Origin of the sequence: Acrocarpospora phusangensis, from assembly GCF_016862995.1 — a bacterium.
GTDB classification, from domain to species: domain Bacteria; phylum Actinomycetota; class Actinomycetes; order Streptosporangiales; family Streptosporangiaceae; genus Acrocarpospora; species Acrocarpospora phusangensis.
The window spans coordinates 1-56,535 of sequence record NZ_BOOA01000051.1; the positions used below are offsets into that span (position 1 = coordinate 1).

General features: G+C 69.6%; 49 protein-coding genes (1 of these 49 only partly in view). 23 read left to right on the forward strand and 26 right to left on the reverse strand.

What is annotated here, in order from left to right; genetic code table 11:
• The 5 genes from Aph01nite_RS27125 to Aph01nite_RS27145 form a co-directional block, all read right to left on the reverse strand.
• Window positions 1-1,303, reverse strand: a 1,303-nt coding sequence (locus Aph01nite_RS27125) for a condensation domain-containing protein (protein WP_239162002.1), incomplete at its 3' end; no start/stop codon positions are given.
• Entirely contained in the window at window positions 1,303-1,917 is a 615-nt protein-coding gene (locus Aph01nite_RS27130) for a DUF6875 domain-containing protein (RefSeq protein ID WP_204043831.1), read from the reverse strand. The genes Aph01nite_RS27125 and Aph01nite_RS27130, both read right to left, overlap by 1 nt.
• Window positions 1,914-3,197, reverse strand: a complete 1,284-nt coding sequence (locus Aph01nite_RS27135; protein WP_239162003.1) for an FAD-dependent oxidoreductase — start codon at window positions 3,195-3,197, stop codon at window positions 1,914-1,916. Before Aph01nite_RS27135 ends, Aph01nite_RS27130 begins: the two co-directional genes overlap by 4 nt.
• Window positions 3,182-6,157, reverse strand: coding sequence for a non-ribosomal peptide synthetase (locus Aph01nite_RS27140; protein WP_204043832.1), 2,976 nt, complete (start codon window positions 6,155-6,157; stop codon window positions 3,182-3,184). Before Aph01nite_RS27140 ends, Aph01nite_RS27135 begins: the two co-directional genes overlap by 16 nt.
• A complete protein-coding gene (locus Aph01nite_RS27145) occupies window positions 6,154-9,435 on the reverse strand; it encodes a non-ribosomal peptide synthetase (protein WP_204043833.1) in 3,282 nt (1,093 codons plus the stop codon). The genes Aph01nite_RS27140 and Aph01nite_RS27145 overlap by 4 nt, the downstream gene beginning before the upstream one ends.
• Window positions 9,436-9,666: 231 nt before the next feature.
• Between Aph01nite_RS27145 and Aph01nite_RS41695 the strand changes: the two genes are divergently transcribed.
• Entirely contained in the window at window positions 9,667-12,642 is a 2,976-nt protein-coding gene (locus Aph01nite_RS41695) for a class I adenylate-forming enzyme family protein (protein WP_239162004.1), read from the forward strand.
• Here the strand turns inward: Aph01nite_RS41695 and Aph01nite_RS27165 are convergent, their stop codons facing one another.
• The 8 genes from Aph01nite_RS27165 to Aph01nite_RS27200 form a co-directional block, all read right to left on the reverse strand.
• A complete protein-coding gene (locus Aph01nite_RS27165; protein WP_204043834.1) occupies window positions 12,643-13,440 on the reverse strand; it encodes an ABC transporter permease in 798 nt (265 codons plus the stop codon).
• A complete protein-coding gene (locus tag Aph01nite_RS27170; protein ID WP_204043835.1) occupies window positions 13,425-14,213 on the reverse strand; it encodes an ABC transporter permease in 789 nt (262 codons plus the stop codon). The genes Aph01nite_RS27165 and Aph01nite_RS27170 overlap by 16 nt, the downstream gene beginning before the upstream one ends.
• A 2-nt stretch (window positions 14,214-14,215) precedes the next feature.
• Complete coding sequence (locus tag Aph01nite_RS27175) at window positions 14,216-15,160, reverse strand: ABC transporter ATP-binding protein (protein ID WP_239162005.1); 945 nt, start codon at window positions 15,158-15,160, stop codon at window positions 14,216-14,218.
• Window positions 15,148-16,680 (reverse strand): glycoside hydrolase family 13 protein, encoded by a 1,533-nt coding sequence (locus Aph01nite_RS27180; RefSeq protein WP_204043836.1) that lies wholly within the window; start codon window positions 16,678-16,680, stop codon window positions 15,148-15,150. Before Aph01nite_RS27180 ends, Aph01nite_RS27175 begins: the two co-directional genes overlap by 13 nt.
• A 43-nt stretch (window positions 16,681-16,723) precedes the next feature.
• Window positions 16,724-17,698 carry a carbohydrate ABC transporter permease gene (locus tag Aph01nite_RS27185; protein WP_204043837.1) on the reverse strand — a complete coding sequence of 325 codons (975 nt, stop codon included), beginning with the start codon at window positions 17,696-17,698 and terminating at the stop codon, window positions 16,724-16,726.
• 13 nt (window positions 17,699-17,711) lie between these two features.
• The gene (locus Aph01nite_RS27190) at window positions 17,712-18,626 is read right to left on the reverse strand and encodes a carbohydrate ABC transporter permease (protein WP_204043838.1); all 915 of its coding nucleotides are present in this window, start codon (window positions 18,624-18,626) and stop codon (window positions 17,712-17,714) included.
• Window positions 18,627-18,694: 68 nt separating this feature from the next.
• Window positions 18,695-20,074, reverse strand: coding sequence for an ABC transporter substrate-binding protein (locus tag Aph01nite_RS27195; RefSeq protein ID WP_204043839.1), 1,380 nt, complete (start codon window positions 20,072-20,074; stop codon window positions 18,695-18,697).
• 302 nt (window positions 20,075-20,376) lie between these two features.
• Window positions 20,377-21,369: a LacI family DNA-binding transcriptional regulator gene (locus Aph01nite_RS27200; RefSeq protein ID WP_239162006.1), complete on the reverse strand. Its 993-nt coding sequence runs from the start codon at window positions 21,367-21,369 to the stop codon at window positions 20,377-20,379.
• 576 nt (window positions 21,370-21,945) lie between these two features.
• Here Aph01nite_RS27200 and Aph01nite_RS27205 point away from each other — a divergent pair.
• Entirely contained in the window at window positions 21,946-24,867 is a 2,922-nt protein-coding gene (locus Aph01nite_RS27205) for a discoidin domain-containing protein (protein WP_204043841.1), read from the forward strand.
• 65 nt (window positions 24,868-24,932) lie between these two features.
• Here the strand turns inward: Aph01nite_RS27205 and Aph01nite_RS27210 are convergent, their stop codons facing one another.
• The 4 genes from Aph01nite_RS27210 to Aph01nite_RS27225 are packed head-to-tail and all read right to left on the reverse strand — an operon-like array spanning window position 24,933 to window position 29,567.
• On the reverse strand, window positions 24,933-25,364 hold the full coding sequence (locus Aph01nite_RS27210) for an acyl-CoA thioesterase (protein WP_204043842.1): 432 nt from the start codon (window positions 25,362-25,364) through the stop codon (window positions 24,933-24,935).
• On the reverse strand, window positions 25,361-25,996 hold the full coding sequence (locus Aph01nite_RS27215) for a TetR/AcrR family transcriptional regulator (protein ID WP_204043843.1): 636 nt from the start codon (window positions 25,994-25,996) through the stop codon (window positions 25,361-25,363). Before Aph01nite_RS27215 ends, Aph01nite_RS27210 begins: the two co-directional genes overlap by 4 nt.
• A gap of 52 nt (window positions 25,997-26,048) precedes the next feature.
• Window positions 26,049-27,344, reverse strand: coding sequence for a lanthionine synthetase LanC family protein (locus Aph01nite_RS27220; RefSeq protein ID WP_239162007.1), 1,296 nt, complete (start codon window positions 27,342-27,344; stop codon window positions 26,049-26,051).
• Window positions 27,345-27,398: 54 nt separating this feature from the next.
• A complete protein-coding gene (locus tag Aph01nite_RS27225) occupies window positions 27,399-29,567 on the reverse strand; it encodes a HelD family protein (protein ID WP_507762536.1) in 2,169 nt (722 codons plus the stop codon).
• Window positions 29,568-29,838: 271 nt separating this feature from the next.
• Here Aph01nite_RS27225 and Aph01nite_RS27230 point away from each other — a divergent pair, with 271 nt between their 5' ends.
• Window positions 29,839-30,726, forward strand: coding sequence for an alpha/beta hydrolase family protein (locus Aph01nite_RS27230; protein WP_373872330.1), 888 nt, complete (start codon window positions 29,839-29,841; stop codon window positions 30,724-30,726).
• A gap of 290 nt (window positions 30,727-31,016) precedes the next feature.
• Here the strand turns inward: Aph01nite_RS27230 and Aph01nite_RS27235 are convergent, their stop codons facing one another.
• Complete coding sequence (locus Aph01nite_RS27235) at window positions 31,017-31,487, reverse strand: hypothetical protein (protein ID WP_204043845.1); 471 nt, start codon at window positions 31,485-31,487, stop codon at window positions 31,017-31,019.
• Window positions 31,488-31,554: 67 nt separating this feature from the next.
• Window positions 31,555-31,908 carry an STAS domain-containing protein gene (locus Aph01nite_RS27240; RefSeq protein ID WP_204043846.1) on the reverse strand — a complete coding sequence of 118 codons (354 nt, stop codon included), beginning with the start codon at window positions 31,906-31,908 and terminating at the stop codon, window positions 31,555-31,557.
• A 172-nt stretch (window positions 31,909-32,080) separates the two neighbouring features.
• Between Aph01nite_RS27240 and Aph01nite_RS27245 the strand changes: the two genes are divergently transcribed.
• From Aph01nite_RS27245 to Aph01nite_RS27275, 7 genes are all read left to right on the forward strand, one after another.
• On the forward strand, window positions 32,081-33,310 hold the full coding sequence (locus Aph01nite_RS27245) for a sensor histidine kinase (protein WP_204043847.1): 1,230 nt from the start codon (window positions 32,081-32,083) through the stop codon (window positions 33,308-33,310).
• 37 nt (window positions 33,311-33,347) lie between these two features.
• Entirely contained in the window at window positions 33,348-33,992 is a 645-nt protein-coding gene (locus Aph01nite_RS27250; RefSeq protein ID WP_204043848.1) for a response regulator transcription factor, read from the forward strand.
• A gap of 2 nt (window positions 33,993-33,994) precedes the next feature.
• Window positions 33,995-34,429: a hypothetical protein gene (locus Aph01nite_RS27255; RefSeq protein ID WP_204043849.1), complete on the forward strand. Its 435-nt coding sequence runs from the start codon at window positions 33,995-33,997 to the stop codon at window positions 34,427-34,429.
• 35 nt (window positions 34,430-34,464) lie between these two features.
• Window positions 34,465-34,746: a metal-sensitive transcriptional regulator gene (locus Aph01nite_RS27260; protein WP_204043850.1), complete on the forward strand. Its 282-nt coding sequence runs from the start codon at window positions 34,465-34,467 to the stop codon at window positions 34,744-34,746.
• Between the two features lie 207 nt (window positions 34,747-34,953).
• Window positions 34,954-35,163: a heavy-metal-associated domain-containing protein gene (locus tag Aph01nite_RS27265; RefSeq protein ID WP_204043851.1), complete on the forward strand. Its 210-nt coding sequence runs from the start codon at window positions 34,954-34,956 to the stop codon at window positions 35,161-35,163.
• Entirely contained in the window at window positions 35,163-36,110 is a 948-nt protein-coding gene (locus tag Aph01nite_RS27270; RefSeq protein WP_204043852.1) for a DUF8832 domain-containing protein, read from the forward strand. The genes Aph01nite_RS27265 and Aph01nite_RS27270 overlap by 1 nt, the downstream gene beginning before the upstream one ends.
• 13 nt (window positions 36,111-36,123) lie before the next feature.
• Window positions 36,124-38,409: a heavy metal translocating P-type ATPase gene (locus Aph01nite_RS27275; protein ID WP_204043853.1), complete on the forward strand. Its 2,286-nt coding sequence runs from the start codon at window positions 36,124-36,126 to the stop codon at window positions 38,407-38,409.
• On the opposite strand, the gene Aph01nite_RS27280 is transcribed toward Aph01nite_RS27275, so the two are convergent.
• Window positions 38,402-38,905, reverse strand: a complete 504-nt coding sequence (locus Aph01nite_RS27280) for a GNAT family N-acetyltransferase (RefSeq protein ID WP_204043854.1) — start codon at window positions 38,903-38,905, stop codon at window positions 38,402-38,404. The two genes, Aph01nite_RS27275 and Aph01nite_RS27280, sit on opposite strands and share 8 nt — an antisense overlap.
• Before the next feature lie 84 nt (window positions 38,906-38,989).
• On the opposite strand from Aph01nite_RS27280, the gene Aph01nite_RS27285 reads away from it, so the two are divergent.
• The 4 genes from Aph01nite_RS27285 to Aph01nite_RS27300 are packed head-to-tail and all read left to right on the forward strand — an operon-like array spanning window position 38,990 to window position 42,977.
• Window positions 38,990-40,219: an ABC transporter substrate-binding protein gene (locus Aph01nite_RS27285; protein ID WP_204043855.1), complete on the forward strand. Its 1,230-nt coding sequence runs from the start codon at window positions 38,990-38,992 to the stop codon at window positions 40,217-40,219.
• Window positions 40,216-41,082: a carbohydrate ABC transporter permease gene (locus tag Aph01nite_RS27290; RefSeq protein WP_275419298.1), complete on the forward strand. Its 867-nt coding sequence runs from the start codon at window positions 40,216-40,218 to the stop codon at window positions 41,080-41,082. The genes Aph01nite_RS27285 and Aph01nite_RS27290 overlap by 4 nt, the downstream gene beginning before the upstream one ends.
• Complete coding sequence (locus Aph01nite_RS27295) at window positions 41,079-41,891, forward strand: carbohydrate ABC transporter permease (protein ID WP_204043856.1); 813 nt, start codon at window positions 41,079-41,081, stop codon at window positions 41,889-41,891. The genes Aph01nite_RS27290 and Aph01nite_RS27295 overlap by 4 nt, the downstream gene beginning before the upstream one ends.
• 3 nt (window positions 41,892-41,894) lie before the next feature.
• Window positions 41,895-42,977, forward strand: coding sequence for an ABC transporter ATP-binding protein (locus Aph01nite_RS27300; RefSeq protein ID WP_204043857.1), 1,083 nt, complete (start codon window positions 41,895-41,897; stop codon window positions 42,975-42,977).
• Here Aph01nite_RS27300 and Aph01nite_RS27305 read toward each other — a convergent pair.
• The gene (locus Aph01nite_RS27305; RefSeq protein WP_204043858.1) at window positions 42,974-43,516 is read right to left on the reverse strand and encodes a hypothetical protein; all 543 of its coding nucleotides are present in this window, start codon (window positions 43,514-43,516) and stop codon (window positions 42,974-42,976) included. The two genes, Aph01nite_RS27300 and Aph01nite_RS27305, sit on opposite strands and share 4 nt — an antisense overlap.
• 100 nt (window positions 43,517-43,616) lie before the next feature.
• The gene (locus Aph01nite_RS27310) at window positions 43,617-44,648 is read right to left on the reverse strand and encodes a patatin-like phospholipase family protein (protein WP_204043859.1); all 1,032 of its coding nucleotides are present in this window, start codon (window positions 44,646-44,648) and stop codon (window positions 43,617-43,619) included.
• Window positions 44,649-44,966: 318 nt separating this feature from the next.
• On the opposite strand from Aph01nite_RS27310, the gene Aph01nite_RS27315 reads away from it, so the two are divergent.
• The 5 genes from Aph01nite_RS27315 (at window position 44,967) to Aph01nite_RS27335 (ending at window position 50,914) form a co-directional block, all read left to right on the forward strand.
• Entirely contained in the window at window positions 44,967-45,239 is a 273-nt protein-coding gene (locus Aph01nite_RS27315; RefSeq protein ID WP_204043860.1) for a hypothetical protein, read from the forward strand.
• Window positions 45,240-45,355: 116 nt separating this feature from the next.
• Complete coding sequence (locus tag Aph01nite_RS27320; protein ID WP_204043861.1) at window positions 45,356-47,239, forward strand: hypothetical protein; 1,884 nt, start codon at window positions 45,356-45,358, stop codon at window positions 47,237-47,239.
• Between the two features lie 319 nt (window positions 47,240-47,558).
• Complete coding sequence (locus tag Aph01nite_RS27325; protein WP_239162008.1) at window positions 47,559-49,538, forward strand: glycosyl hydrolase family 28-related protein; 1,980 nt, start codon at window positions 47,559-47,561, stop codon at window positions 49,536-49,538.
• Window positions 49,539-49,677: 139 nt separating this feature from the next.
• Entirely contained in the window at window positions 49,678-50,499 is an 822-nt protein-coding gene (locus Aph01nite_RS27330; protein ID WP_204043863.1) for a PIG-L family deacetylase, read from the forward strand.
• Between the two features lie 55 nt (window positions 50,500-50,554).
• A complete protein-coding gene (locus Aph01nite_RS27335) occupies window positions 50,555-50,914 on the forward strand; it encodes a PRC-barrel domain-containing protein (RefSeq protein ID WP_204043864.1) in 360 nt (119 codons plus the stop codon).
• 60 nt (window positions 50,915-50,974) lie between these two features.
• On the opposite strand, the gene Aph01nite_RS27340 is transcribed toward Aph01nite_RS27335, so the two are convergent.
• The gene (locus Aph01nite_RS27340) at window positions 50,975-51,571 is read right to left on the reverse strand and encodes a nucleotidyltransferase family protein (protein ID WP_204043865.1); all 597 of its coding nucleotides are present in this window, start codon (window positions 51,569-51,571) and stop codon (window positions 50,975-50,977) included.
• A 98-nt stretch (window positions 51,572-51,669) separates the two neighbouring features.
• Here Aph01nite_RS27340 and Aph01nite_RS27345 point away from each other — a divergent pair, with 98 nt between their 5' ends.
• On the forward strand, window positions 51,670-52,206 hold the full coding sequence (locus tag Aph01nite_RS27345; RefSeq protein ID WP_204043866.1) for a DUF6328 family protein: 537 nt from the start codon (window positions 51,670-51,672) through the stop codon (window positions 52,204-52,206).
• Here Aph01nite_RS27345 and Aph01nite_RS27350 read toward each other — a convergent pair.
• Window positions 52,177-53,124 (reverse strand): TIGR03557 family F420-dependent LLM class oxidoreductase, encoded by a 948-nt coding sequence (locus tag Aph01nite_RS27350; RefSeq protein ID WP_204043867.1) that lies wholly within the window; start codon window positions 53,122-53,124, stop codon window positions 52,177-52,179. The genes Aph01nite_RS27345 and Aph01nite_RS27350 overlap by 30 nt on opposite strands.
• Window positions 53,125-53,185: 61 nt before the next feature.
• On the opposite strand from Aph01nite_RS27350, the gene Aph01nite_RS27355 reads away from it, so the two are divergent.
• Window positions 53,186-53,335, forward strand: coding sequence for a GPGG-motif small membrane protein (locus tag Aph01nite_RS27355; protein WP_204043868.1), 150 nt, complete (start codon window positions 53,186-53,188; stop codon window positions 53,333-53,335).
• Between the two features lie 88 nt (window positions 53,336-53,423).
• Here the strand turns inward: Aph01nite_RS27355 and Aph01nite_RS27360 are convergent, their stop codons facing one another.
• Window positions 53,424-54,143, reverse strand: coding sequence for a metallophosphoesterase family protein (locus tag Aph01nite_RS27360; RefSeq protein ID WP_204043869.1), 720 nt, complete (start codon window positions 54,141-54,143; stop codon window positions 53,424-53,426).
• Window positions 54,140-54,394, reverse strand: coding sequence for a BON domain-containing protein (locus Aph01nite_RS27365; RefSeq protein WP_204043870.1), 255 nt, complete (start codon window positions 54,392-54,394; stop codon window positions 54,140-54,142). Before Aph01nite_RS27365 ends, Aph01nite_RS27360 begins: the two co-directional genes overlap by 4 nt.
• Window positions 54,395-54,532: 138 nt before the next feature.
• On the opposite strand from Aph01nite_RS27365, the gene Aph01nite_RS27370 reads away from it, so the two are divergent.
• Window positions 54,533-55,729, forward strand: a complete 1,197-nt coding sequence (locus tag Aph01nite_RS27370; RefSeq protein ID WP_204043871.1) for a glycosyltransferase — start codon at window positions 54,533-54,535, stop codon at window positions 55,727-55,729.
• 25 nt (window positions 55,730-55,754) lie between these two features.
• A protein-coding gene (locus Aph01nite_RS27375; RefSeq protein WP_204043872.1) for a glycosyltransferase family 9 protein crosses the window boundary here: on the forward strand, window positions 55,755-56,535 show its 5' portion. The gene runs 149 nt beyond the window's last position; the window shows 781 of its 930 coding nt (coding positions 1-781); it begins with the start codon at window positions 55,755-55,757; the stop codon falls past the right edge of the window.

The window sequence follows — 56,535 nt, forward strand, 5'->3', positions numbered from 1 at the left end:
TGGTGGGGATGGTGGCCAGGGGGATGTCCCAGACGCGGATGTCCGGGGTGGTTGTCAGCACTTCGAGGACACGGATCAGGTGGTGGGCGAAGCGGGTGACGGTGGGAGCGTCGAAGAGGTCGGTCGCGTAGTCGATGTGGAGGTGGGTGGCTTCGGCGATCACCGTCATGTCGAAGCGGGCGGGAGGTGCGGAGAGGGCCCAGGATTCGGCGGTGAGGCCGGGAGCGGGGTGGTGTACGCCTCCGGGCTCCCCGGTCACCAGCATGACCTGAAATATCGGGTTGAAGCTGAGATCCCTTCGGCCGCCGAGCATGTCGACGACGACGTCGAACGGCAGCGAACGGTGATCCAACCCCGACATGGTCGTCTCGCGGACCTGCGCCAGCACGTCGCCCAGTGTCGGATTGCCCGCCAGCCGCGTACGAAAGGCGAGCGTGTTCACGTAGAACCCGACCGACTGCTCCAGATCCGGATGATCGCGATCGGCGACCGGGGATCCGACGACGACATCGTCCACATCCGCCAGGCGGGCCAGCACCACTGCGAGCGCCGCCATCACCACCATGAACGGGGTGTGATCCGCCCGCCGGATGCCCTCCGCGACCTTCTGCGGCAACGGCACCGAACATCGATCCCCGCGATGCGTCGCCCGGCTCGGCCGTACCCGATCGGTCGGTAAGGGAAGGAAACCGGGCGCGCCGTCGAGTTCTCGCCGCCAGTAGTCGGCGGCCGACGTGTCCCTGCGCCCCGACGCCCACACCGCGTAATCGGGGAACTGGACCTTCACCTCCGGGAGGACCTCACCGCGGTAGAGCGCGTAGACCTCCCCGAAGATCACCCCCACGGTCTCGCCGTCCGAGATCAGATGGTGCAGGCAGAGCACGAACACGTGCTCATCCACCCCTGTCTCCACCAGCAACGCCCTGATCAGCGGCCCCGTCGCGAGATCGAACCCGCGTCCCAGAAACTCGGCGACCGCCTCGTGAGCCGGGCCGATGACGTAGTCCAGGACGACCTCGACGTGGGCATGGACTATCTGGGTGGCGCGGCCGTTCTCTTCGGTGAAAGACGTGCGGAGGGCTTCGTGGCGGTTGACGACTTCGGTGAGAGCCGCAGCAAGCGCCTTGGGGTCGAGAGGGCCGGTCAGGCGGTGGGCGGCCCAGCAAAGGTAGGTGTCGTCGGCGGTCCGGGAGAGGAACCAGAGGCGTTCTTGAGCGGATGTGAGCGGAATCGCGGCATCCGGGGAGCGCCGAGGAATCGTCGTGCGGGCGACTCGGGCCATACGAGCCCGCAAGCCGCCCATCAGGTGATCACCACATCGCGCAGATGCGCGGGGACATGGTCACCGAAAAGCGCGCGATAGGCCCGCACATGCTCCGGATCATCGGCCAGAAAGGGCAGGTCGGTGGCGACCATGTGGCGGATGACCAGCATCGGTACCGGGCTCGCGAGCGGCCGCAGGTCCGGGTTCCAGAGCCCCGGCTTGTCCGGCGGCCCGTCATGGAACTCCCCGATCATGAGCCCGTCCTGGACATACCGATCTTTGAGCCGCCTCTGGGCCGCGTCGATCAGATCCAACTCCCCGTACGCGTCCGGGAACACGATCAGGATCGTCGTGTGCAGCGCGTCCGGCTCCTCCCGCGGAGCCAGCTGAATGAACCACGCCCGGTACGGTTCGACCGCCTTCACCACCTCATCCACCGACCTGAGCGCACCCGTCCGCAAAGCCAGATGGAATCGCCGGCGATCGATCGAGGACTGCGCGTACGGGCAGACCGGCCCGCGCCGGCCGAGGTCCGGGTGCGGGTTACAGAGATACTCGCGGGCCCAGCCGGCGGCCGCGCGGAGATGGCGGTGCTCGCCGACCTCGGTGATGTCGTAAAGGCGGAGCGCGGAGTCGCCGGGATTGATGATCACTGCACGTGCCTCCTGCGTTTCCATGCCGCCAGGACGGCTGCACCGGCGACCAGGCCGGCGAGCCCGGCACGCAGGACCAGCCGGTCCTGGGCTCGGGCGCGGTCGAGCGCGTCGCCGTACGGCATGGCGGTGTGGCTGATCATGGTGTAGAGGGGGCGCCAGTGGCCGGGGAAGGCCCGGCTGAGCAGGGTGTCGAGCCGTTTTCTGGCGCGGTGGAGGGGGGAACGCAGGCGGTCGCGCAGTTCCAGGAAGTTGTCCTCGGACAGGTCGGCGAGGACGTCGGTGTGCGGCTTTCTGGCCCGCTGGTAGGCGGCGAAGGCGGCGGCGCGGTCGGCGGGGTGGTCGGCCAGGCAGCCGTCGAGGACGACGCAGTCCTCGAAGGCGGAGTTCATGCCTTGTCCGTAGAAGGGGTACACGGCATGGCAGGCGTCGCCGATCAGGACGACCCGGTCGGCGTGGTGCCAATGCGAGGTCCGTACGGAGACGAGGTGCCCGACCGGGTTCGCGGCGAACTGTGCGGAGACGTAGGGGATCGCGGCGGAAGGGAAGTTCCTCCGGAAGAAGCCGGCCACGTCGGAAAGTGCGGCCAGCTCCGCGTACGGCATGAAGAGGGTGCAGGTGAGGGAGCCGTCCACGTTCGGGTGGGCGACCATGAGGCCGCGTTCGCCGGGCCAGACGTGGAGGGCTTCCAGACGGTCGGTCGTCGGAAGGTGGAGCTCCTTGTAGCCCCAGTCGAGGAAGTCCTGCCGGAAGTCGGCGGGCAGGCCGCGGTGGGTCTCCTGGCGCACGGTGGAGAACGCGCCGTCGGCGCCGACGATGTAGTCGGGGGTGACGCGGCCGTGGCCGGTGACGGTGAGGGCGGGAACGTCACGTTCGATGCCGGTGCAGGGAGCGTCGAAGTGGAAGCGCACGCCGGGGGCGGCCTGTTCGACGAGGACGCGGGCGAGGGTGTCGCGGCGGATCGAGTAGAGGATCTCGGTGGGGTCCTGGCCATACGGCTGGAAGAAGGGTTCGCCGTCGCGGGGGTGCACGTATCGGCCGCGCATGGGGACGGTATGCGGGCGCACGTCCTCCCAGAGCCCGGCCAGGCGTAAGGCCCGGATCCCGCGGGCGGACAGGCCGAGGTTGATCGATCGTCCTTCGCCCGCGCTGCCCCGGCGGGGGTCGCCGCGGCGTTCGAAGACCTCGACGCGGTGCCCGCGTTTGGCCAGATAGATCGCCATCAGGGAACCGGCGAGGCCGGCGCCGACGATGGCGACGTGGTTCAGCTGGTCGGGCACCGCTCCGCCTCCTCCAGGATGGCCTCGACGGCCAGGGCGAACTCGGCGACCGTGCGCCGGGTGAACAGCGTGCGCACGGGGACGGCCAGGTCGGCGGCGTGGCGGATGCGGGCGATGACGCGGGTGGCGAGCAGGGAGTGGCCGCCGAGGGTGAAGAAGTCGTCCCCGGCGCCGACCCGGTCGAGGCCGAGCACGTCCGCCCAGATCTCCGCGACCAGTTCCTCCGCTTCGGATCGTGGCGGAATGTACGCCCCCGCGGATGTGGCCGGCGCGGGCAGGGCGGCGCGGTCCAGCTTTCCGTTCGCGGTCAGGGGGAAGCCGTCGACGTTCACCCAGTGGGTGGGGAGCAGATGCGGAGGAAGCGCCATAGAAACGTGCCGCCGCAGGTCGTCGTGGTCGGCGGTGCCGTCGACATAAGCGATGAGATCCCCGTCTCGTACGGTGACGACCGCTTGGCGAACTCCGGGGTGCGTCGCGAGGCAGGATTGGATCTCGCCTGGTTCGACCCGGAAGCCTCGGACCTTCACCTGGTCGTCGAGCCGCCCGAGGAATTCGAGCTGCCCGTCACGAAGCCAGCGGACTCGGTCACCGGTCCGGTAGAGGCGCGACCCTGGTTGTCCCTCGGGGTCGGGGACGAAACGCTCGGCCGTCAGTCGTGGTTGTCCGAGGTATCCGCGTGCGACCCCGATGCCGCCGATGAGCAGTTCGCCCGCCACGCCGACCGGGACCAGTTCCCCGTACTCGTCGGTCACGTGCACGGTCGTCTCCCCGATCGGACGGCCGATCGGCGGATTGCCCGGTCCGTCCAGGTCCGCCGCCGTCGCGACCACCGTCGTCTCGGTCGGGCCGTACGTGTTGACCAGCCGCACCCGATCCCCGAACCGCTGCCGCCAGGTCCGTACGGCGTCCGCCGCGACCTGCTCGCCGCCCAGGATTACCAGCCGCAATCCGTCCGGCCAGGCCAGGCCGTCGAGATCGCGTACCAGTTCGTGCCAGTACGCCGTCGGCAGGTCGAGCACCGTGACCTGCCGGCCTTCGGGCGTACGCAGGAAGTCGGGGAAGCTCCGCCCGCCGTCCGGCACCATGACGACCGTGGCCCCCGCCGCCAGGGCCGGGAAGATCTCCTCCACGTGCGCGTCGAAGCTCAACGCCGCGAACTGCGCCACCCGATCCCCGGGTTTCAGCCCGTACGCGTCCGCCATCCACCGCACCCGCGCGGCCACACTCCGCCGCTCGACCACGACGCCCTTGGGCGTTCCCGTCGATCCGGAGGTGTAGATCACGTAGGCCGGGTGGCTCTCGCGTATCCACATATCAGGCGGATCCACCGCTGAGGTGAGCCGCTCGACCTCGGATGCATCCGAGATGATCAGGCTCGCTTCGCTGTCGGACAGGAGATGGTCGACCCGCTCCGCCGGATATTCCGGATCTATCGCCAGGTAGGCGGCGCCCGTTCGCCAGATGGCGAGCAACGTCGCCACCAGGTCAATCGACCGGCCGAGCCGCACCCCGACGACCTGACTGGGACCGATGCCGCGGGCGAGAAGAACGGCGGCCAGCTCATCGATCCTGCGCGCGAGACCTCGGTATGTCAGTCGCCGACCGGCGCACTCGATCGCAACGGAGTCCGGTGCGCCGCCCAGCACGACGACCTCGTCGACAGCACCGGTCTCAGCGGCCTGATCTCCTGCCCAGGAGGCGAGAAGGGCGCGTTCGGCCGGCGGGAGGAGAGGGAGACGGCTGATCTTCGTGTCCGGTTGGGTGGATATGCCGGACAGGAGCGTGAGGAAGCGCGTGGCGAGGTCGGCGATGGTTTCGGGGTCGAAGAGGTCGGTGTCGTAGGTGAAGGTGAGGCCGGTCAGGGTCGGGCCTTGGTAGATGTCGAGGGACAGGTCGGTCTTGGCGGTGGCGAGACCCGAGTCGAAGATCTCCACGGTCAGGTCGGCAAGGCGGGGGCGCTCCGACTGCGTCCGCATATACATGAACATGGCCTGAAAAGGCGCACCGAATGGCAGTTCGCCCTGGTCGTAGGCGCGTAGGCAGGTATTGCGAGTGATCCGCAGCAGGTCACGGAAGAGGATGTCTCCGGAAATTTCGGTCCTGAGCATGATCAGCCCGGTGAAGTAGCCGATCAGTCGTTCCGTGTCGACGCGGCCACGGGCGATGATCGGCGTGGCGATGGTGACGTCGCGCTGACCGCAGTGCCGGGCCAGAAGAATCTGGAAGGCCGCGAGGAAGACCATGAAAACGGTCGCCCGTTCGGCCCTGGCCAATGATTCGAGCGTTTTGACCAGGTCAGGCGGAATCTCCCGATGAACCTGCGCTCCCCGAGCCGAACGCGTGGCCGGCCGGGGGCGGTCCGTAGGAAGCTCCAGCGGCGGAGCATCTTCGAGAACCCCCGTCCAGTACGCCGTGCGGGTGGCGGTGGCTTCGTCACGCGAACGGCGTACATGATCGGCGTATCGGATCGGGAGTGGCGGCAGGGGCGACGGCCGCCCCTCGATGAACGCTTCGTAGAGGTCGGCCAGTTCGCGGAGCAGGACGTCGACCGACCAGCCGTCCGCCACGATGTGGTGCATGACCAGGCACAGAACATGGTCATCCTGGGCGATCCGGAACAGCGCGAAACGCGCGACAGGCCCGTTCGCGAGATCGAAAGGCTCGTTGGCCAGCCCGGCCACCCACTCCCGAACTTCCTCAAGCGACGCTTCGCGATGTTCGAGCGGAATGCCCTCCTGCACGACCACACAGACCGGAGAACCGTCCTCTTCGGCGAAACGGCTCCGCAGCACGTCATGGCGATCCACGATCTCGACCAGCGCCCGGCGCAGCGCCGCCGCGTCAAGGGGCCCGTGGATTCGAAGGGCGATCGGCATGTTGTACGAGGCGTCGCCCGGATCGAGCCGATGCAGAAACCAGAGCCGCTCCTGGCCCGGAGTCAGCGGCCCCGCCGGGGTCATGTGCGGTCCCCCCGTTCACCGATCGCGGCGGCGATTCCAGTGATCGTCGGGGTGTCGAAGAACGTGTAGAACGGCACGTCCACGTCGAAGCGGTCACGGATCCTTGCGGCGATCTGGGCAATGGTGAGCGAGTGCCCACCCAGGTCGAAAAGGCTCTCCTCCGGACCGATGCCCTCCATGCCGAACACGTCCGCCCAGATCTCAGCCACCGCTTCGAGCGGTGACTCACTCGCGGAGACCGCGGCGGCGGGCTCGTCATGCCGGGGCAGGGCGGCACGGTCAAGCTTGCCGTTCGGCGTGAGCGGCATGCTGCCGAGCTCGACGAACGCGGCGGGCACCATGTAGGCAGGCACCTGCCGGGCAAGATGACGACGCAGGTCAGGCCCCCCACCCACTGTGTACGCGATCAGCTCCTCGTCCTGGACGACGACCGCGGCCTCCTTCACGTGGGCCAGCAGGCACGCCTCGATCTCGCCGAGCTCGATCCGGTGGCCACGAAGTTTGACCTGATTGTCGGTACGCCCAAGGAACTCCAGCCCGTCACCGCGCAACCGAACCCGATCCCCCGTCCGGTACATGCGCACCGGCTCGGAACGGAAACGCTCGGCGGTCAGCTCGGGACGATTCAGGTAACCGCGGGCGAGTCCGGCTCCCGCGATGTAGAGCTCACCAGGGATGCCCGCAGGCACGGGGTCCAGGTCGTCATCCAGGACGAACACCTGGGTGTTGGCGATCGGACGACCAATCCGCACATGCTCCGGATTGAGCGGAATCTCGGCCAGGGTCGACCAGATCGTGGTCTCCGTCGGGCCATACATGTTGAGCAAGCGGCCGACGCGGGGCCGCAGCCGCGCCGCCAGCGGCAGAGGAAGGGCTTCTCCGCCGGTCAGCACGGTTCCATCGAACCGGAATCCCGCATCCAGGAGCATCCGCCAGGTGGACGGGGTCGCCTGCACATGCGTGACCGCGTGACGTCCGGCCAACCGCGTCAACGCGTCACCGTCAGCGGTCTCGCCCTCCCCGGCGATGACGACCGACCCGCCGGTGACCAGCGGCAGCCAGAGTTCAAGCGCGGAAATATCGAACGACCACGACGTCACCGCAAGCCAGACATCCCCCGATCCGGCCCGCAACTCATCCCGCATCGACAGCAGGAGGTTAACCAGCGCCCGATGCTCGATCTCCACCCCTTTCGGCCGCCCAGTGGACCCGGAGGTGTAGATCACGTACGCAAGCACCCCAGCCGAACCACGCTCGGCCGAACCCGAACCCGAACCCGAACCCTGTGCGGAAGTCGATTCGTCGTCTGGAACATCGGCGAGAGGGACTACCGTCGCGCCCGCCAACCAGGTACCCGGATCCGCGAGTAGGACCTTGGCCCCGGAGTCGGCGAGGATGTAGTCGAGCCGCTCAGCCGGATATGCCGGATCAAGCGGCAGATAAGCGGCTCCCGCCTTCCAGCAGGCCAGCACCCCGGCCACCATCCGCTCCGACCTACCGGCGGCCAGCGCGACCAGATCGCCCGCCTCAACCCCGGCATCCCGGAGCCGCCCCGCCAGCCGCCCCGCCAACCGATCCAGGTCGACATAGCTCAGCCGCACATCCCCGCTGACCACAGCCACCGCGTCCGGCGTGGCCGCAACCTGCTCCAGAAATAGCTCCAGAGCCCCTACCTGCGGATACTCCACAACCGCGCCAGTCATAGCCGACACCGATCCACCCGCGACCGCACTCGCCGTAGCGACCATGGCCGCACCCGCCATGGCCGACGGTGGGCCACCCACGACCGCACCCTCCAGTGCCAGCGCCGAGCCACTCTCGACCGCACTCACGACGGCTAGCTTCGAGACATCCTCGACCGCACCCTCCACAGTCGGCGCCGAGCCACCCACGACCCCACCCGCTATGGCCGACGCCGAGCTACCCACGACCTCAGCCACGATGGCCGACTTCGAGCCACCCTCGACCGCAGGCACGATGGCGAACGCCGAGCCTCCCGCCACCCCGCCTCCCACGGCGAGGTTCACCGGTGCCGAGCCACCCACGACCGCTTCCGTGAACGACTCACCCGCTAGCCGGTCGCTCAACACCAGCTCGCGGACCCTTATGTCAGGATTTTTCGTGATCTGCGTAAGGATGGATTGCCAGTGGGACGCGATTCGTTCCACGTCGGTTCGGGCGATCGACCCGGGGGCGAACTGCAACATGACGCCCAGCCCGTCGGGCCCGTCCACCAGGTGGATCCGCAACGCGTTCCGGGCGGTGTGGTTGAAAAGCACCCAGTCCACGGTCGTCCCGGGCGGGGGCGCGATCCGGCGGCGATAGGTCAGCGATACGGGCGCGAGCGACACCCCGGGCCGGACTCCGGAGACCGCCCTGCTCAGGGGAACTTCGCGGACCTGGTAAAGCTCTCGCAGGCCCGCGCGTACAGACCGGGCGAACTCCGCGAAGCCCATCTCACGCGCAGGCTCGGAGGCGAAGGGCAACTCGTTCACGTACACGCCGATGCGGCCACGCGCCTCCGCAGGCCGTACGCCGAGATCCAGGGCGGTCACCGGCCGGTGGTTGCCGTAGCGGCGCAACAGCGCGTGCACGCTCGCGACGACCGTCTCGAACCTGGTCACGCCAAGACGCGCGGCGGCGTTCTCCAGCACCGACGAGGGCAGCCGGAACTCGACAGCATCGCCGGGCTGAACCTCCTGGCCGGACCGCTCGAAGCCGGGCAGCACGACCTCGTCGGGTTCCGCCCACCGCCCCGACCAGTACGCCCGCGCCGCCGGAGTCCCGGCCGCGATCCGCGCCGCCTCGACCTCGGGATGCTCCCCCGGCCCGAGCTCAGCCAGCTCGGGCGCGAACCCCGCCGTCTCCGCCCGGTAACACGCCGCCAGATCGGCGACGAAGATGTCGGTGGACTGCCCGTCGAAGGCCAGGTGGTGCACGATGACGAGCAGCCGCCCGTCCTCCAGCAGGCTGAACCGCGCCAGCGGCCCTTTCTCCAGGTCGAACGGCCGGAGAATCTCCGTACGAGGGTCTGAACCGAGTTCGACGCGGACCGGAGCGCCTTCGACCAGGTACGGAACCCCGTCCGACTGCCGGACCGCCGCCCGGAGCAGCGGATGCCGGTCGACCATGCGCGCGCACGCGCGGCCGAGGGCCGGCACGTCGACAGGACCGGCGAACCGGACCGCGAACGGCATGTGGTGTACCGCTCCCAGGTCGCTGAGCTGCTCGTTGAACCAGATGCCGCGCTGCGGTACCGAGATCCGAACGTGTTCCATTGAACCGCCCCAACGATCGCTTATTTCGTGAGTATGACTAGAAATTGCATCCGTTTGCTAGATACTTGTGATGATTCGTTCGGAGTGGTTTACTCCGAGGGATCATCGACGGCTGCGGAGAGGCGGGACGATGACCGTCACACTCCCCGGACTGCTCCGGGCCCGGGCTGGTGAGCAACCCTCAAGAACGGCTCTGATCTGCGACGACAGTGTGAAGTTGAGCTTCGGGGAGTGGGACGAGCAGGCCGACGCCACCGCGTCCGCGCTACTCGGCCGGGGACTCGCGCCCGGGACCGGGTCGGCCTGCTGTTCGAGAACGACCGCTGGGCTGAGTACGCGGTCGCGTTCCTGGGCGTGCTCCGGGCCGGCGGAGTGGCGGTCCCGCTCCCAGCGCGGCAGTCCGAGGCCACCCTCCGCCTGATGATCGACGACTGCCAGGCCCGCTGGGTCCTGGACCAAGCGCTCCACGACACCCGCCGGACTCGGGCCGATGATCCGGACGTCCAAGATCCACAGATTGATCCGGGACGACCCAAGGCTGATCCCGGAGCCGACTCGACGGCAGGACCGAGAGTGGAGCCGGACAACGAGAAGAAGCCCACCCTCAATCCGGACGATCCCGCACAGATCCTCTACACGTCCGGGACGACCGGACGGCCGAAGGGCGTCGCGGCCAGTCACGCGAACCTGGCGTTCGGGCATCGGCCGCATCCCGCCCACCGGATGTTGTCGCATTCGGAGTATTTCCTGCACGCGTTCCCGATCGGGACGAACGCCGCGCAGATGATGCTCGTCAACACGCTCGTCGCGCACCCCACCGCGCTCGTCGCGTCCGTCTTCGACGCCGAACGTTTCTGCGCCGCGATCGCGGAGCGCAGGGTCGGCACGGTGTTCGTGGTCCCCTCGATGGCCGCCGACCTGCTCAGTTCGGAGGCGTGGCGGCGACACGACCTGTCGTCGGTGCTCCTGCTCAGCTCGTCGGCCGACGCGCTCCCCCCGCACGTGGCGAGCGCGCTCCCGCGGGCCTTTCCCAAGGCCACGATCGTGAACTTCTACACCTCCACGGAGGCCGTACCCGCCCAGACCACCATGATCGTCGATCCGGCGCGCCCGCACTCGGTGGGCCGGGCGACCGAGTCCGGCGATCTCCGGATCGTCGGCGAGGACGGGGAACCGGCCGCGACCGGGGAGGCCGGCGAGGTCTGGTTACGGGCTCCCGCCGCGCAGCGCTCCTACTACGGGGACCCCCAGGCGAGCGCGCGCGTGTTCCAGCGGGGCTGGACGCGCATGGGCGATCTCGGCTACCTCGACCGGGACGGATACCTCTACCTGGTCGGACGCGACTCCGACGTGATCAAGTCGGGAGGCCTGAAGGTCTCCGCGCCGCAGGTGGAGGCGGCGCTGCGGGAACATCCCGCGGTGGCCGAGGCCGCCGTGCTCGGCGTGCCGCACCCGGTGATGGGCGCGATGGTCGCCGCCGCCGTCGTGGCACGCGACCCGGTGAGCGCCGACGAGCTCAGGACCTTCCTGCACCAGCGCCTCGCCCGCAACGAGATCCCCACCCGGTACGCCTTCGTCGACCGCCTCCCCAGAAACGACCTGGGCAAGGTCGTCAAAGGCGAGCTGCGGGAGCTGTTCACCGCTCCGCGGAGCACCGGCGGACGGCCGCTGGAAACCCCGGAGCAGCACGCCCTGGCCCGGCTGTGGAGCGCGGTGCTCGGCCTGCCGGTGACGAGCCCGGACGACGACTTCTTCGCGCTGGGCGGCGACTCGCTCAAAGCCGCTCAACTCGCCACAAGGGCGGCGGTGGAGTTCGGCGTGGACGTGCCCGGCACCCTCGCCTTCGACCACCCGGTCTTGTCCGCACAGGCCGTCCAGGTAGCCGCGGAACGCCCAGCGCGGAGCCCGGTTGATCCGGAGACTGCTCCGGCGGAGGGGGCGCTGTCCGGGGTCCAGGAGCATTGGTGGCGCTGGATGCACGCCACCGCCGAGACCCGGCACATGCCGCCCGTGCACGTCGCCGTGGAGATCGACGGCGACCTCGACGCGGACCTCCTGGATCGCTGCCTGACCGAGCTCACCATCAGGCACGAGGCCCTGCGCACCGTCTTCCGGGACGGCCGTGCCGTCGTCATGCCGGAATCCGGCGTACGCCTCACCCTGCACGAAGCACGTGACGCTCAAGAAGCCGGTGACCTGGCCGCCGAGTTGGTCCGTGCGCCCTTCGACATCCGCCGGGGACCCCTGCTCCGCGCCGCCCTGATCCGCCTCCGCCGTGGGCGTACGGGTGGCGCGGCAGAACCCGCCGCCGGTGGTGGCCGTTTTCGGGATTGCGGCCCCACCGGCGGCGTGAGTTCCGCCGTCCTCGTCCTGGCGGCCCACCACATGGTCTTCGACGGGTGGTCGGCCGGGGTGCTCCTGCGCGAACTGGGCGTGCTCTATTCCGCCTTCGCGCATGACGCCCCTTCCCCCCTGCCGACTCCGTCCCCGTACGCCGACTTCGTCGCCTTCGAGCACCGCGAATGGCACCGGACCCGCGACCACTGGACGGCCACCCTGGCGGGCGCCCCGCGTACGCTCCCGGACCTTCCCGGCCGCGCCCCCGACGTGACCAGGTGCGCCGCCATCGCCCACGAGTTCCCCGTCGATCCCGTACGGGACCTGGCCGTCCGCCGCAACGCGACCCCCGCCATGGTCCTGGCCGCCGCCTGGGCCGTCACGCTGGGCGCCTGGGCGGGCTCCCCCGAGGTCGTCCTGGCCACTCCCGTCACCGGCCGTTCCCGTCCCGAGTTCGACGCCACGGTCGGCTGCCTGTTCCGCTGGAACCTCCTGCGCGTCCCCGTCGCCGGCGACGTCATCGCCCACGTACGGCAGGCCGCCCTCACCGCGGGCGAGCACCAGTTCCACAACTTCGCCCGCCTGCACGACCTGGTGCCCTACCCGGCGTACTTCCGTTTCGAGAGCTGGGGCCGCCCCGCCCACCTCCCCGGGCTGCCGTCCCGGGAGTTCGCCGTCCCCGCCGGCCCGATCATGGAATGGCGGCTGGCCGACGACGACCCCGACACCCATCCGCCCGAACTGCTCGTCACCGAGCACCCCGACGGCTCCCTGACCGGCTCGATGATCTACAACAGGCACGCCTACCGCACGCCGGACATGAGCCGGCTCGCCACCGCCTTCACCGAGACGATCACCCGGCTGACCTGATCAGGCGGTCAGCAGGCGCCGCCACCTGCGGCGGGCCAGCAGGAAGCAGACCAGGCCCACCGCGGCCAGATACCCGGCGTTCCCCAGCAGCCCCGGCCCCACCTGGCCGAGCGCGGGCCCGCGCACCAGCTCGATGGCGTGATAGAGCGGCAGCGCCCGCACCACGGCCGCCACCGGCTCGGGATAGACCGTCACCGGATAGAAGGTGGTGGCGAACAGGAACATCGGCAGCATGACCAGCTGCATGTACTGGAAATCACTCCATCCGCGCACATACCCGGCGGTGAGGAAGCCCGCCGCGCCGAACGTGAACGCGATGAGCAGCCCTGCGGGCACGGCCAGCAGCACCCAGGGCGAGGTCACCAGGCCGAGGGCGGTGACCACGGCCAGGAAGCCGAGCCCGGTGATGAGGCCGCGCAGCATGCCCCAGGCGATCTCCCCCAGCACCAGGCCGGAGACCGTGATCGGCGTCACGGCCAGCGAATGGTAGAACCGGTCGAAGGCGAACTTCGCGTACGCGGTCTGGGTGGTCTCCTCCAGCGCGCTGTTCATCACCGCCGTGGCCAGCAGCGCCGGCGCGACGAACGCCGCGTACGGAACCTCCACCCCCGGCACCTCCCCCACCAGCCCGCCGATGCCCACCCCGATCGCCAGCAGGTAGAGGATCGGCTCGAAGACCGAGAACAGCGCCATCGTCCACGGGCTGCCGCCCTTGTGCACCCAGAGGTTGCGCAGCACCACCAGGTGGGCGCCGCCGGCCGGCGGGAGCGCGATGCGGTCGTTCATGCGTGCAGACACCGCCGGAAGGTCACGCGCGCGACCAGGACCCCGGCCACGCAGCAGAGGGTCAGATAGCCGGCGTGGAGCAGGCTCGTGCCGGGCGTCGCCGTGCCCAGCGCCAGCGCCCGGCACAGGTCCACGCCGTGCCAGAGCGGCAGCGCGTACGCGACCGCGCGCAGCGGCCCCGGCAGCTGGGTGACCGAGAAGAAGGTCCCCGAGAACAGGTACATGGGCATGACCACGAACCGGAACACGGTGTTGAGCTGCGGGAAGTCGGACACGGTGACCGCCCAGGCGGCCAGCGGTGCGGCGAACGCCAGCCCGGTCAGGGTGGCCGCGAGCGTCACCGCCAGGGCCACGCCGACGCTGCCGGTCAGCCCGAACAGCGCCATCACCACGACGAAGGCCGCCGCGCTGAGCATGAGCCGGAGCGTGATGAACATCAGGTGCCCGGCCAGGATGTGCCCCGGTTCGAGTGGAGTCGCCGCGGCCGTCGAGTAGATCCGCTCCCGCCGCAGCGCGCTGTTGACCTTGAACCCGGCCTCCACGAAGGCGTTCTGCAGCGTGGCCGCGGCCAGCAGCCCCGGCGCGAAGAACGCCAGGTACGACGCCCCTTCCACGGTGCCCTCGACCAGGGTGCCGAGCCCGGCCCCGATCGCCAGCAGGAACAGGATCGGGTTGGCGACGCTCACCACGATCGTGCCCCGCCAGGTCCGCCGGTAGCGCACCAGCCAGTACGCCAGCGCCCGGAACGCCATCCCCGCCCCACCCCCCGAATCCCGAAATTTCATGCTCAGTCCGTGAGGGAGCGGCCGGTGAGCCGCAGGAACACGTCCTCCAGGCCGGTACGCCTCACCAGGGCCGTGAGCGGCCGTACGCCCGCCTCGGTGGCCTGGGCCAGAGCCTGCTCGCCGTCGTCGGCGTACCAGAGCAGCCGGTCGGGCAGGACCTCGACCTGGTCGCCGAGCTTCCTGCCGACCTCCTCGTGCTCGCCCGGCGGGAAGCGCAGTTCCAGCACCTCCCGCGTGACGTGCCGTTCGATCAGCTCCCGCGGCGAGCCCTCGTCCGCGATCAGCCCCTTGTCCATCACGACCAGCCGGTCGCAGAGCTGCTCGGCCTCGTCCATGTAGTGCGTGGTGAGGATGAGGGTGACGCCGTCCTGCTTGAGCCGGAAGAGCCGGTCCCACAGCACGTGCCTGGCCTGCGGGTCGAGCCCGGTGGTGGGCTCGTCCAGCAGCAGGATCTCCGGCTCGTTGATGAGCGCCCGCGCGATGGTGAGCCGCCGCCGCATGCCCCCGGACAGGTGCTCCACCCGTTCGCCCGCCTTGTCCTCCAGCCGGGCGAACTCCAGCAGCTCCCCCGCCCTGGCCCGTACGGCCCGGCGGGACAGGCCGAAGTACAGCCCGTACACCAGGAGGTTCTCCTCGACGGTGAGCTGGGTGTCGAGGGAGTCGTCCTGGGGCACGACGCCGAGCCTGGCCCGGACCCGGCGGCCGTCGGCGACCGGGTCCAGGCCGAGGATGCGCAGCGTCCCCGCGGTGGGCGCGGACACCCCGGCGAGCATGCGCATGGTGGAGGATTTCCCCGCTCCGTTCGGGCCCAGGAAGCCGAAGGCCTCACCCCGGTGGACCTGGAAGTCCACCCCGGCCACGGCGCGGAACGCGGTGCCCTTGCGGTCCCTGGCCGGATAGGTCTTCTCCAGGCCGGCGGCTTCGATGAGCGCGTTCAGGACAGCCACACCGCTGTGTCGGACGGCAGCTCGTCGCCTTCCAGCGGGCCGCTGGCGAGCAGGACGGTCTCGTGGGGCGGGAGCCGTACCGGGTCGGAACCGAGGTTGACGACGCAGGTCACACCGGAGTCGCGGGTGAAGGCGAGCACCTCGGGGGCGGAGTCGAGCCAGGTCAGGGTGCCGTCGCCGAGGTGTTCGCGGCGCAGGGCGAGCGCGTTGCGGTAGAGGGTGAGCATGGAGCCGAGGTCCTGGGACTGGGCTTCGGCGGTGAGCTTGTTCCACGCCTCCGGCTGGGGCAGCCACGGCTCGCCGGTGCCGAACCCGAACGGCGGCTCGCCGCCGGACCAGGGCAGCGGCACGCGGCAGCCGTCGCGGCCGGGCACGGTGTGGCCGGAACGGTGGTAGATCGGGTCCTGGCGCAGCTCGTCGGGGATGTCGTCCACCTCGGGCAGGCCCAGTTCCTCGCCCTGGTAAATGTAGACGCCGCCGGGCAGCGCCATCGCCAGCAGCGCGGCCGCGCGCGAGCGCCGGTAGCCCAGCTCCAGGTCGGAGGGCACGCCGTCGCGGCGGGCGCCGTGGTCCCAGGAGGTGTCCTCGCGGCCGTAGCGGGTGACCACCCGGGCCACGTCGTGGTTGGAGAGCACCCAGGTGGGCGGCGCGCCGAGCGGGATGTGGGTCTCCATCGTCTCCTCGATGGAGCGGCGCAGCGCGGCCGGGTCCCACGGGCAGGCCAGGAAGTCGAAGTTGAAGGCGGTGTGCATCTCGTCGGGGCGCAGGTAGCGGGCGAACCGCTCCTGGTCGGGGAACCAGACCTCGCCGATGAAGATGCGCTCGTCGTACTCCTCGGCGACGCGGCGCCAGCTGCGGTAGACGTCGTGCACGCCCGGCTGGTCGGTGTAGCCGTCGGGGTCGCCGCCGTCGAAGTCCTTCACGAGTACGGCGGCCGAGTCGATCCGGATGCCGTCCACGCCCCGGTCGAACCAGAAGCGCAGCACGTCGTGGAACTCCTGGTGCACCTCCGGGTTGGTCCAGTTGAAGTCCGGCTGCTCCGGGGCGAACAGGTGCAGGTACCACTGCCCGTCGGGCACCTGCGACCAGGCGGGGCCGCCGAAGATGGACTTCCAGTCGCCGGGCTCGTCCTGGAACCAGAACCGGTTCCTCGCCGCGGATCCCGGACCGGCCGCCAGCGCCTCCTGGAACCACGCGCTCCGGTCGGAGCTGTGGTTGGGCACCACGTCGATGATGACCTTGATGCCCAGCTCGTGGGCCTCCTGGATGAACTTCTCCGCCTCCTCCAGGGTGCCGAAGGACGGCTCGATGTCCCGGTAGTCGGCGACGTCGTAGCCGCCGTCCGCCATCGGGGAGGGGTACCAGGGGGTGAGCCAGACGGCGTTGACACCGAGGTCGGCGAGATACGGCAGGCGACTCCGCAGACCGGCGAGGTCGCCGATGCCGTCGCCGTTGCCGTCGGCGAAGCTGCGCGGGTAGACCTGGTAAATCGCGGCCCCCCGCCACCACGTTTCGGGCATGCTGGAAACAACTCCTTAAGGGTTGGGAATGCGGTCGGGTGGTTCAGCCCTTGAGGCTGCCCGCCGTGAGACCGGCCATGATGCTGCGCTGGAAGATGAGAAAGACCACGATCGCCGGGACACTCGCGATGAAGAGCGCGGCAATCAGGACATTCTGCGGCATTTGGGCCGAAAGTGAGGAAATGCCGACACTGATCGACATCTTCTCGCTATCCGGCAGCACCAGGAGCGGCCACACGAAGTCCTTCCAGACGTTGACCACGGCGAGGATGGAGACCACGCCGATGATCGGCCGGGACACCGGCAGGACGACCGACCACAGGATCCGCAGCGGCGAGGCCCCGTCGATCTGGGCCGCCTCCAGCAGTTCGCGTGGAATCGAGTCGAAGAATCGTTTGAGCAGGAAGATGAAGAACCCGTTGGCCACCGCCGGCAGCCAGATGGCCCACGGCGTGTTCAGCAGATTCCACCCCAGGATGGGCAGGTCCTTGACCGTCAGGTAGGCCGGCAGCAGGATCACCGTCGGCGGGATCATCAGCGTGGACAGCATCAGCGCCAGCACGAGCTTGCCCAGCACCGGCCGCAGCTTGGACAGCGCGTAGGCCGCCGCCACGTCGAAGGCCAGCGTGAACAGCCACGCCCCGGCCGCGTAGAGCAGGGTGTTCCGCAGGAACAGCCCCAGATCCAGCAGATCCCACGCCTCCGCCCAGACCCCCCAGTTCAGCGTCTCGGGGAAGAACGTGGGCGGCACCTGGGCCAGCTCCTCGGGCGACTTCATCGCGCCGGTGAACATCCAGTAGAGCGGGAACACGAACGCCGCCGTGAAGGTGACGAGCACGAAGCTCATCACCACCCAGTAGATGATCTTTCCCCGGGTGGTGGTCAGCGTGTGCGGCGAGACCAGGCCGCGGAACTGGGGGCCCTCCCGCCTCCGGCGGGGCCGGCGCGTCCGCTGCGGGGTCGGCGCGGACGTGACCGGCCGCGTCGTGGCGCGGTCCCGCACAGTGCTGTACGACATGCGCCCCTCCTCTCTAGGTCCGGTCCCGCGAGACACGCAGGTAGACGGCGGAGAACACGATCAGCACCAGCATGAGCATCAGGCCCAGCGCGCCGCCGCCACCCCAGTTCCCGAAGCTGAACGCGTACTGGTACATGAGGTACGCGACGGTGACGGTGCCGTTCTCCGGCCCGCCGCCGGTCAACAGGAACGGCTCGATGAAGACCTGCATGGTGGCCACGATCTGCAGCAGCAGCATCACCAGCAGGATGAGCTTGGTCTGCGGGATGGTCACGTGCCAGACCCGCTTGAACAGGCCGGCGCCGTCCAGCTCCGCGGCCTCGTAGAGCTCGCTCGGGATGCTCTGCAGCGCGGCCAGGTAGATCAGCGTGCCGGTGCCCAGGTTCATCCAGGTGGAGACGATCACCAGCGAGAGCAGCGCGGTGTCGGTGGAGTCCAGCCAGGCCAGCGGGCCCAGGCCGAACACGTCCAGCGCCTGGTTGAACAGGCCGGCGCCCGGGTCGTAGAACCACTTGAACAGCAGCACGGCCACCGCCGGCGGGAGCATCACCGGAAGGTAGACCACCAGGCGCAGGTACGACCGCGCGTGCCGCAGCTCGTTCAGCACGATCGCGAACACGAACGGCACCAGGTAACCGAAGACGAGCGCGAGCAGGGTGAACATCGCGGTGTTCGCCCAGGCGGACACGAACGCCGAGTCGTCGATGACCGTCGCGAAGTTCTCGAAGCCCACCCACTCCGGCGGGTCGATGAAGTTCGTCTTCTGGAAACTCAGAATGAACTCCCGGATCATCGGATACCAGGAGAAGAAGGCGAAGCAGATCAGTGCCCCGCTGAGAAACCCGTAGGCCGTCAGGTTCCGGCTGACCGAGCGCCGTGTCGCCCCGGGGGACCGCCGCCGCGATCCCTTCACGGTCATTGTGCTCATCGGATGGCTCCCGATCTCCAAGTGAGTGTCGGGGGCCGGCCACGAACGGCCGGCCCCCGGTTGTCAGGTCAGCCCGCTGCCAGCAGCTTGTTGACCTTCGACTCGGCGTCGGCGAGGAGCTCGTCGACGTTCGCGTCCTCGCGGGTCAGGACCGCCGACATCGCGGTGTCGAGGATGGCGTAGATCTCCTGGGCCTTCGGCGGCTCCAGCTTGAACTGCACCGTCTTGGCGGCCTCGACGTACGGGGCGAAGTGGGCGACCGGGACGTTGGCGAACTGCTCGCGCTGGGCGTTGATCTCCGTGCCGGGGGCGGCGGGGCCGTACAGGTCGGTGGTGGGCAGGCCCACCGGGGTGCCGTCCTTGGCCGCGCGCTCGTAGTTGAACTGGCCCTGGCCGGGGGTCAGGAAGCGGAAGTCCAGCCAGAGCAGGCCGGCCTTGATCTGCTCGGGGGTGGCCTTCGGGTTGAACATGTAGCCGTCGCCGCCGCTCAGGGAGGCGGTGGACTCGGGCAGCGCGGTGACGCCGTAGTCCTCGAACTTGCCCTTGAAGTCGTTGTTGACGGCCTGCACCACGTCCGGGGCGCCGATCATCATGCCGAGCTTGCCCGCGCCCATCATCCGCATCAGGTCTTCCCAGCGGTGGAGCTGCTTGGTGCCCATGCTGTTGTCGGTCCAGCGCATGGTCTTCAGGTTCTCCAGCACGGCCTTGCCCTGCGGGCTGTTGAACGCCGCGGTCTTGCCGTCGGCGCTCACCACGTCGCCGCCGCGGCCGTAGATGGAGGACGTGAAGTGCCAGCCGCCGGTGTTGCCGGCGCTGTACTCGCCGTAGCCGACGTAGCCGGCGCCGAGCGCGCTGATCTTCTTGGCGGCGTCCTGGACCTCGGCCCAGGTCTTGGGCGGCATGTCCGGGTTGAGGCCGGCCTGGGTGAAGAGCTTGCGGTTGTAGACCAGGCCGGTGCCGTAGTTGGTGCGCGGGATGCCGTACACCTTCTCGCCGTCCTTGAAGATGCTCATGACGTCCTGGCGGAGCTCGCCGACCTTCGGCACCTCGCTCAGGTACTGGCTGATGTCAGCCGCCTGACCCGCCTGAATGATCTTCCGTACGTCCGTGTAGTAGACGTAGAACAGGTCCTCCATCTCGCCGCCGGCGAGCTTGGCCTGGAAGGTCTCCGGGACGATGCAGGGGAACGCGTCCTTGCTCTCGATCGTGATGTGCGGGTACTGCGCCTGGAACGCCGTGACGTCGGCGTCCCACTGAGCGCGCTCCTTGGGGTTCGTCTTCGGCGGCTGGCAGCCGACGCTGATCGTCACCGGAGCGGCGGCGGCGGGGGCGGCCGAACCGGAGGCGGCCTGGGTGGGGGCAGCGGCCGGCTCCTCGGCGCCACACGCCGCGGCGGCCAGGACGAGTCCGGCCGCGGCGAACACTGTCGCGATCTTTCGGGATTGCATGAATGTTTCCCTCCTGCCGTGGGTCGCCCACGACATCGTGAGAACACCAGTTCGGTGGTGGTGCCGTGTGAACGAGCCCCCGAGGTCCCGCTCGATGTAGTTGGGGTTACGAGATTGATTCGTTTACCAGTTGCGAGAAACATACAGAGACGGACAATGCCTAGCAAGAGGCCGTCACGCATGATGCAAAAAAGTGACAGGTGTCTGGACCCGGCGGAGAACCCGCAGGTCGGGCGGGCATACGAAAAGAGCCCGCGTCGCCGGAGGCGACGCGGGCTCGGGGTTGGGGAGGGGTCCGGGGGTTACACGAGGGCCCTGACCTTCGCCGGGGCGGTGGAGCCGCGGACCACGAGTTCGGGTTCGTAGAGCAGTTCCTCGGCGGTGACCACGGCGCCGTCGATCTGGTTGACCAGGAGGGTGACGGCCGCCCTGCCGATCGCCTCGATCGGCTGGCGCACGGTGGTCAGCGGCGGGTTGGTGCAGTTCATGAAGTTCGAGTCGTCGAAGCCGACCACGGAGATGTCCTCGGGCACCGACATGCCCAGCCGCCGGACCGCTCTTATGGCGCCGAGGGCGAGCGGGTCGCTGGCGCAGATGATGCCGGTGACGCCGCTGCGGATCAGCCGGTTGGTCACCGCCTGGCCGCCCTCCAGCGAGAACATCGCGTGCTCGACCGAGATCTGGTCGATCCCCGCGGCCTCGGCGGCCAGCCGCAGCGCGGCCAGCTTGCGCCGGGACGGGATGTGGTCCTCGGGGCCGAGCACCAGGCCCAGGTGCTCGTGGCCGAGCGAGACCAGGTGGCCGAAGGCCTGCTCCACGGCGACCGCGTCGTCGGTGGAGACGCGCGGGAACTCCAGGTTGTCGCTGGCCGCGTTGACCAGCACCACCGGCAGGCCCAGGGCGAGCAGCCGGTAGTAGTGCTCGTGCGGGGCGTCGGCCTCGGCGAAGTGCCCGCCGGCGAACACGACTCCGGAGACCTGCTGCTCCAGCAGCATCTCCACGTAGTCGGCCTCGGACAGGCCGCCGGCGGTGCGGGTGCACAGCACCGGCGTGAAGCCGCGCTGGGCGAGCGCGCCGCCGACGATCTCGGCGAGCGCGGGAAAGATCGGGTTGCCCAGCTCGGGCAGCACCAGGCCGACCAGGCGGGCGCGCTCGCCCCGCAGCTGGGTCGGGCGCTCGTAGCCGAGAACGTCCAGGGCGGTCAGCACCGCGGCCCGGGTCGCGTCGGAGACCCCGGGTTTGCCGTTGAGAACCCGGCTCACGGTGGCCTCGCTGACCCCGACTTTCTTCGCCACTTCAGCAAGTCGACGTGTCACAGCGCAAATCATACGCCAGATTCACGCAACCCGCTTGCGTTCCAGCGACGAGATCTGCCGAGGAGAGCGTTTTCCATCGCACGGCCGGGACCGGGCTGGAGTGAAGACGGTCCAGCTAGTCCCGAATATTCACGTATTTGCGCGGAAATTCAGGGGTTTGCGAGGTGCCGGGGCTCGATCAGCCGTGGGAGGGGTTCCACGGCGCGAGATCGACCGGTTTCGTCCCGCAAACGTGCCGCAACTCGCACAGAACGCCGAAGTTTCCCCAGCTCAACGCCTTGACAAAAGGGCAATCCAGGAGCAAGGAGGGGCGTGGAGGGTGGATGGGACGTCCGACCAGCAAAGACGTACTTGTTACCGCACACATCCGGGATGTTCTTTTGCGAAACCCAGTAGAAATATTGCGGACTTCTGTTCGCCATCCTATGGTGTGCTCAACTCGATGCCTCCGATCGCAGGCCGACCGGTGGCGTCAAACACCCCCCGCCGGTTCGCGTCATCAGAAGCGTCCCTGGTCACGTGGCACGCCCGGCTCTGCTGAGGAAGGGTCCGCCGATGATGACATCGGGCCATCCCCCCACCGACGGCGCCTCACGCGCCAGGACGACCCGCAAGATGTCCGCCATCGTGGCCTCCGTGGCGCTGACCCTGACCGCCGGCGCGGTCGCGGTCCCGCTGCTGTCCACCAGCGCGAGCGCGGCCACCTCCACGATCGGCCCCTTCGACGTGCCAGGACGCGGCGCGACGGTTCCGTTCATCGAGTTCGAAGCCGAGGCCGCCGCCACCAACGGCACGGTCATCGGCCCCAACCGCATCTACGGCACGCTGCCCTCCGAGGCCTCCGGCCGCCGCGCGGTCACCCTCGACTCCGCCGGCGAGTACGTCGAGTTCACCCTGACCCAGCCCGCCAACGCGATGACCGTGCGCTACAGCATCCCGGACGCGAACGGCGGCACCGGCCAGACCATCAACGCCGACATCAGGGTCAACGGCACGAAACTCAAGGACCTCTCCCTGACCAGCAAGTACGGCTGGTACTACGGCGGCTACCCGTTCAACAACAACCCGGGCGACACCAACCCGCACCACTTCTACGACGAGACCCACACCCTGCTCGGCAGCACGTACCCGATCGGCACCAAGATCCGGGTGCAGACCGCGTCCGGCACGCCGGTCACCGTGGACCTGGCCGACTTCGAGGTGGCCCCCGGCGCGATCGGCCGGCCCGCCAACTCGCTCTCGGTGGCGGACTTCGGCGCGGTGCCGAACAACGCGGGCACCGACAACACGGCCGCCTTCCAGGCCGCCGTCGACGCCGGCCGGGCGCAGGGCCGCGAGGTGTACGTCCCCGCCGGAACCTGGACGCTCTGGGACCACGTGGTCGTGGACGGCGTGACCCTGCGCGGCGCCGGGCCGTGGCACACCACGCTCACCGGCCGCCACCCCACCCAGCGCAACCGCGCGGTCGGCATCTACGGCAAGTACGTGGCCGGCGGCGGCTACCAGGGCGGCATCCGGCCGCACGAGGCCGGCGGCCCGAGCCGCAACGTGACCGTCCGCGACCTGGCCGTCCACGGCGAGATGCAGGAGCGCGAGGACAACGACCAGGTGAACGCCTTCGGCGGCGCGATGAGCAACTCGGTCATCGACAACGTCTTCATGGAGAACACCAAGGTCGGGGCCTGGATGGACGGCCCGATGGACAACTTCACCATCAGGAACAGCCGGATCGTGGACCAGATCGCGGACGGCGTGAACTTCCACACCGGCGTGACGAACTCCACGGTGACCAACACCTTCGTCCGCAACACCGGCGACGACGGCCTGGCCATGTGGCCGGACCGGATGGCGAACGTCAACAACTCCTTCACCTTCAACACGGTGGTCTCGCCGATCCTGGCCAACAACATCGTCACGTACGGCGGCAGGGACATAAGGATCACCGACAACGTGGTCACGGACACGGTCACCAACGGCGGCGGCATCCACATCGCCAACCGCTACCCCGGCGTCAACTCCGGCCAGGGCACCGCGGTCGCGGGCACCCACACGGTCTCCCGCAACACCCTGATCCGGGCCGGGAACAACGACTTCAACTGGCGCTTCGGCGTCGGCGCGATCTGGTTCTCCGGCCTCAACGAGCCGGTCAACGCCACCATCAACATCACCGACACCGACATCCTGGACAGTTCGTACGCCGCGATCCACTTCATCGAGGGCTCCACAAGCACGGTCAACTTCCGGAACGTCAACATCGTCGGCGTCGGCACGTACGTGATGCAGGCGCAGTCCGGGGCGAACACCACCTTCCAGAACGTGGACGCCTCCTACATCGGCGCGGGCACCCCGATCCACAACTGTGTGGGGACCTCGTTCAGCCCGGTGGACCTGGGCGGCAACTCCGGGTGGAACATCCCGAACAACACCACCTGTAGCGGGGTCTGGCCGCAGCCGAACTACATCTACCCGGGTGGCGGCGGCCCGACCCAGTCCCCTCCGCCGAACTCGCCGTCCCCGTCTCCGTCGCCCTCACCTTCACCTTCTCCGTCGCCGCCACAGTGCAACGTCGGCACCGGGGACCTGGCCCGCGGCAAGACGGTCACCGCCACCAGCCAGAACCTGGGCTTCGTGCCGGCCAACGCGGTGGACGGCAACGCCGACACCTACTGGGAGAGCGCCAACAACGCCTTCCCGCAGAGCATCACCGTGGACCTGTGCGGCAACGCGAACGTGCAGCGGGTGGTGCTGAAGCTGCCGCCGCCGGCGGCCTGGAACACCAGAACCCAGACCCTCTCGGTCCAGGGCTCGACCAACGGCTCCTCGTTCAGCACGCTGGCGGCCTCAGCGGGCCAGGTCTTCAACCCGGCCACGGGCAACACCGTGACGATCAACTTCGCCACGGCGAACGTGCGCTACGTCCGGATCAACGTGACCGGCAACACCGGCTGGCCGGCCGCCCAGCTGTCCGCCTTCGAGGTGTACGGCACCGCCGCGAGCCCGAGCCCGTCCCCGTCCCCCTCTCCGTCACCCTCGCCGTCCCCGTCACCCTCGCCTCCGGCGGGGAACCTCACCCTGGGCCGCCCGATGACGGCGAGCAGCTTCACCGACGTCTACCCCGGCTCCAACACCAACGACGGCAACGCCGGCACCTACTGGGAGAGCGCCAACAACGCCTTCCCGCAGACGCTGACCGTGGACTTCGGCCAGAACCGCACGGTGAGCCGGGTCGTGCTGAAGCTGCCGCCGCCGGCGGCCTGGGCCACCCGTACCCAGACGCTCTCCGTGCAGTGCTCCACCGACAACAACATCTACAACGTGGTCTCCGCCTCCCAGGGCCGGGTCTTCAACCCCGCCACGGGCAACACGGTGACGATCACGTTCCCGCAGGCCACCTGCCGCTACCTGCGGCTGCACGTCACGGGTAACACCGGCTGGCCGGCCGCCCAGCTGTCGGAATTCGAGGCGTACGCCTCGTGACAGACCGGTGCCCGGGAGGAGGGAGGACGCCCCTCCTCCCGGGCGCCGCAATCATCTCACCGGCGCTATTTCAGCAGGACAGCGCAGGCGTCACGGACGTCGGCCCCGATCGGGGCGGGCCGCAGGGTGGCCGGGTCGATCTTGACCTGGACCCGGCGGCCTTCGGCGTGGATCACGCTGCGGTCGGCGGAGAGCACGCGGAAGCCGTACACCAGGCTGGTGGTGCCGACGCGGTCCAGCCAGAAGTGCACGCCGATCGGGCCGACCGCGGCGATGGGGACGTGGTAGGTGATGGCGAACTCGCGGACCACGAAGAAGATGTCGGCGAAGTGCGGCGTGGCGGGGTCGAACGGCCAGCCGCGCTCGGACCAGTAGGCGGCCAGGGCGCGTTCGAGCAGCAGCACGTAGCGGCCGTTGTGGAGGACGCCCATCGCGTCCAGGTCGTCGAAGTGGATCAGCACGTTCTCGATGTGGCCGGGCTCGACTGCCGTCGTCATGGGGAGGTCTCCGGGAGGACGCTGGGATCTGTGGCGAGGAAGCGCAGCCGGTCCAGCACGGCCTGGCGCGCGAACCGGAAGCTGGGCTCCTTGCGGAGCACCAGCGTGTGGGTGATCACCGCGGCGCCGAGCGCCTGGATCTCGAAGGCGAGCTGGGCGGCGTCGGTGCCCGGCCGCAGCTCGCCCATCTCGACGGCCCGCGTGGCGAGGTCGCCGAGCAGGGTCACCCAGTCCTGCTTGGCGGCGGCGATGGCGTCCCTGACCGGACCCGGGTGGTCGTCCACCTCGGGTTCGACGGCCGCGAAGAAGCAGCCGCCGGGCAGCACCCGCCGCTCGTAGAAGTCCATCCGATTGGCGTGTACGGCCCAGAGCCGCCGGACCCCGCGCGGCTCGCGCAGGGCAGGCCGGACGATCTCCTCGATCCACTGGTTCCTGGCGTGCTCGACCATGTCCAGCTGGAGCCGCTGCTTATCCGGCCAATGACTGAAAAGTCCGGACTTGCTGACGCCGAGGCTCTGGGCGAGCCTTGCCAGCGACAGGCCCTCCAGACCTTCCACGGAGGCCAGAGCCACCGCGCTGCCGAGCACCGCCTGCCGGGTCCGCTCACCCCGCGCCAACCGTCCGTCGATCACGCGGCCAGCATAGCAACAATAAGACCGACCGGTCGCTTATATTTTTCGGGGTCTACAGCTGGGAGACCGGCACCGGGATCGCGGGGAACGGGTTGTCGGGAAGCAGGATGACCCGGCGGCACGCCTTGCCGTCCCTGGCCGCCGCCAGATGCAGCAGCGCCGCGCCGATCCCGGCCGCGCCCACCAGATAGCCGGTGTCGGCGGTGACCTCCCCGGGCCGCAGCCGCCGATAGGCCTGGTACCAGCGGTAACCGCCGTTCTGCGTGGCCCGCCCGATCAGGTCGTCCGCGATCGCCCCCGCCACCTCCAGGTGCCCGGCCTCCCCGGTCGCCGCCCACAAGCCGACGAACAGCTCCAGCAGCCCGGCCGCCCCGCAGCACTGGCATGCCACGTTCCAGTACCCCTCGGTACGCCGCCCCGGCACGCCGCTGTTGACGATCCCGCGCGCCAGCCGCTCCACCCAGTCCAGGTCGCCCGGGTCTCCGGTCACCCGGTACAGCTCGTAGAACATCCTCGCCACTCCGGCGGAACCCGAGCAGAAGCCCAGATAGTGCAGCGCTCTGGCCTGCGGCACATGATGCGGCACGAGCGCGCACTTCTCGCTCACCGCGCTGATGGTCCGGACGAAGTCCGCCCCACGTCGCGCCGCGGCAAGAAAGCGCTCGTCCCTGGTCACCCCGTACAGACGGGCCAGAAGGAACCCCGTGCCGGAGGTTCCGGACAGGAACCCGGGGGTGACCGCGTCCATCGGCAGGTCGGGCGTCTCGACACCGAACCGGTGGCCCGGCACGACGAGTTGGGCGATGCGCTCGCCCGCCTCGACGGCCACCTGCTCGTACGCGGAGACCCCGAGGATGCCGGCCGCGTGGAGCAGCCCCAGGATGATCCCGCCGTCGCCGCGCTGGGCGGGGTCCCCCGTCCAGCCGATGCCCTGGTCCAACGTGCGCACGCTCCCCACGACCTGGTCCGCGACCCGCTTGGCCGCGGCCGAGAAGCGTTCGCCGCCGGTCGCCCAGCCCACCTCGGCGAGTGCGAAGGCGATCCCCGTCAGGCCGTGGTAGAGCGAGAGGTCGCGCACCTCCGGCCAGGTGGCCACCAGGTAGTCGGCGCCCAGCTCGGCGTCCCTCAGGTACGTGTCGTCGCCGGTGGCGGCGGCCAGTTCCAGGAAGAACAGCACGATCCCGGCGGCGCCGGAGTAAAGGGACGCCTCCTGGCCCGGGGCGGCGGAGCGGCCGTCCGGGTCCGGGTTGGGCCGCCAGTGCCGCCCGCGCTCGTCGTCCACGGCGGCGGCGCGGATCCAGCGGCCGGCCCCGATCGCGGCCGGCACGGGTGACTCGGCACACTGCATCGGATCTCCCCAGTGCATTCAGCCTCCCGGTATTTCCTACAAGGATAGTCCTGATTAGACTCTCCGAGTAGCCCCGCGCAGCGTGGCCGGCAGCTCCCCCTCGTGAAGCACCGTCAGCCGCCGGGTCGCCCTGGTCATCGCGACGTACAGCTCGCGACCCGCCATCTCCTCCGGCGCCACGACGATCACCTCGTCGAACTCCAGCCCTTTGGACCGCGTCACCGTCAGCACGGCCACCGGAGAATCCAGCGGATCGAGCGTAACGGCTTCCGGCAACAGCGCGGCGACTTCGGCGTAGCGTTCGTCAGTCGTGATCACGGCGAGCCGGCCGTCCACGGGGGTGCCCACCAGGCGGGCCAGGACGCCGGGGAGGGTGTGCGGGGTGACGCGGATGGCGTGGGGTGGTTCGCCGTGCCGTACCGACCGGGGAGGTTTCTGGTCGGGGGCGACCTCGCGGAGGACGTCGGCGGCCACGTCCATGATCTCCTTCGGGGTGCGGTAGTTGACGGTCAGCCGCTCCTCGCGCCAGCGCACGTAGCCGTCCAGCATCTCGCCCCAGCTGCGGGCGCCCGCCGCGTTGCCGGTCTGGCCGAGGTCGCCGACGACGGTCATCGAGCGGGTCGGCACCCGGCGCATCACCATGCGCCAGGCCATCGCGGACAGTTCCTGGGCCTCGTCCACGATGACGTGGCCGTAGATCCAGCCGCGGTCGGCGGCGGCGCGGCTCGCGGTGGTCAGGTACTCCCGGCCCCGGTCGTGCTGCCACTCGGCGAACGCGGCGACGTCGATGTCCTCCAGGCCGGTGATGGTCAGCACCTCGCGGGCGTACAGCTCGTCCTCCTCGCGGGCCCTCCTGGCGGCGGTCCGCTGGGCCTGCGTCTGCGGTTCCTCCCCGACGAGCTCGGCGGCCTCGTCCAGCAGCGGCACGTCGTCCACCGTCCAGGGAGCGCCGCGCGGGCGCAGCAGGTCCTCGCTGAGCCCGGCCGCCGCCAGCCGCACCGGGTCCGTGAACAGCTCCCCCACCAGCCGGTACGGCGTGAGGGCCGGCCACAACGCGTCGATGGCCTCACGCACCTGGGGTTCCTGCCAGAGGAGTTTGCGGGCGTACTCCAGGTCCTCCGGATCGTCGGGGGCGTCGAGGCGGCGGGCCTCGTCGAGGGCCAGGGCGCGCAGCAGGTCCAGGGCGAAGAGCTTGCGGCCGGCGTTGTGCGGGTGGCGGGAGGCACGCTTTCTCGCCTTGACGCAGACGGCGTGCGGGACCGTCAGCGTCAGCGGGCCCAGCTCGATCTCCAGGTCGCCGTCGGGCACGCGCTGCCGGTCGGCCACCGCCCTGGCCATCGCCTCCACCATGGCGAGGTCACCCTTGATCCGGGCCACCCCGGGGACGTCCACCTGGGTGGCGGCGAGGCCGGGGAAGAGTTCGCCGACGCTGGAGAGCACGACGTCGGTCTCGCCGAGCGCGGGCAGGACCTGCTCGATGTAGCGGGAGAAGGTGGCGTTCGGGCCGACCACGAGCACGCCACGGCGTTCCAGGGTGTCCCGGTAGGTGTAGAGCAGGTAGGCCGCGCGGTGCAGGGCGGCGACCGTCTTGCCGGTGCCGGGGCCGCCCTGGACGACGAGGGTTCCGTGCAGGCCCGAGCGGATCACCCGGTCCTGCTCGGTCTGGATGGTGGCGACCACGTCGCCCATGCGTCCGGTGCGGCCGCGTTCCAGCGCGGCCAGCAGGGCGGCCTCGCCGACCAGGGTGTCGCGGTCGCCGTCGCTCATCTGGGTCAGGTCGAAGACCTCGTCGTCCATGCCGACCACGGTCCGGCCGCGGGTGCGCAGGTGCCGGCGGCGGACCAGGCCGGCGGGGTCGGACGCGGTGGCGGCGTAGAACGGGCGGGCGGCCGGGGCGCGCCAGTCCACCAGCACGGTCTCGTGCTCCTCGTTGCGCAGACCGACGCGGCCGATGTACAGCGCCTCGCCGAGTTCGTCGATGCGGCCGAGGTCGATACGGCCGAAGCAGAGGCCGCGTTCCACCGAGTTCAGCTGGGCCAGGCGGCGGGCGTACTCGTCGGCGGCTACCTCGCGCTCCACGCGCGCCTGCCGGGTGCCGCCCGGTCCGCCACGGGCGTGCGCGCCGGCGAGGGCTTTCTCGGTCTGTTCGCGTACGGTGTCGAGGCGGCGGTAGAGCATGGAGACGCGCTCTTGCTCCAGTTGAATATCTTGACGTTGGATCACGCGTGTGATATCCTTCCAGCGGCACGCATTGTAAATACTTTGCTTAATAGCAAATAATCAGAATAGTGCTCGCAGCCGCGCCCCTCAAGCGCGGCTTTTCTCGTGCCATCGGTGAAACCACCGCGTGAGGCGCGGGACAGGTGATCTCACCGATGCGTGGCGGCGTCGCGGTCTTCACGATGACGGCAGTCAGCAATTCCGTCGGAGCCGCAGTGCGTAGCCCGAAACACGCCCGCAACACAGCGGCTCCCAGAACCGGGAGAAGACCGCCGTGCACCCCACCCCCCTGTCGCGCCTCACCCAGCTCGCCACTCGGCTCACCGTCGTCCTAGTCCTCGCCGCCGCCACCGTCGCCGTGGCCTCCCCCGCGCAGGCCGCCGGCCCGTACGAGCGGGGGCCGGACCCCACCAACACGATCCTGACCGCCTCCCGCGGGCCCTTCGCGACCGCGACCGCCTCGGTCTCGTCGCTCGTCTCCGGGTTCGGGGGCGGGACCGTCTACTACCCGACCGACACCAGCCAGGGCACCTTCGGGGCCGTCGCCATCTCGCCCGGGTACACCGCGCGGTGGTCCAGCCTCTCCTGGTTAGGCCCGCGCATCGCCTCGCACGGGTTCGTCGTGATCGGGATCGAGACCGACTCCGTCTACGACCAGCCCGACAGCCGGGGGCGGCAGCTCCTGGCCGCGCTCGACTACCTCGTCAACGACAGTTCGGCCACCGTGCGGAACCGCATCGACCGCGACCGGCTCGCGGTGGCCGGGCACTCCATGGGCGGTGGAGGCACCCTCGAAGCCGCCTCGTCCCGGCCCGCGCTCCAGGCCGCGGTGCCCATCGCGCCGTGGAACCTCGACAAGAGCTGGTCCGAGGTACGCGTTCCGACCCTGATCGTGGGCGGTGAAAGCGACAGCATCGCCCCTGTTTCGTCGCACTCGGAGCCCTTCTACTCGAGCATCTCCCAAGCTGAGAAGGCGTACCTCGAGCTCAACAACGCCAGCCACTTCTTCCCGCAGACGACGAACACGCCGCTCGCCCGGCAGATGGTCGCCTGGCTCAAGCGCTTCGTCGACGACGACACCCGCTACGACCAGTTCATCTGCCCCGGCCCCACCCGCGGCGGCGACACCGAGGAATACCGCTCAACCTGCCCGATGTCGTAACCACTTTCCCCCACCCACCCACCCTTTGATCCCCTCCGGGGCTCCGCTCCCTCCCTTGATCGCCCCGGCCCCCAGCGTAGGGTCACGCCCTACACTGGGGGCCATCTGATTGCCGGCGCACCTGCTCGACGAACACTCAATCGCGCACCCGGCAGCGACCTACTCGGTGTCCTTGGGGTGCCGGGGAGATGCGTATACCACCCATACTGTGTGGGCCGCATCGTCGATGACGTAGCGCACACGACCGTCCGCCAGCGGTGGCACGGTGACTCGATCACCGCGCTTCGGACTCATGCCGAGACCTGCACCGGTCCGAAGTCGCCGCTCGTGGGTCTGCGAGCCTCCGCGTAACGTTCGGGATCAGCCTTGATCCTTGCCGTTGCTCGCCAGCCCGCGATGACCTCGTGGGTGGTGGCATCGACATCCAGCTCGGCCGCATCGGAGAGCGCTTCGACCAATTCGAGAGTGAAACTGCGCAGTTCGTCCGAAGACAGATGACGCACCCAGGGAAAGACCTCCGGCATGGCGATGACCAGCGCCCGCGCGGTGGGGTCGTGCTTGATCAGGGCAAGGAACAGCCGAGAGGCGGTGGCCAGCGTCCTGTCCCGCTCCTCTTCACGATCAGCCGCAGTCAGGTAGAAGTCCGGAGCATCCCGATGAGTGACCCGTACGCGTCCCAAGCGGGATGCGCGCTCAGCCACGGCCCGGGGATTCCTGGACAGGTCAGAGAAGGTCACCGCGTCGGCGTGGCTCGTGCTCATGCCACAAGTGTATGTCAGAACACCTTCTGATATCCGTGGCTAAGGAGTTCGGCCAGCGTGGCCCGGGTTAGGTGAGGGCTTCTTGGATGGAGGGGTATAGGCGGATTTTGTTGAGGAGGCCTAGTTGGGTGAGGAGGCGGAGGATTCGGGGGGTGGGGGCGCAGAAGGCGGTGGGGGTGCGGCGGTGGGCGTCGAGGAGGACCTGGAGGCCGGAGCTGTCGATGAAGGACAGGCGGGAGAGGTCGAAGATGAGGTGGCGGTCGAGGTGTTCCTGGACGAGGTCGCGGAAGGGCGGCTCGGCGAGGGCGTCGATCTCGCCTTCGAGCTCGATGATGGTGTAGGGGCCGCTGGACCGGCAGGCGAGCCGGAAATGCTTGGCGGAGAAGACGGATTCCTCCGTCCACGGGCCTAGAGACGACATCTCGCCATCGTCATGATTCTCCGCAGCCGCCACATGATTCTCCCGGGTCGGTGTGCAACCACGATGAGTATCCCCGATGGTAGGGCCAGCACTACCCCAGAACGGGATACCACCGTCATGTCGTGAGGTCAGCCTGCTCCCTACGGTAGAAGACATGGCAATATCGGTCGAAATGACCAGTCCATGGGAGCGGGTTCGCGGCCACTGGGCGGCGCCGGCCTGGCTGCGGACCGCGCACGTCGTGACCGGATTCCCGATCGCGCTCGCGTCGGCCGCCGTCATCGGCGGACTCACCGCGGCCTCGATCCTGATGATCTGGACGGTCGTGGTCCCGGTCGCCTCCCTGATGTTGCTGTTCTGGCTGGTCCCCGTCCTCACGAGGATCCAGCGCGGCCGATTCAACGCCTTCCTGGGCCTGGACATCCCCCAGGTCACCCGCCGCCCGGCCAGAAGCTGGAACCCTTTCAAGATCCTCTACCAGGAGGCCCGGGTCGCGAGCACGTGGCGGCAGCTCGGCTACCACCTGGTGGCCCCGCTGATCGCCGGCATCGGCTCGCTGCTGGTGATCATGGCCTGGTCGGGGGCCCTGGTCGCGATCGCGTTCGCCGTACAGATGTGGGTCGAGGACGGCACCACCTGGCCGGGCACCCTGGCCACCCTGGTCGCGATGGGCCTGCTGGTGACCGGCCCGTGGGTGGCCCGGGGAGTGACCGCGCTGGACGAGTACGCCGCGGCGGCCCTGCTCGGCCCCAGCCAGAAGGAACTGCTGGCCCAGCGCGTGGAGACCCTCCAGGAGAGCCGCGCCGAGGTGATCGACGCCGCCGACACCGAGCGCCGCAGGATCGAGCGGGATCTGCACGACGGCACCCAGCAGCGCCTGGTCTGGCTGGCGATGAACCTCGGCATGGCCCGCGCCACCCTCACCGACCTGCCCGAGCCCGCCACGAAGCTGATCTCCCAGGCGCACGAGGAGGCCAAGCTCGCCCTGAAGGAACTCCGCGACCTCGTTCAGGGCCTGCACCCCGCCGTCCTCAACGACCAGGGCCTCGACGCGGCCCTGTCCGGCATCGCCGCCCGCGCGCCCGTCCCCGTACGGCTGAGCGTGGACGTCAGGGAACGGGTCACCCCGACCATCGAGGCGGTGGCCTTCTTCGTCGTCTCCGAGGCCCTGACCAACATCGCCAAACACGCCGGGGCGTCCTCCGCGCAGGTCCTGGTGTGGCGGGAGGCCGACCGGCTGAACCTGGTCATCCACGACGACGGCCGGGGCGGCGCGGACCCGGCCGGGGGCAGCGGCCTGCGCGGCCTGTCCCAGCGGGTCGGCTCGGTCGACGGCGACCTCCGCATCGACAGCCCGCCCGGCGGCCCCACCACGATCCGCGTGGAACTACCGTGCACCTAAGCAACCCGACCACCACCACGATCCGGGCGGAGTAGACATGCGCGTGGTCCTCGCGGAGGACTCTGTCCTGCTCAGGGAAGGGCTTGTCTGGGTGTTGCGGTCGGCCGGGATCGAGGTGGTCGCGGCGGTCGCGGACGCGGAGGGGCTGCTGCGCGCCGTGGACGAGCACGTGCCCGACCTGGTCGTCACCGATGTGCGCATGCCGCCGTCGCACACCGACGAGGGCCTGCGCGCGGCCCTGGTCCTGCGCCGCCAGCGCCCCGACCTGGCCATCCTCGTCCTCTCCCAGTACGTCGAGGAGCGGTACGCGACCCAGCTGCTCTCCTCGGCCACCAGCGGAATCGGCTACCTGCTCAAGGACCGGGTGGCCGACGTGCCGGAGTTCCTGGACGCGCTGCGCCGGGTCGCGGCGGGCGGCACCGCCCTCGACCCCGAGGTGGTGGCCCAGCTCCTGCTCCGCCGGCACAGCGACCCCCTGGATCGGCTGACCCGCCGCGAGCGCGAGGTGCTCGCGCTGATCGCCGAGGGTCGCTCCAACACCGCCATCGGGGAGACCCTGGTCATCTCGGAGAGCGCGGTCGGCAAGCACATCAACAACATCTTCACCAAGCTCGAACTCTCGGGCGCCGACAAGGACCACCGGCGGGTGCTGGCCGTGCTGCGCTTCCTGAAGGTGGGCTGAGCATGGGGGTGCGGGCCTGGCGGATCGTGGGCGGCGCGTTCACCGTGATCGTCGTGGTCGCGACCGCGGTGACCGCGTACACGGAGATCGAGTGGCGCGGCGGCATGGACAGGAACGCCCCCACCTGGCTGCTCTCCCAGCAGCACACGGAAATTCTGACCGAGGTGTACGCCTTCGTCTCCCCCACCCTGGTCGTACGCGCGGGCGAGAACGTGCGCGTGGACGTCGAGACCGGCGTGGACGGCCAGCTGACGGTCCGGCGTGAACTCACCTGGACCGGGGACCCGCCGGATGTCCGGCAGTCCTGGAACGGCAGGACCCTGCGCGTCGACGTGTCCTGCCGGAGCGACTGCGAGGCCGTCTACCTGCTGACGGTCCCCGACACCGTCGAAGTGGAGCGGCCCGGCGCCTCCCCGATTGCGCCAGGAATACCGTAGGGGGGTATGGTGTTCCGTGAGTGGGAGGCAATGACATGCACGGATACACCGATCGTAAGCAAGACCATCTCAAACGGCTGCGCCGGATCGAGGGACAGATCCGCGGCCTGCAGCGGATGGTAGAAGAAGACGACTACTGCATCGACATCCTGACGCAGGTGTCGGCCGCGAACCGGGCCCTGCAGTCGTTCGCCCTCGCGCTTCTCGAAGAGCACCTGGCCCACTGTGTGGCCGAAGCCACCGCCAAGGGCGGCCCCGAGGCCGACGCCAAAGTCAAGGAAGCCTCCGCGGCCATCGCCCGCCTCGTCCGCTCATGACCCCGCCGGCTCGGAGCGGATCAGACGTCAGGCGTTCGCCGTCATCCGGAGCAGGTGACGCCGCTCGCCGCATCGGCGACGAGATCAACCGGTCCATTCCGCCGGAGACGCCTTGAGCCCAGCCGCTCGAACCCCGCACATCCCTTGATCCCCATTCCTCTTCAGCCGCCATCGCGACGGCACCAGATTCTTGACCAGGAGAACTAAATGAGCACCAGCACCTTCACCGTTTCCGGCATGACCTGTGGGCACTGCGTCTCCTCCGTGCGTGAAGAAGTCGAAGGCATCCCGGGTGTGACCTCCGTCGAGGTCGATCTGCCGACCGGTAAGCTCACCGTCACCGCCGACACCCCCGTCGACTCCGAGGCCGTGTCCAAGGCCGTCGCGGAGGCGGGGTACTCGGTCACGGCTTCGTGATGAACACCGCGGTCAAGCTCGGGATCTACTTCGCGGGCCTCGTCGTCGTCTTCGGCGGAGCACTGGGAGTAGGCGCACTGGCCGGACCCCAGGAAACGACCCAGACCGCTCATGCGAGCGAGGGCGCGACAGCAGCCCACGGCACCGATGACCACTCAGCCACCGCCCAGGAGCAATCCGGCCAGGAATCCGGCCACGGCTCGGACGGTCATGGGACCGACGGTCGCGCAGGCGAGCAGGTCGGGGTCCCGGGTGGCTTGCAGGTGTCGGAGGGCGGGGTCGCGCTCGTCCCCGAGTCCCCCACGCTCACGCCCGGCGAGGAGACCCGTTTCCGTTTCACCGTGACGGGAGCCGACGGACGGCCCGTCACCGCGTACAAGACGGAGCACGAGAAGAAGTTGCACTTCATCGTGGTCTCGCGGGATCTCGGGCACTTCCAGCATCTTCATCCGGAGCTGGGCGGGGACGGCGTGTGGTCGGTTCCGCTCGAACTCCCCTCGGCTGGGACGTACCGGGCGTTCGCTGACTTCACTCCCGATCCGGGGGACAACCTCACCCTCGGCGTGGACCTCTTCGCCGCCGGCGACTACACCCCGGAGCCCGCTCCCGCCGTGAACCGCGTGGCCACCGTGGACGGCTACACCGTCACGCTCGCCGGCGACCTCGTCCCCGGCACCGCGAGCACGCTCACCGTTCAGGTCGCCAAGGACGGCAAGCCGGTCACCGACCTCCAGCCCTACCTCGGCGCGTACGGCCACCTGGTCGCCCTCCGTTCCGGCGACCTGGCCTACCTGCACGTGCACCCGGAGACGAGCACCACCGCGGGCCCGGCGATCACCTTCCGCACGGAGGTGCCGAGCCTGGGCGACTACCGCCTCTTCCTCGACTTCCAGCACGGCGGCAAGGTCCGCACCGCGGACTTCACCGTCCAGGCCCACCAGCACTAGAGAGGAGCAGACGATGACCATCATCACCGACGACCGGGCCAGGCACGCGATCGAGCTGTCGATCACCGGCATGACCTGCGCCTCCTGTGCCAACCGCATCGAACGCAAGCTCAACAAGCTGGACGGCGTCTCCGCCTCGGTGAACTACGCCACCGAGAAGGCGACCGTCACCTTCAGCCCCGGCATCGCCCCGGAAACCCTCATCGACGAGGTCCGCAAAGCCGGGTACGACGCCAGCCTGCCCACCCCGGAACCCCCGGAGACCACCCCCGCCGACGACCTGGCCCCGCTGCGGCAGCGCCTGATCGTCTCGATCGTCCTGGCCGTCCCCGTGATCGCCATGGCGATGATCCCGGCCCTCCAGTTCGACTACTGGCAGTGGCTCTCGCTGACCCTCGCCGCCCCGGTCGTGCTCTACGGCGGCTGGCCGTTCCACCGCGCCGCCTGGACCAACCTCCGGCACGGCGCGGCCACCATGGACACGCTGGTCTCGATCGGCACGCTGGCCGCCTTCGGCTGGTCGGTCTGGGCGCTCTTCCTCGGCACGGCGGGCATGCCCGGCATGACCCACCCGTTTGAGTTCGTCATCCAGCGCACCGACGCCTCCGGCAACATCTACCTGGAGGCCGCCGCCGGGGTGACGATGTTCATCCTGACCGGCCGCTACGTCGAGGCCCGCGCCAAACGCCGCGCCGGTTCGGCCCTGCGCGCCCTGCTCGACCTGGGCGCCAAGGACGTCGCCGTGCTCCGCGACGGCCGGGAGACGCGCGTCCCGATCGACAGCCTCCAGGCCGGCGACCACTTCGTCGTACGGCCCGGCGAGAAGATCGCCACGGACGGCGTGGTCGAGGAGGGCGGCTCCGCGGTCGACGCCTCGATGCTCACCGGCGAACCCGTGCCCGTGGACGTCGGCCCCGGCGACCCGGTCACCGGCGCCACCCTCAACACCTCCGGACGGCTGGTGGTGCGCGCGACCCGGGTCGGCGCGGACACGCAGCTGGCCCAGATGGCCGCCCTCGTCGAAGCCGCCCAGGCCGGCAAGGCCCAGGTCCAGCGCCTGGCCGACCGCATCTCCGGCGTGTTCGTGCCGATCGTGATCGGCCTGGCCGTGGCCACGCTGGGCTTCTGGCTGGGCACCGGCGGCGGCGTGGCGGCGGCGTTCACGGCGGCCGTGGCCGTCCTGATCATCGCCTGCCCGTGCGCGCTCGGCCTGGCCACCCCGACCGCGCTCCTGGTCGGCACCGGCCGGGGCGCCCAGCTCGGCATCCTCATCAAGGGCCCCGAGGTCCTGGAGTCCACCCGGGCCGTGGACACCGTCGTCCTCGACAAGACCGGTACGGTCACCGAAGGCAGGATGACCGTGATCGAGGTCATCCCCGCCACCGGCGAGGACCGGGACGAGACCCTGTTCTACGCGGCGGCCCTCGAACACGCCTCCGAGCACCCGATCGCGAAGGCCATCACGGCGGCGTACCCCACTACCCCGGTCGCCACCCTGCCCGCCCCCCGCAAACCCGCCGACGCCGAAACCGGTGAGACGGCGCCCCGGCGCGCCCTGCCGACGCCCGAGGGTTTCGCCAACCTCGAAGGGCTCGGCGTCCGCGGCGTGGTCGACGGCCGCACCGTCCTCGTGGGACGCCCCCAGCTGGTGGGTTCCCTCCCGCCCGAGCTGGAGGGCGCGGTGGCCGAGGCGCACGGGCTGGGCCGTACGGCGGTCGTGGTCGGATGGGACGGCCGGGCGCGGGCGGTGATCACCGTCGCGGACCGGGTGAAGGCGACGTCCGGCGAGGCGGTCCGGAGCCTGCGGGCGCTCGGGCTGACCCCGTTCCTGCTCACCGGCGACAACCGGGCCGCCGCCGACGCGGTGGCCGCCGAGGTCGGCATCGAGAAGGAGCACGTCATCGCCGACGTGCTGCCCGCCGACAAGGTGGACGCGGTCAAGCGCCTCCAGGCCGAGGGCCGGATCGTCGCGATGGTCGGCGACGGCGTCAACGACGCGGCGGCGCTGGCCCAGGCGGATCTGGGCCTGGCCATGGGCACCGGCACCGACGCGGCCATCCAGGCGGCCGGTCTCACCCTGGTCCGCGGCGACCTGCGGGTGGCGGCCGACGCCATCAGGCTGGCCCGGCGCACCCTCCGGGTGATCAAGGGCAACCTGTTCTGGGCGTTCGCGTACAACGTGGCCGGGCTGCCGCTGGCCGCGCTCGGCCTGCTCAACCCCATGATCGCGGGAGGCGCGATGGCGCTGTCCTCGCTGTTCGTGGTGGCCAACAGCCTGCGGCTGCGCGGCTTCAGGTGAGCTCGCCGGCCAGCAGGTCCATGAGCAGGCCGTCGTGCCAGGTTCCGTCGGGGCCGAGCTCGTACTGGCGCATGACCCCGACGGATCGGAAGCCGACCTTCTCGTAGCAGCGGATGGCCGCGGCGTTGTCGGCGGCCGGGTCGATCGCCAGGCGGTGGAAGCCGTGGTGGTCGAACAGGTGGCGGGCCAGGGTGCGGATCGCGTCCGCGCCCAGCCCGCGCCCGTGCACGGCCGGGTCGAGATAGAGGTCGACGCTGGCGTGGCGGTAGTCGGGGTCGGTCTCCTCGCCCCACTGGATCGCGCCCACCACCCTGCCGTCGTGCTCGATGACGAGGACCTCGGTGTCGTCGCAGGTCAGGTCGTCCGCGACGGCCGCCGCCAGGTCGTCCCCGCCGCGCCAGCGACGGTAGACCTCGGGGGTCGAGCGGATGGCGATCAGGGCGGGGCGATCGGCGTCGGCGGCGGGCCGCAGGTGTACGAGGGTTCCGTCCAGCATGATCTGAAGGCTAGACGTTTCCGGCGAAGGTCTCTTTAGAGTTTCCGGGCGTCCGCGAGATGGCGATGCGGGTACGCCTCCCGCATGATCAGGACTGTCACGGCCGCGCTGCTGGCGGGCGCCGTGGCGGGCTGCGGATCCACCGAGGACGGGATCACCCGGATCAACCTGTACAACGCGCCGCAGCAGAACATCCAGCTGATCGCCGACCGCTGCAACCGCCTGGCCGCCGGACGCTACCGGATCATCGTGAACGTGCTCCCCCGGGACGCCAACGGACAACGGGAACAACTCGTACGGCGGCTGGCGGCCGGGGACCCCGGCCTGGACGTGCTCGGACTGGACGTCACCTGGACCGCCGAACTGGCCGAGGCCGGGTGGATCCGGGAGTGGACGGGCAGTCACGCGGAGCGGGCACGGGCGGGGACGCTGGCGAAGCCGCTGGACACGGCGGTGTGGCGGGGCCGGCTGTACGCGGCGCCGTACAACACGAATGTGCAGTTGTTGTGGTATCGGGCGGATCTGGTGGAGCGGGCGCCCGTGACCTGGCAGGGGATCATGGAGGCGGCCGAACGGCTGGCGGCGGCGGGCAAGCCCGCGTACGGGGAAGTGCCGGGCGCGCAGTACGAAGGGCTGGCCGTCTGGCTCAACAGCATGGTCGCGGCGGCGGGCGGCTCGATTCTCACGCCGGACGGGAACGCGGTCGCGCTGGGGCCGCCCGCGCTGCGCGCCCTGGGGGTCATGCGGGCGTACGCGCGGTCGAAAGCGGCCGATCCGTCCCTGTCCAACACGCACGAGGACGAGGCCCGGCTGGCGGTGGAGGCCGGACGGGCGGCCTTCGAGGTCAACTGGCCCTACGTGTACGCGTCGATGGCGGCCAACCGCCCCGACCTGCTGCCGCACTTCAGATGGTCGGCGTATCCGGGCATCGACGGCCCGGGACGCCCACCCCTGGGCGGGGCCAATTTCGCGATAAGCCGGTATTCGGAGCACCCGCGGGAGGCGTTCGAGGCGGCCCTGTGCCTGCGCGACCCGGAGAGCCAGCGCCTCGCGGCGATCAAGGACGGACTGCCCCCGACGATCGAGGCCGTCTACGCCGATCCGGAGCTGGCCCAGGTCTACCCGATGCGCCAGGCCATCCTGGACGCGCTCGAAACGGCCGCGCCCCGCCCGAAGACGCCCGTCTACCAGAACGTGTCCACGGTGATCGCCGCCGTCCTGTCGCCCCCGGCCGAGATCGATCCGCCGGTGACGCTGGCGGCGCTGCGGCGGCAGATCTCGGACGCGCTCCAGAGCAAGGGCGTGCTGCCGTGACCGCCGGCCGGGCGCGGGACGAGCGGCGGCTGGCGCTGTGGCTGTGCGCGCCGGCCACGCTGGTCATGATCGCGGTCACCGGTTGGCCGATCCTCTACTCCGTCCTCCTGTCGTTGCAACGCGCCGACCTGCGCTTCCCGCAGGACCAGGCGTGGATCGGGCTGTCCAACTACACGACCGTCCTGAGCAGCCCGCACTGGTGGACGGCGTTCGGCGTGACCGCGCTGATCACCGTGGTGAGCGTGGCCATCGAGCTGGTGCTCGGCATGCTGGTGGCGCTGGTCATGTTCCGCACGCTCGTCGGGCGCGGGCTGGTGCGGACGGTGGTGCTCGTCCCGTACGGGATCGTGACGGTCGCGGCGGCCTACGGCTGGAAGTACGCGTGGACTCCGGGCACCGGCTGGCTGGCCAACCTGCTGCCGGCGGGGCAGGCGCCGCTGACCGGGCAGTGGTCCTCGATCGCGATCATCATCCTGGCCGAGGTGTGGAAGACGACGCCGTTCATGGCACTGCTGCTGATGACCGGGCTGGCGCTGGTCCCGGAGGAGTTGCTGCGGGCGGCCGCGATGGACGGGGCGAACCGACGGCAGCGCTTCACGAAGATCGTGCTGCCGCTGATGAAGCCCGCGATCCTGGTGGCGCTGCTGTTCCGCACCCTGGACGCGTTCCGGATCTTCGACAACGTGTACGTGCTGACCGACGGCGCGCACGACACGGCGTCCGTGTCGATCACCGCGTACCACAATCTGATCGGCGGGCTCAATCTGGGCATCGGCTCGACCATGTCCGTACTGATCCTGATAAGTGTGGCGATCATTGCGTTCGTCTTCATCAGGGTGTTCGGGGCGGCGGCTCCCCGATGAGACTCCGGTGGGGACTGATCGACGTCCTGGTCGTCCTGTACGCGCTGATCCCCGTGCTCTGGATCGTGTCCCTGTCGTTCAAGGACCCGAGCACGATCACCGACGGCGCGCTGCTGCCGACGAAATGGACGTGGAGCAACTACGCGGGCATCTTCCGCAACGACGACTTCACCCGCGGGCTGGTCAACTCCATCGGCATCGGGCTGATCGCGACCTTCATCGCGATGCTCTTCGGCACCATGGCCGCGTACGCGATCGCCCGCCTGACCTTCCCCGGCAAACGCGCGCTCATCGGCTTCTCCCTGCTGATCGCGATGTTCCCGCAGATCTCCCTGGTCACCCCGCTGTTCCAGATCGAGCGCGCGCTGGGCCTGTTCGACACCTGGCCGGGGCTGATCCTGCCGTACGTGACCTTCGCCCTGCCGCTGACGATCTACACGCTGTCCGCGTTCTTCAAGGAGATCCCCACCGAGCTGGAACGCGCGGCGAAAATGGACGGCGCCACCCCGTTCCAGGCGTTCTGGAAGGTCATCGTGCCGCTGGCCGTGCCCGGCATGGTCACCACCGCGATCCTGGCGTTCATCTTCTGCTGGAACGACTTCCTGTTCGCGATCTCGCTCACCTCCTCCTCGGCGGCCAGGACCGCCCCGGCGACGATCTCGTTCTTCACCGGCGGCTCGCAGTTCGAGGACCCGACCGGGTCGATCGCGGCCGCGGCGGTGGTCATCACGATCCCCATCGTGGTCTTCGTGCTGCTCTTCCAGCGCCGGATCGTGGCCGGGCTGACCTCCGGTGCGGTGAAGGGATGAGCGATGGCTGAGATCGTGCTCGACGGCGTGAGCAAACGTTTCCCCGACGGCACCACGGCGGTGCACGACGTCAACCTGACCATCGCCGACCGCGAGTTCGTGATCCTGGTCGGGCCGTCCGGCTGCGGCAAGTCCACCACCCTGAACATGATCGCCGGCCTGGAGGAGATCAGCGCGGGCGAACTCCGCATCGACGGCGTACGCGTCAACGAGCGCGCCCCCCGGGACCGCGACATCGCCATGGTGTTCCAGTCCTACGCGCTGTACCCGCACATGACCGTCCGGGAGAACATGGCGTTCCCCCTCACGCTCGCCAAGACCCCCAAACCGGAGATCGCGGCCAAGGTTCAGCATGCCGCCGAACTCCTCGACCTGACCGCCCTGCTGGACCGCAGGCCCGCCAACCTCTCCGGCGGGCAGCGCCAGCGGGTCGCCATGGGCCGCGCCCTCGTCCGCGACCCGAAAGCCTTCCTGATGGACGAACCCCTCTCCAACCTGGACGCCAAACTCCGCGTCCAGATGCGCACCTCCATCTCCCGCCTGCAGAAACGCCTCGGCACCACCACCGTCTACGTCACCCACGACCAGACCGAGGCCATGACCCTCGGCGACCGCATCGTCATCATGGAGTCCGGACTCGTCCAGCAGGTCGGCGCGCCCCAGGACATCTACGACCATCCCGCCAACCGCTTCGTCGCGGGCTTCATCGGCTCCCCCGCCATGAACTTCCTGCCCGCCGAGGTCCACGACGACGGCCTCCACACCGTCATCGGCACCATCCCCGTCCGCCGCGCCGGGCTTCCCCGCGAGGTCGTGGCGGGCATCCGCCCCGAACTCTTCCAGGACACCCGGATCAGGCACGGCGCCTCCTTCACCGGCACCGTCGACATCATCGAGTCCATGGGCGCCGAGAAGCTCGCCTACTTCACCTTCGAACCCGGAACGTCCTTCACCCAGGAGACCCAGGTGGTCGCCCGCCTGGACGCCAAGTCCCCCATCAGCGAAGGCGATCCCACCACCCTCTGGTACGACCCGGCCGCCGTCCACCTCTTCCATCCGGAGACCGGGGTCAACCTCACGCGTTAGAGCACCGGTTCGCCGCTTCTCCTGGCTCGGGGCGTGACGGCCAGGCGGCGCCGTACGCCGGAGGTGGCCATCTCGGGGCGGGCCGAGGCGGGCGCGATCACCGGGACCACGTCCGGGTGGAAGATCTCGCGGGTGTAGCGGGAGGCGATGCCGTTGGTGGTGGTGAGGATCTCGCGCCAGGCGGAGACGCGGTGGATTCCGCCGGGCTCGCCCCAGTACCAGCGGCGGGTGCCGACGCGGAGGACCTCGTGCTCGTCGCGGCGGGACCCGGCTTCGCAGAGCAGGTCCACGTACGCGACCACGACGGCGGCGGAACCGTCGGCACGTTCCAGCCGGGACTGCCGGGAGGTCAGCAACTCCCCCTCCGGGATGCCGAGGCGTTCGCGGAGGTCACGCGGGATGAGCACGGCCGCCGGCTGTTTGCCGTGCTTCGTGGTGCGGGGGTGCAGGGGCTCGGTGACCAGCGCTTGGAGTAATCGCACGGCCGAACCGTCGTACTGGAGCACCATTCGCGTGACGGGAGTGTCGAGAGGATTCACGTACCACGACCTCTGGTCGATTCCGCAGGTAATTCCGGATTATAAACGGAATTATTGACAGAATCCGTAAAGGTCGCTGACAGCATGGGTCCGTGGGGATTCAACGGCGATCATACGCACCCGCGCGGCTCAAAGCTCGCTCCGGGTCCCGGAACTCGGCGAGATACTTCTCGAAGTCCCAGCGGGCCAGGAATTCCTTGACGCCGAGCTGTCCGTTGCGGAACAGCTGATCGCGGGCCTCGTCGCCGAGGGAGAAGTCGGTGGCGGAAACCTCGTCGCTCGCCACGAATATCGTCCGCGCCGTCACGGCGGGCTCGTCCTGCACCAGCCGGTCGTGCGCGTTGACCATGGTGGTGACCAGTGCCTTCGCCATGCTGACGGGGCCGGCGATGGGCGCCCACGCGCTGCCCCACGGTCCGTTCGGCGGCGGCGCCGACAGTTTGATGCCGAACGTCGGCCACCGCGGCTTGACGGTGTCGCGGCGGTCGAACACCGTCACGGGGTAGTTCGACAACATCCCGCCGTCGACGTACAGGGCGACCGGCTTGCCGCCGGGGCGGCGCAGCAGCCGTACGGGACGGAAGTAGAAGGGGATCGCCGCGGAGGCGCGGACGGCGTCCGCGACCGACTGCTCGTCCGGGTCGAGGCCGTAGTGGGCGTAGTCCCAGGGCAGGCGCACCATCCGCCCGTTGGCCACGTCCGAGACGATGACCAGCAGCTTGTAGGCACGCTCGGGCGGCAGGTCGCTGCCGGGATCCTCCAGCCGCAGGTCGGCGAAGGTGCGAACCCCGAGGTCCTCCAGATGACCGGCGATCCACTCGCGCAGGTAGTCCCCCCGGTACATGGCCTGGTGGAAGATCAGGGACCAGGCGCGGCCCAGCAGCCCCAGCGGCGGGCCGTCACGGAAACTCCGGTAGTCCAGCTCCCGGATCACCTGGTTCATCCGCTCCTGCGGCATGCCCGCCGCCAGAAGCGCGCCGACGATGGCACCGGCGGAGGTCCCCGCCACCCGCCCCGGCCCGCCGAATCGGTAGTCGGCATCGGTCAGCGCGGACAACGCCCCGACGAGCCCGATGCCCTTGACTCCCCCGCCCTCCAGGACCACATCGGCCACCGGTCTGCTGTCTGCCATCGGCTCCTCCCGCCTCTCTTGCCGCGTGAGCCGGACGCTGTCTGGTGCCCTACCACCGGGCCGCCGCCTCCCATGCCGGGCTGCCGGTGAATCTGTGCAGATGAAGACCCTTCGGCCGCATCCTTTGCCTGGTCCGTCAGCGGAACGGGGATTCCCGTATACGTTTCGCCTTTTCACCGAGGATCCACGAAAACGCATAACACTCGCACAAAACAGACAATTTGCGTAATGTGTCACGGAGAAGGTCCCGCGTTGCGCCGCGGCCTCCGCAAGCGGGAGGATCTTCCGCATACACCACCTTCGACGGGATGAGGCGAGATGCCCACCGTGTCCAAGAACGCCGCCCGCGTCGCCAGCTGGCTCGGCCTCATCGGGCAGCTCTGCACCCTCCCCTTCTACAGCGCCAGCGGCCTGCTGGCCCCCGCCTGGGCGATCGCCGTCCTGCTCCTGGTCTGGCTCGCCCTGCTGGCCACCGCCGTCTGGGCGGTACGCGCGAACTCGGCGTGGGGTCTGCTCGTGCCCTTCGTCTCGGTGGGCCTCTGGTTCGCCCTGATCTCCGCCGGTGAGGCCTTCCTCCATTGGAAGGGCTGACAGGGATATTTCTCGAAAAAACGCATTAACCCCTCTCATATTCGACAAATCTGCTCTTTACGTAGGGATCACCAGAGGTTACGGTCGGTGCGGTCAACCGACGAGGGGAACGTTCCATGCACAGTGGGGTCTCCGACGGCCAGGTCGCCCTGAACGCGCTGTTGGAGGCGCTCAAGAACGCGCGAAGCGGAGCGTTGACCACTCGGCAGCAGCGGCTGGCGCATCTGGCCACGATGCGGGAGCAACTGACCGCGGCGGTGCAGGCGTACGCGTCGAGCCATGACGCCGAGGGCGCCGAGGTCTTCGTCAGGTCCCTGGTGGCCTGGATCAACGCCTGCCCGGTCACCTCGGCCGCGCTCGCCTCGGCGACCCTCGACCAGAACGACGTCCAGCAGCTGGCCCCGGCCTGGGAGGCCGCCTTCGAGGAGTACCTGGGCGTCCTGGTCCAGCAGCTGGGCACTGCCGGTCCCCTCACCCCGGCCGTACGGCCCTGGCGGACCTGGATCCTCGCGGGCATCCGGCGGAGCGCGGTCACCATCGGGGTGGACGCGGGCAACCGGATCCGGGTGTGCGCGCTCACCGACCCCCGCCTGGTGCGGTGCCGCCGCCAGGCCGTCTATCTCCTGCTGGAGAAGGGCAACGGCGCCCCGCTCGTCATCCACAAGGTGCCGCTCCCGGCGTACCAGCTGGGCGATGAGGACCTGACCGGCGCGCTCAAGGAGCGGAACGTCGCCGTCGATCTCGCCTTCGTGCCGGCGGCGGAGAGCAGGGCCGTGGTCCGCGCCGTCTTCGCGGCCGATTCGACCGGCGCGATCGCGCAGGCCGGGCCCGGCTTCGTCTGGCCGCTGACCATTCCCGTCCCGGGCGGTTTCGTCCGGTACGAACTCGTGGTCGGCGCGGGACAACCAGGCAAGAAGGTCCGGCCCGAACGGCTCGGCGAGGTGGCCGACTGGCCGTTGCCCGCCTATCTCACGGGTGTCCCCGGCCTCCAGGGACGGAAGGACGCCCTCCAGCGGACGTTCCGGCTGGCCGCCCTCGACGACCGGCGGGCCACCCAGTGGACGGCCGGCGAGCTGGGCCGGGTGGCCGCCGCGTTCGCCAGGATGCCCGCCCACGCGACCGACGCGCTGCGCGGCGCCGCACTCGTACGCGACGGCGACGCGACCGCGGCGAGAAACGGCGTCACCCACGGCGGCTACACCCACAACGGCTACGACGCGCTGGACAACGGGGACCAGCTGAGCCCTCCCCCGCACGCGCACTACTACAACGTCGCCTTCGACCCCCACGACCGGCGAAGCTGCGGCCCGCCCGGTGACGCCGGCAGCGGCGGCGACTTCACGCTGCTCCACGAACTCGGGCACGTGGTGTCGTTCTGCCCCCGGACCACGCTGCTGGCCGACCGCAACGCCCTGGTGCGCAGCTGTGAGCCGAAACTCGACGACCTGCTCGCCCGCGCCAAGCGGCTCGTGGCGGTCGACGACCGGCCAGCCGTGGTCACCTGGACCAAGCTGCTCGACCAGCACGTCTCCGCGTCCAGCCACCAGTGGGACGCGGCCGAGACCCTGTGCGACGCGCTGCACGCCTGCGACGCGCAACGGATCGCCCAGGCCGTCACGGTCTACCGGGGCAAGCAGCAGGCGGCGGCCACCGCGAGCGACCAGTTACGCGACGCCGCCGTGAACCTCGACCTGGTCCTGCCCGCGACCGACCGTGACGCGGTACGGATCACCGGCGAGCAGCTCAGCCAGAACGCGATCCCCGACACGATGATCGGCATGACCCGCCGCCTGTACGACTTCGTGCGCTACGCGGCCGCGGTCGAGTTCACCCCGTTCACCGACTACGGCCACAGCAGCAACGAGGAGTTCTTCGCCGAGACCCTCGCCCTGTTCGGCAGCGACAGGGAACGGCTCTTCGAGCTCAACTGGCGCGTCTGCCGCTGGCTGGAGGACGGCTACCCCGGCCCGACCGGCTACAACCCGGACCCCCTCGGCTGACCGAAGCCGGACGGCGCTGATCACGTCCGGCGTCCTCGCGTGCCCACGATTACGAAAGCTTGCAACGTCTCATGACGTACACCGCAAGAAACTGCGCGAAGAACCGCAGGTCGCTTGCAGACCGGCGAAACTATCTCGCAGAGACCTTGTGGAACGGGGTATTCGCGGCCTACTGTCACCTCACCCCGTGGTGTTCTCCGCCGTGAACGCCGTCGGGTGCTCACCCCCCGAGAGAAACGAGCAGACGATGGCACCCAGCAGCACCGGCGCGTTACCGAGGTCAGGAAGAACGTCCCGACGGGCCGCGGGGGCGGTCGTGGTGGCGCTCACCCTGGGGCTCGGCGCCGTACTCAGCGGACCGGCCATGGCGACCGCCGGCGCGGCGGGACCGGTGGTGACCAGGGCCGCGCTCAACCCGGCGCTGGTCGCGGGCCGGGGCGCCAACGTCGCCTTCGCCGAGCAGGAGGCCGAGAACGCCACCACCAACGGCACGGTCATCGGGCCGGACCGCACCGCCTACACGCTGCCCTCGGAGGCGTCCGGGCGGAAGGCGGTACGGCTCACGCCCGGCCAGCATGTGGAGTTCGTCCTGCCCAACGCCGCCAACGCGATCAACGTGCGCTACAGCATCCCGGACGCGCCGGGCGGCGGCGGCATCACCGCTCCGCTGCAGGTCACGGTCAACGGCAAGGACCGCAGGACCATGACCCTGACCTCGCAGTACGCGTGGCTCTACAACCAGTATCCGTTCAGCAACGACCCGAACGCGGACCTGCTCCACCCCGACTGGTGGATCACCGAGTGCGCCTGTGTGCCCAACGCCACCACCCCGGCCCCGGTCATCACCAAGCCGTTCCGGCCGAGCCACTTCTACGACGAGCAGCGCCTGCTGCTGGGCAAGAAGTACAAGGCCGGCGACAAGGTGCGGCTGACCGTGCCGGCCGGGAGCAACGCCGCCTGGACGGTCATCGACCTGCTCGACTCCGAGCTCGTGGGCGCGCCGCACGTGCGGGTGCTCGCCGCCAACGTGCTGCTGTTCGGCGCCGACCCGCTGGGCCGCCGCGACTCGGCGGACGCCTTCGACAAGGCGATCGCCTTCGCCAAGCGCAGCCACCTGAAGGTGTACATCCCGCCGGGCGTCTACCAGGTGAACCGCCACATCATCGTCGACGACGTGACGATCGAGGGCGCCGGCAACTGGTACACGATCATCAAGGGCAAGGAGGTCGCGCTCGACCCGCCGGCCCCCGACGGCTCCGTGCACACCGGCGTCGGCTTCTACGGCAAGGACGCGAAGGACGGCGGCAGCAGGAACGTGCACCTGTCCGGGTTCGCCATCGAGGGCGACGTGCGCGAGCGCATCGACACCGACCAGGTGAACGGCATCGGCGGCGCGATGAGCGACTCGACCATCGACGGCCTCTACATCCGGCACACCAAGGTCGGCCTCTGGTTCGACGGCCCGATGAGCAACGTCAAGGTCACCAACAACATCGTCGTCGACCAGATCGCCGACGCCCTCAACTTCCACATCGGCGTCACGAACTCGCTGGTCGCCAACAACTTCGTCCGCAACACCGGCGACGACGGCCTGGCCATGTGGTCGGAGAAGACCGCCAACGCGAACAACACCTTCGACCGCAACACGGTCCAGACGCCGGTGCTCGCGAACGGCATCGCCGTCTACGGCGGCAAGGACAACACGATCTCCAACAACCTGGTCGCGGACCCGATCCGCGAGGGCAGCGGCATCCAGGTCGGCTCCCGCTTCGGCGCGGAACCGTTCACCGGCAGCATGTGGATCACCAACAACACCACGGTCAGAGCCGGCACGTACGAGCTGAACTGGAACATCGGCCTCGGGGCCATCTGGTTCTACGCCCTGGAGAAGAACATCGAGGCCAACATCCAGGTGGTCGGCAACCACTTCCTGGACAACGGGTACAACGCGATCATGCTGGTCAGCGAGTGGTCGGTGAAGGACCTCTACTCCATCACCAACGTGCACTTCAAGGACATCCGCGTGGACGGCACCGGCACCTCCGTGGTGAGCGCCCGCGTCAAGGGGTCGGCGACCTTCGAGAACGTGGACGCCCGCAACGTCGGAGCCGTCGGCATCAACAACTGCGGCTCCTTCAACTTCCCCCCGACCGGCTCCGAGTTCACGGTCACGGACCTGGGCGGCAACGACGGCGGCGGCACGACCGGCCCGTGGATGGCACCGTGGGAGCTCCCCAACACCATCACCTGCGACGACCGGCCGCCCGTCGTCACGCCCCCGGCCCCCGCGCCGTGGTGACGATCGGCTAGCGACGTGCCGTCCGGGCGATCCCGGGCGGCACGTTCGGCTTTCTGCGTAAAAATCCACGGAATCGGAGCGCTCGTCCACGTGTTCGCTTTTCGTTGAGGGAGCAGGACAGACGCTACGGAGACGTTTCATGGATCGAGAGCTCACGGTCATGGCCGTGCACGCGCACCCCGACGACGAGGTGATGGGCACCGGCGGCATGCTGGCGCGCTACGCCGAGGAAGGGATCCGCACCGTCCTGGTGACCTGCACGAACGGGGAGCAGGGCGACGGACCCGGCGGGGTCAAGCCGGGCGAACCCGGCCACGACGACGCCGAGGTGGCCCGCGTACGCCTCGGCGAACTGCGGGAGTCGGCCGCCCATCTGGGCATCACCCACGTGGAGACGCTCGGGTTCCGGGACTCGGGCATGGACGGCTGGGACGGCAACGGCCACGACGCCGCGTTCGCGAACGTCCCCGTCGACATCGCGGCGGCCAGACTCGGCGACCTGATCCGCCGGTATCAGCCGCAGGTCGTCGTGACGTACAACGAAAAAGGCGGGTACGGGCACCCGGACCACATCCAGGCGCATCGCATCGCGGTGGCCGCGGTGGCGGCGACCGGCATTCCGGACAAGTTCTACTACCAGGCCTCACCCCGGAGCTGGATGGAGGACATGATCACGTACATGGCCGAGTCCGGCATGGACACCGAAGGGTGGGAGAACGCCGACGACTTCACCGACCCGGACGACCAGATCACCAGCGTGCTGGACGTCGCCGCCTACTTCGAGCGGAAGATCAAGGCGATCAGCGCGCACGCCAGCCAGGGGGACAGCGAATTCTTCCTGAACATGCCCGACGCGCTCCAGCGTCGCGTGTTCGCAGCTGAGGCCTACATCCGGCAGTGGTCGAAGGTGCCCGCCCCCGACCACGAGGACGACCTTTTCGCCGGAATCCGCGGGAGCTGATGTTTCAGTCCGTCGTGTCGGGTAGCCGAACTCCCAACGAAGGGAGAGACAAACCATGACACCGGATCTTTGGTCGTACCGTTCCCACGTGTACGGCACCGGACAGACCCTCGACGTCATCGGTTACGACGTCGAGGCCACGGACGGCAAGATCGGGTCCGTGGACGAGGCCACCTACGAGGTCGGCCAGAGCTACCTCATCGTCGACACCGGTCCGTGGATCTTCGGTAAGAAGGTCATGCTCCCTGCCTCCGTCGTCACGCAGATCGACCCGCAGGAGCGGAAGGTCTTCGTGAGCCGGACCAAGCAGGAGATCAAGAGCGCTCCGGAGTTCGACGAGTCGGAGTTCAAGGAGCCGACCTACCAGAACAGCCTCGGGGAGTACTACGGACGCTTCCCCTACGGAACCCCGTAAGAACCGAGTTCAATCCCCTAGTTGGGAGGGCCGCGCCGGAAGGCGCGGCCCTTCCCGCGTTCACGGCCAGGTCGTGTCCATCGCGGGCGTCGGCGGCGCGATCACCCCCAGCTTCTCCAGCAGGATCAGAAACGTGGACGCGTACGGCGAATGCGCCACCACGCCCGCCACCCTGTCCCAGTCCACCTGCTCGCGCAGCGCCCGTACGGTGGGCAGCAGGCCCCCGTAGTCGCAGCTGTGCTCCGACATCGGCAGGATCCAGGAGATCACCAGATCGGTGGCCTCCAGCACGGGCAGGCTCAGCGCGGCCGTGCTCAGCAGGTCGGCCCGCGCGATCATCTCGTCGGTGACCGGATGGTCGGCCAGCGAGAAGATCAGATCGACCAGCACCCCCTCCCGGTCGTACGCCTTGACCAGCCAGTCCTCGGGCGGGCGTTCGGTCCGGAAACCCATGCCCTCCAGTGTCTTGAGCGCGAGCGGGACGTCCTCCTCCACCAGCGCGAAATCCACGTCGTGCAGGGAGGGCGCGGCGCCGCGCGCGTACCCCGCGCAGCCGCCGGCGAGCGCGAACCGTACGCCCACCTCTTTGAGGCCGGAACCGGCGCGTTTCAACGTGTCCAGAATGGCGTCCGTGACGGCGTGACTGTGACTACCCACTTGCGTCGATTGCCCCGGCACGTTCGCTCCAAACAATCTTGGGTAGTGCCGGGCCAGGACAGCGACCCCGTCGAGGACGGCGAGAAGGCGAGGCCTGGATGGCTCACGACCAGCCCCTGTTACTGGAGAACCCCGAGGAGAACCCGAAGGAGCGGGTCGATCGGGAACTGGGCGAACTGCTGCAGGGGCTGCGCGTGGCGGCCACCGGCGTGCAGGTGCTGTTCGCGTTCCTGCTGACGCTGCCCTTCTCGAGCGGATTCGGCAAGGTCGACGCCACCGGGAAATGGCTCTTCTACATCGCCCTGGTGGCGGCGGCGACCGCGTCGATCTGCCTGATCGCGCCCGCCACCCAGCACCGGATCCTGTTCAGGTCGGGGCTGAAGGAGATCATGCTGCACCGGGCCAACGAGCTGGCCCTGGCCGGGGGCATCGCCATCGCCGTCTCGATGACGTGCTCGACCGCGCTGGCGGTGGAGGTCTTCCTGGGCACCTGGCCGGCCGTGTTGCTGGCGGGCGGCATCGCCCTGCTGAGCAGCTGGCTCTGGTTCCTGCTGCCGTTGATCACACTGCGCCGCCACCGGCCGGAGGCGGCCGAAGCGCGGCGGCTAGCGGAGCTGGGGCAGGACAACCGTTGAGTAGAACTCGAAGAACTCCTCCTGCTGCGGCCCGATCTGGGCGATGTAGATCTCGTCGAAGCCGGCGTCCACGTACTCCTGGATGCCCTGGAGGTGGTCCTCCGGGTCGGGTCCGCAGGGCAGGGTCAGCGACTCCGGGGTGACGAGCCGGGCCAGTTCCTCGAAGTGGCGGGGCTGCGGCAGCAGCTGGCTGGCCTCGCCGGTGATGGCGCTGGTCGGCCAGAGCCGGTGCGCCGTGGCGCGGGCCTCCTCCTCGTCGGTGCCCCAGCAGACCTTGAGCCCGCCCGCGGTGGGTTTGCCCGCGCCGCCCGACTTGTGGAAGACGTCCAGCAGCTCCTGGTCGGGCATGGTGGAGATGTAGCCGTCGCCGATCCGGCCGGCCATTTCGGCGGACTTGGCGCCCAGCCCGGAGACGTAGATGGGCGGCGGCTGCTCCGGCAGGCTGTACAGGCGGGCGGTCTCCACGTCGTAGAACTCGCCGTGGTAGGTGGTGAGCCTGCCGCTCCACAGCTCGCGGATGATCTCGATGGCCTCCTCCAGCATGCTCCGCCGGTCGTGCGCGGGCGGCCAGGCGTGGCCGACGACGTGCTCGTTGAGCGCCTCGCCCGTGCCGACGCCGAACCTGAACCGGCCGTCCAGCAGGATCTGGGCGGTGGCGGCGGCCTGGGCCGCGACCGCGGGGTGCATCCGGACCAGCGGGCAGGTCACCGCCGTGGTGACGGGCAGCGACACGGCCTCCGACAGCGCGCCGATGACCGACCAGACGAACGAGCTCTGCCCCTGTTCGTCGATCCACGGGTGGTAGTGGTCGGAGATCCACAGGGCCTCGAAGCCGGCCCGCTCGGCCAGGACGGCCTGCCGGATCAGCTCCTTGGGCGAGTGCTCCTCACTGGAGAGGAAGTAACCAAAAATCGTCATATGGGACTCCTGCCCCGCAGGATCGCGTTAATGACCCATTCGTCAGGGCAGTGGGGGTCTCATGGTTACTCTGCTCTGGCTCATAGCCGTAGTACTGGTAATTGCCGGGATCTACGTCATCCTGGCCCGTCGGGACATCCTCTGGGGGATCGTCCTCATCGTTCTCGGGTTCCTCGTGGGCCCGGGTGGTGTCAGCATCTTCAACGTCTGACTCAGGGTAAAGAAATGAGCGAACAGGACGGTGGTGGACGGGTGCCCAATGCATTCGCCCACTGCCGTCCTGTTCGGTCAGCCCGCCCTCAGAGTTCTTCGCCGCCCAGGCAGTAGATCGCGTACGCCCTGCCCAGCACCGGGAGCGCCACGTTGCGCACCCGGATTCCGCCAGGTGTGACGCCCTTCTCGGTCCCCGCGTGCGCGTGCCCGTGCACGATCAGGTCCGCTCCCGCCGCGTCCGCGGCCTCCGCCAGGAGATAACTCCCTAAGAACGGGTAAATCTCCGGCGGTTCACCGGCCAGCGTTTCCTTGACCGGCGAGTAGTGGCTGAGCACGATGCGATGGTCGGTGTCCAGCCCTTTCAGCGCGATCCGCCACCGGTCCGCGATCTCCCGGGTGTGCCGGACGAAAGCCTTCGTCTCCGGTTCCCCGAATTCACTCGCGCATTTTCCCGCGAATCCGCCGCCGAATCCTTTTCCGCCGGCGACGCCGAGCCTGCCGTCCAGCAATACCTCGGCGGAATCGTCCAGCGCGTACATGCCGGCCGTCCGGAGCATCGCGGCGATCTCCTGTTCGGCGTCCGAATGGTAGTCGTGGTTGCCCAGGACGAACACGACCGGGATGCCCAGGTCGCGGAACTCGTCCACGACCACCTGGCCCTCCTCGACCGTGCCGTGCCGGGTGAGATCCCCCGCGACGAGCAGCACGTCGGCGCGCTCGTCGATCCCGTCCAGGTGGGCCCGGTACGTCCCCCGGGCGTGCTCGCTCAGATGGATGTCGCCCACTGCGGCTATCCGAATCGTCACAGGACCTCCTGTTCGCCGGGCTCGCCGACGGCGACGCAGATCACCTCGTTGTGCACGACCATGCCGGGCGCGGCCTCGGCGGCCACCTGCGCGACCCGCTCCCGTTGGTCCTCCTCGCACACTTGCCCCTGAAGAAACAGATGGTCTCCCCTTATATCCACCCTTATGCCGAGTTCGTTGGTTCGCTCATCCTCGGCGATGGCCCGCTGCACGCGAGCAGCGACATAGTGCGGCGGATCCCAGATGTCCATGCCGCTGGGCTGCCCCGAACCACCTAGACAAAACCCCAATGTTTGGTACGGACCAGTATGGATAGATCTATACGGAATCTTGTGCCTAGGAAGCAGGCACCTCCATCGCTGACGTTTGCCGTCATGGAGGCGCCGACCATGAAGATCGCCATGATTTCCGAGCACGCCAGCCCGCTCGCCGGGATCGGCACGCCCGACGCGGGCGGCCAGAACGTCCACGTCGCCGCTTTGTCCACGGCCATCGCCCAGCTTGGCCACGAGGTAACCGTCTACACCCGCCGCGACGACGAAAGGCTTCCCGAGCGCGTGCCGTTCACACCCGGCGTCACCGTTGCCCATGTCCCCGCCGGACCCCCGGCGGGGATCCCCAAGGACGACATCCTCCCGTGGATCCCGCAGTTCGCGCGCTGGCTGCGCGACCAGTGGCGGTTCGACCGGCCGGACCTCGTGCACAGCCACTTCTGGATGAGCGGCCTGGCCGCGCTGGCCGCCACCCGGTGGGCGGACGTGCCGGTCGCGCACACCTACCACGCGCTCGGCTCGGTGAAACGGCGGCACCAGGGCCTCGCCGACACCAGCCCGCGGACCCGCATCGAGTCGGAGTCCCGGATCGGCCGGGCGGCGGACACCATCATCGCCACCTGCCCCGACGAGGTGGACGAGCTGATCAGGATGGGCGTGCCCCGGCAGCGCGCCCGGATCGTGCCCTGCGGGGTGGACCTGGCGCAGTTCCAGGCCCGGCTGCGGCCCCCGAACGGCCGCCCGCGCCTGCTCTCGATCGGCAGGCTCGTCCCGCGCAAGGGCGTGGAGACCGTCATCCAGGCCCTGCGCCACATCCCCGGCGCCGACCTGGTGATCGCGGGCGGGCCGCCCGCGCAGGACCTGCACCGCGACCCCGAGGTGACCCGGCTGCGCTGGATCGCCGCCCGGGCCGGGGTGGCCGACCGGGTCACCTTCGTCGGCCAGGTGACCAGGGCCGACGTGCCCGCGCTCATGCGCTCGGCCGCCGCCGTGGTCACCGTGCCCTGGTACGAGCCCTTCGGCATGGTCGCCCTGGAGGCCATGGCCTGCGGCGTCCCCGTGGTCGCGTCCTGCGTCGGCGGCCAGAAGGACACCGTCGTGAACGGCGTCACCGGCGTCCTCGTGCCGCCGCGCCGCCCGCGCGCGCTCGCCGGGGCGGTCCGCCGGCTGCTCGCCGACCCGGTCCGGCAGATGGCGTACGGCATCGCCGGCGCCGACCGCGCCCGCGCCAGGTACGGCTGGAACCGCATCGCCCAGGAGACCCTCGCCGCCTACGCGGGCGCGCTCGCCCAGGCGCGGAGGACCGCGTCATGACCGCGCGGGCCCACGGGAGACCCCGGTGACGACGGCACTGGTGCTGCGCGCGCTCGGGCTCGGCGACCTGCTGACGGCGGTCCCGGCGCTGCGCGCGTTACGCCGGAGCGGCCTGCGGGTCGCGCTCGCCTGCCCGCCGGAGCTCAGCGAGGCGGCGGCGCTCACCGGCGCGGTGGACCGGCTGATCCCCACCCACGACGGGGAGCCGGTCGTCTGGCCGGGCATGGCCGACCGCCACTCCGACCTGCCGCTCATGCCCGACCTGGCCGTCAACCTGCACGGCCCCGGCCCGCACAGCCTGGAGCTCCTGCGGGATCTGCGGCCGCGGCGGCTCTGGGCGTACCGGACGGAGGACTTCCCCAACGGGCCGGAGTGGGACCCGGCCGAGCACGAGGTGCGCCGCTGGTGCCGCCTGATCGACTGGTACGGCCTGCGCAGCGACCCCCGCGACCTCCACCTGCCCACCCCTCTGGTGACCAGCGGCTTCCCCGGCGCGGTGGTCGTGCACCCCGGGACGGGCACCCCGGCCGGGCGCTGGCCCGCGGAGCGGTTCGGGCAGGTGGCCAAGGCCATGGCCGCGCGCGGCCTCCCGGTGGTGGTCACCGGCACCCGGCGGGAGCGGCCGAGCGCGCTGCTGGTGGCGACCAGGGCGGTGCTGCCGCCGCAGGTCGTACTGGCGGGCCGGACCACGCTGCGGGAATTGTGCGCGCTGGTGGCCGGGGCCGCCCTGGTCGTCAGCGCCGACACCGGCGTCGCCCACCTGGCCACCGCGTACGGCGTGCCGTCCGTGACCGTGTTCGGCCCGG

What these genes read in the sequence shown, in the direction of transcription:
- Aph01nite_RS27140 (WP_204043832.1), bottom strand. Translation starts at nt 6,157, where the DNA reads ATGACCCCGGCGGGGCCGCTGACTCCGGGCCAGGAGCGGCTCTGGTTT.
- Aph01nite_RS27145 (WP_204043833.1), bottom strand. Translation starts at nt 9,435, where the DNA reads ATGGAACACGTTCGGATCTCGGTACCGCAGCGCGGCATCTGGTTCAAC.
- Aph01nite_RS27170 (WP_204043835.1), bottom strand. Translation starts at nt 14,213, where the DNA reads ATGAAATTTCGGGATTCGGGGGGTGGGGCGGGGATGGCGTTCCGGGCG.
- Aph01nite_RS27180 (WP_204043836.1), bottom strand. Translation starts at nt 16,680, where the DNA reads ATGCCCGAAACGTGGTGGCGGGGGGCCGCGATTTACCAGGTCTACCCG.
- Aph01nite_RS27185 (WP_204043837.1), bottom strand. Translation starts at nt 17,698, where the DNA reads ATGTCGTACAGCACTGTGCGGGACCGCGCCACGACGCGGCCGGTCACG.
- Aph01nite_RS27190 (WP_204043838.1), bottom strand. Translation starts at nt 18,626, where the DNA reads ATGAGCACAATGACCGTGAAGGGATCGCGGCGGCGGTCCCCCGGGGCG.
- Aph01nite_RS27195 (WP_204043839.1), bottom strand. Translation starts at nt 20,074, where the DNA reads ATGCAATCCCGAAAGATCGCGACAGTGTTCGCCGCGGCCGGACTCGTC.
- Aph01nite_RS27205 (WP_204043841.1), top strand. Translation starts at nt 21,946, where the DNA reads ATGATGACATCGGGCCATCCCCCCACCGACGGCGCCTCACGCGCCAGG.
- Aph01nite_RS27210 (WP_204043842.1), bottom strand. Translation starts at nt 25,364, where the DNA reads ATGACGACGGCAGTCGAGCCCGGCCACATCGAGAACGTGCTGATCCAC.
- Aph01nite_RS27220 (WP_239162007.1), bottom strand. Translation starts at nt 27,344, where the DNA reads ATGCAGTGTGCCGAGTCACCCGTGCCGGCCGCGATCGGGGCCGGCCGC.
- Aph01nite_RS27235 (WP_204043845.1), bottom strand. Translation starts at nt 31,487, where the DNA reads ATGAGCACGAGCCACGCCGACGCGGTGACCTTCTCTGACCTGTCCAGG.
- Aph01nite_RS27240 (WP_204043846.1), bottom strand. Translation starts at nt 31,908, where the DNA reads ATGTCGTCTCTAGGCCCGTGGACGGAGGAATCCGTCTTCTCCGCCAAG.
- Aph01nite_RS27245 (WP_204043847.1), top strand. Translation starts at nt 32,081, where the DNA reads ATGACCAGTCCATGGGAGCGGGTTCGCGGCCACTGGGCGGCGCCGGCC.
- Aph01nite_RS27250 (WP_204043848.1), top strand. Translation starts at nt 33,348, where the DNA reads ATGCGCGTGGTCCTCGCGGAGGACTCTGTCCTGCTCAGGGAAGGGCTT.
- Aph01nite_RS27255 (WP_204043849.1), top strand. Translation starts at nt 33,995, where the DNA reads ATGGGGGTGCGGGCCTGGCGGATCGTGGGCGGCGCGTTCACCGTGATC.
- Aph01nite_RS27260 (WP_204043850.1), top strand. Translation starts at nt 34,465, where the DNA reads ATGCACGGATACACCGATCGTAAGCAAGACCATCTCAAACGGCTGCGC.
- Aph01nite_RS27265 (WP_204043851.1), top strand. Translation starts at nt 34,954, where the DNA reads ATGAGCACCAGCACCTTCACCGTTTCCGGCATGACCTGTGGGCACTGC.
- Aph01nite_RS27270 (WP_204043852.1), top strand. Translation starts at nt 35,163, where the DNA reads ATGAACACCGCGGTCAAGCTCGGGATCTACTTCGCGGGCCTCGTCGTC.
- Aph01nite_RS27275 (WP_204043853.1), top strand. Translation starts at nt 36,124, where the DNA reads ATGACCATCATCACCGACGACCGGGCCAGGCACGCGATCGAGCTGTCG.
- Aph01nite_RS27280 (WP_204043854.1), bottom strand. Translation starts at nt 38,905, where the DNA reads ATGCTGGACGGAACCCTCGTACACCTGCGGCCCGCCGCCGACGCCGAT.
- Aph01nite_RS27285 (WP_204043855.1), top strand. Translation starts at nt 38,990, where the DNA reads ATGATCAGGACTGTCACGGCCGCGCTGCTGGCGGGCGCCGTGGCGGGC.
- Aph01nite_RS27295 (WP_204043856.1), top strand. Translation starts at nt 41,079, where the DNA reads ATGAGACTCCGGTGGGGACTGATCGACGTCCTGGTCGTCCTGTACGCG.
- Aph01nite_RS27300 (WP_204043857.1), top strand. Translation starts at nt 41,895, where the DNA reads ATGGCTGAGATCGTGCTCGACGGCGTGAGCAAACGTTTCCCCGACGGC.
- Aph01nite_RS27310 (WP_204043859.1), bottom strand. Translation starts at nt 44,648, where the DNA reads ATGGCAGACAGCAGACCGGTGGCCGATGTGGTCCTGGAGGGCGGGGGA.
- Aph01nite_RS27315 (WP_204043860.1), top strand. Translation starts at nt 44,967, where the DNA reads ATGCCCACCGTGTCCAAGAACGCCGCCCGCGTCGCCAGCTGGCTCGGC.
- Aph01nite_RS27320 (WP_204043861.1), top strand. Translation starts at nt 45,356, where the DNA reads ATGCACAGTGGGGTCTCCGACGGCCAGGTCGCCCTGAACGCGCTGTTG.
- Aph01nite_RS27330 (WP_204043863.1), top strand. Translation starts at nt 49,678, where the DNA reads ATGGATCGAGAGCTCACGGTCATGGCCGTGCACGCGCACCCCGACGAC.
- Aph01nite_RS27335 (WP_204043864.1), top strand. Translation starts at nt 50,555, where the DNA reads ATGACACCGGATCTTTGGTCGTACCGTTCCCACGTGTACGGCACCGGA.
- Aph01nite_RS27345 (WP_204043866.1), top strand. Translation starts at nt 51,670, where the DNA reads ATGGCTCACGACCAGCCCCTGTTACTGGAGAACCCCGAGGAGAACCCG.
- Aph01nite_RS27350 (WP_204043867.1), bottom strand. Translation starts at nt 53,124, where the DNA reads ATGACGATTTTTGGTTACTTCCTCTCCAGTGAGGAGCACTCGCCCAAG.
- Aph01nite_RS27355 (WP_204043868.1), top strand. Translation starts at nt 53,186, where the DNA reads ATGGTTACTCTGCTCTGGCTCATAGCCGTAGTACTGGTAATTGCCGGG.
- Aph01nite_RS27365 (WP_204043870.1), bottom strand. Translation starts at nt 54,394, where the DNA reads ATGGACATCTGGGATCCGCCGCACTATGTCGCTGCTCGCGTGCAGCGG.
- Aph01nite_RS27370 (WP_204043871.1), top strand. Translation starts at nt 54,533, where the DNA reads ATGAAGATCGCCATGATTTCCGAGCACGCCAGCCCGCTCGCCGGGATC.